55 protein-coding genes (1 of these 55 running past the window's edge) are annotated in these 57,671 nt (G+C 31.5%); 4 read left to right on the top strand and 51 right to left on the bottom strand.

Annotation, left to right across the window (positions count from 1 at the left end; genetic code table 11):
• The 4 genes in view from dndC to B5X81_RS15175 are tightly spaced (at most 2 nt apart) and all read left to right on the top strand, a layout consistent with a single transcriptional unit that may run on beyond the window.
• On the top strand, positions 1-337 hold the end of the coding sequence (gene dndC, locus B5X81_RS15160) for a DNA phosphorothioation system sulfurtransferase DndC (protein ID WP_079492950.1). The gene continues 1,283 nt to the left of window position 1, outside the view; only the last 337 of its 1,620 coding nucleotides appear in the window; the start codon falls outside the window, past its left edge; its stop codon occupies positions 335-337.
• A complete protein-coding gene (locus B5X81_RS15165) occupies positions 327-2,486 on the top strand; it encodes an AAA family ATPase (protein WP_079492854.1) in 2,160 nt (719 codons plus the stop codon). Before dndC ends, B5X81_RS15165 begins: the two co-directional genes overlap by 11 nt.
• A 2-nt stretch (positions 2,487-2,488) precedes the next feature.
• Complete coding sequence (locus B5X81_RS15170; RefSeq protein WP_079492855.1) at positions 2,489-2,878, top strand: DndE family protein; 390 nt, start codon at positions 2,489-2,491, stop codon at positions 2,876-2,878.
• Entirely contained in the window at positions 2,875-4,053 is a 1,179-nt protein-coding gene (locus B5X81_RS15175) for a cysteine desulfurase family protein (RefSeq protein ID WP_079492857.1), read from the top strand. Before B5X81_RS15170 ends, B5X81_RS15175 begins: the two co-directional genes overlap by 4 nt.
• A 69-nt stretch (positions 4,054-4,122) precedes the next feature.
• Here the strand turns inward: B5X81_RS15175 and dptH are convergent, their stop codons facing one another.
• From dptH to B5X81_RS15415, 51 genes are all read right to left on the bottom strand, one after another.
• Positions 4,123-9,234 carry a DNA phosphorothioation-dependent restriction protein DptH gene (dptH, locus tag B5X81_RS15180; protein WP_079492858.1) on the bottom strand — a complete coding sequence of 1,704 codons (5,112 nt, stop codon included), beginning with the start codon at positions 9,232-9,234 and terminating at the stop codon, positions 4,123-4,125.
• Positions 9,215-10,606 carry a DNA phosphorothioation-dependent restriction protein DptG gene (gene dptG, locus B5X81_RS15185; RefSeq protein ID WP_079492860.1) on the bottom strand — a complete coding sequence of 464 codons (1,392 nt, stop codon included), beginning with the start codon at positions 10,604-10,606 and terminating at the stop codon, positions 9,215-9,217. The genes dptH and dptG overlap by 20 nt, the downstream gene beginning before the upstream one ends.
• 3 nt (positions 10,607-10,609) lie before the next feature.
• Positions 10,610-12,373, bottom strand: coding sequence for a DNA phosphorothioation-dependent restriction protein DptF (gene dptF / locus B5X81_RS15190; RefSeq protein ID WP_079492861.1), 1,764 nt, complete (start codon positions 12,371-12,373; stop codon positions 10,610-10,612).
• Positions 12,374-12,565: 192 nt separating this feature from the next.
• Positions 12,566-13,546: a hypothetical protein gene (locus B5X81_RS15195; protein WP_079492862.1), complete on the bottom strand. Its 981-nt coding sequence runs from the start codon at positions 13,544-13,546 to the stop codon at positions 12,566-12,568.
• Positions 13,527-13,691, bottom strand: a complete 165-nt coding sequence (locus tag B5X81_RS27515; protein ID WP_170917446.1) for a hypothetical protein — start codon at positions 13,689-13,691, stop codon at positions 13,527-13,529. Before B5X81_RS27515 ends, B5X81_RS15195 begins: the two co-directional genes overlap by 20 nt.
• 14 nt (positions 13,692-13,705) lie before the next feature.
• The gene (locus B5X81_RS15200; RefSeq protein ID WP_330397399.1) at positions 13,706-15,490 is read right to left on the bottom strand and encodes a VirB4 family type IV secretion system protein; all 1,785 of its coding nucleotides are present in this window, start codon (positions 15,488-15,490) and stop codon (positions 13,706-13,708) included.
• Positions 15,487-16,140 carry a hypothetical protein gene (locus B5X81_RS15205; RefSeq protein ID WP_079492863.1) on the bottom strand — a complete coding sequence of 218 codons (654 nt, stop codon included), beginning with the start codon at positions 16,138-16,140 and terminating at the stop codon, positions 15,487-15,489. Before B5X81_RS15205 ends, B5X81_RS15200 begins: the two co-directional genes overlap by 4 nt.
• A 10-nt stretch (positions 16,141-16,150) precedes the next feature.
• The gene (locus B5X81_RS15210; RefSeq protein ID WP_079492865.1) at positions 16,151-17,356 is read right to left on the bottom strand and encodes a C40 family peptidase; all 1,206 of its coding nucleotides are present in this window, start codon (positions 17,354-17,356) and stop codon (positions 16,151-16,153) included.
• Between the two features lie 15 nt (positions 17,357-17,371).
• Positions 17,372-19,384, bottom strand: a complete 2,013-nt coding sequence (locus B5X81_RS15215; protein ID WP_079492866.1) for a hypothetical protein — start codon at positions 19,382-19,384, stop codon at positions 17,372-17,374.
• A 77-nt stretch (positions 19,385-19,461) separates the two neighbouring features.
• Positions 19,462-20,091, bottom strand: coding sequence for a hypothetical protein (locus tag B5X81_RS15220; protein WP_139380358.1), 630 nt, complete (start codon positions 20,089-20,091; stop codon positions 19,462-19,464).
• 18 nt (positions 20,092-20,109) lie between these two features.
• Positions 20,110-20,418, bottom strand: coding sequence for a hypothetical protein (locus B5X81_RS15225; RefSeq protein WP_079492869.1), 309 nt, complete (start codon positions 20,416-20,418; stop codon positions 20,110-20,112).
• Positions 20,418-20,732, bottom strand: coding sequence for a PadR family transcriptional regulator (locus B5X81_RS15230; protein WP_170917447.1), 315 nt, complete (start codon positions 20,730-20,732; stop codon positions 20,418-20,420). The genes B5X81_RS15225 and B5X81_RS15230 overlap by 1 nt, the downstream gene beginning before the upstream one ends.
• A gap of 89 nt (positions 20,733-20,821) precedes the next feature.
• Positions 20,822-21,349 (bottom strand): hypothetical protein, encoded by a 528-nt coding sequence (locus B5X81_RS15235; protein WP_079492872.1) that lies wholly within the window; start codon positions 21,347-21,349, stop codon positions 20,822-20,824.
• A complete protein-coding gene (locus tag B5X81_RS15240) occupies positions 21,337-21,657 on the bottom strand; it encodes a DUF4320 family protein (protein WP_330397400.1) in 321 nt (106 codons plus the stop codon). Before B5X81_RS15240 ends, B5X81_RS15235 begins: the two co-directional genes overlap by 13 nt.
• A gap of 121 nt (positions 21,658-21,778) precedes the next feature.
• Complete coding sequence (locus B5X81_RS15245; protein WP_079492875.1) at positions 21,779-22,330, bottom strand: SF0329 family protein; 552 nt, start codon at positions 22,328-22,330, stop codon at positions 21,779-21,781.
• Positions 22,331-22,460: 130 nt separating this feature from the next.
• On the bottom strand, positions 22,461-22,637 hold the full coding sequence (locus B5X81_RS27520) for a hypothetical protein (RefSeq protein WP_170917448.1): 177 nt from the start codon (positions 22,635-22,637) through the stop codon (positions 22,461-22,463).
• A gap of 223 nt (positions 22,638-22,860) precedes the next feature.
• Positions 22,861-23,733 (bottom strand): secretion protein F, encoded by an 873-nt coding sequence (locus B5X81_RS15250; protein ID WP_079492876.1) that lies wholly within the window; start codon positions 23,731-23,733, stop codon positions 22,861-22,863.
• A gap of 5 nt (positions 23,734-23,738) precedes the next feature.
• Entirely contained in the window at positions 23,739-24,668 is a 930-nt protein-coding gene (locus B5X81_RS15255) for a type II secretion system F family protein (protein WP_139380359.1), read from the bottom strand.
• A complete protein-coding gene (locus B5X81_RS15260; RefSeq protein WP_079492878.1) occupies positions 24,661-25,980 on the bottom strand; it encodes an ATPase, T2SS/T4P/T4SS family in 1,320 nt (439 codons plus the stop codon). The genes B5X81_RS15255 and B5X81_RS15260 overlap by 8 nt, the downstream gene beginning before the upstream one ends.
• Positions 25,973-26,779: a P-loop NTPase family protein gene (locus B5X81_RS15265; RefSeq protein ID WP_079492879.1), complete on the bottom strand. Its 807-nt coding sequence runs from the start codon at positions 26,777-26,779 to the stop codon at positions 25,973-25,975. The genes B5X81_RS15260 and B5X81_RS15265 overlap by 8 nt, the downstream gene beginning before the upstream one ends.
• The gene (gene cpaB / locus B5X81_RS15270) at positions 26,772-27,581 is read right to left on the bottom strand and encodes a Flp pilus assembly protein CpaB (protein ID WP_079492881.1); all 810 of its coding nucleotides are present in this window, start codon (positions 27,579-27,581) and stop codon (positions 26,772-26,774) included. Before cpaB ends, B5X81_RS15265 begins: the two co-directional genes overlap by 8 nt.
• A 355-nt stretch (positions 27,582-27,936) precedes the next feature.
• Positions 27,937-29,502 (bottom strand): GmrSD restriction endonuclease domain-containing protein, encoded by a 1,566-nt coding sequence (locus tag B5X81_RS15275; RefSeq protein WP_079492882.1) that lies wholly within the window; start codon positions 29,500-29,502, stop codon positions 27,937-27,939.
• Positions 29,503-29,861: 359 nt separating this feature from the next.
• Positions 29,862-30,356: a hypothetical protein gene (locus B5X81_RS15280; RefSeq protein ID WP_079492884.1), complete on the bottom strand. Its 495-nt coding sequence runs from the start codon at positions 30,354-30,356 to the stop codon at positions 29,862-29,864.
• A 1-nt stretch (position 30,357) separates the two neighbouring features.
• The gene (locus B5X81_RS15285; RefSeq protein ID WP_079492885.1) at positions 30,358-31,050 is read right to left on the bottom strand and encodes an RING finger protein; all 693 of its coding nucleotides are present in this window, start codon (positions 31,048-31,050) and stop codon (positions 30,358-30,360) included.
• Between the two features lie 194 nt (positions 31,051-31,244).
• Positions 31,245-31,655 (bottom strand): prepilin peptidase, encoded by a 411-nt coding sequence (locus B5X81_RS15290; protein ID WP_079492887.1) that lies wholly within the window; start codon positions 31,653-31,655, stop codon positions 31,245-31,247.
• Positions 31,656-31,661: 6 nt separating this feature from the next.
• The gene (locus B5X81_RS15295) at positions 31,662-31,928 is read right to left on the bottom strand and encodes a helix-turn-helix domain-containing protein (protein ID WP_079492888.1); all 267 of its coding nucleotides are present in this window, start codon (positions 31,926-31,928) and stop codon (positions 31,662-31,664) included.
• Positions 31,903-32,250: a hypothetical protein gene (locus B5X81_RS15300; RefSeq protein ID WP_079492890.1), complete on the bottom strand. Its 348-nt coding sequence runs from the start codon at positions 32,248-32,250 to the stop codon at positions 31,903-31,905. Before B5X81_RS15300 ends, B5X81_RS15295 begins: the two co-directional genes overlap by 26 nt.
• 9 nt (positions 32,251-32,259) lie before the next feature.
• Positions 32,260-32,469: a mercury transporter gene (locus B5X81_RS15305; protein WP_079492891.1), complete on the bottom strand. Its 210-nt coding sequence runs from the start codon at positions 32,467-32,469 to the stop codon at positions 32,260-32,262.
• 35 nt (positions 32,470-32,504) lie between these two features.
• Entirely contained in the window at positions 32,505-33,341 is an 837-nt protein-coding gene (locus tag B5X81_RS15310; protein WP_079492893.1) for a conjugal transfer protein TrbL family protein, read from the bottom strand.
• Between the two features lie 26 nt (positions 33,342-33,367).
• Positions 33,368-33,586 (bottom strand): DUF6133 family protein, encoded by a 219-nt coding sequence (locus B5X81_RS15315; protein ID WP_079492894.1) that lies wholly within the window; start codon positions 33,584-33,586, stop codon positions 33,368-33,370.
• Positions 33,587-33,639: 53 nt separating this feature from the next.
• Complete coding sequence (locus B5X81_RS15320) at positions 33,640-33,993, bottom strand: Mbov_0395 family pilin-like conjugal transfer protein (protein WP_079492896.1); 354 nt, start codon at positions 33,991-33,993, stop codon at positions 33,640-33,642.
• 17 nt (positions 33,994-34,010) lie between these two features.
• Entirely contained in the window at positions 34,011-35,903 is a 1,893-nt protein-coding gene (locus tag B5X81_RS15325) for a VirD4-like conjugal transfer protein, CD1115 family (protein WP_244282115.1), read from the bottom strand.
• Between the two features lie 246 nt (positions 35,904-36,149).
• Positions 36,150-36,302 carry a hypothetical protein gene (locus B5X81_RS27525; RefSeq protein WP_170917450.1) on the bottom strand — a complete coding sequence of 51 codons (153 nt, stop codon included), beginning with the start codon at positions 36,300-36,302 and terminating at the stop codon, positions 36,150-36,152.
• Between the two features lie 12 nt (positions 36,303-36,314).
• Positions 36,315-37,226 carry a relaxase/mobilization nuclease domain-containing protein gene (locus B5X81_RS15330; protein ID WP_079492897.1) on the bottom strand — a complete coding sequence of 304 codons (912 nt, stop codon included), beginning with the start codon at positions 37,224-37,226 and terminating at the stop codon, positions 36,315-36,317.
• A 149-nt stretch (positions 37,227-37,375) separates the two neighbouring features.
• Complete coding sequence (locus B5X81_RS15335; RefSeq protein ID WP_456298919.1) at positions 37,376-39,247, bottom strand: reverse transcriptase domain-containing protein; 1,872 nt, start codon at positions 39,245-39,247, stop codon at positions 37,376-37,378.
• A 516-nt stretch (positions 39,248-39,763) separates the two neighbouring features.
• Positions 39,764-40,117 carry a plasmid mobilization protein gene (locus B5X81_RS15340; protein ID WP_079492899.1) on the bottom strand — a complete coding sequence of 118 codons (354 nt, stop codon included), beginning with the start codon at positions 40,115-40,117 and terminating at the stop codon, positions 39,764-39,766.
• 17 nt (positions 40,118-40,134) lie between these two features.
• A complete protein-coding gene (locus B5X81_RS15345; protein ID WP_079492900.1) occupies positions 40,135-40,440 on the bottom strand; it encodes a hypothetical protein in 306 nt (101 codons plus the stop codon).
• Positions 40,441-40,660: 220 nt separating this feature from the next.
• Positions 40,661-41,494, bottom strand: coding sequence for a dihydrofolate reductase family protein (locus B5X81_RS15350; protein WP_079492902.1), 834 nt, complete (start codon positions 41,492-41,494; stop codon positions 40,661-40,663).
• A 202-nt stretch (positions 41,495-41,696) separates the two neighbouring features.
• Complete coding sequence (locus tag B5X81_RS15355) at positions 41,697-41,894, bottom strand: hypothetical protein (RefSeq protein ID WP_079492903.1); 198 nt, start codon at positions 41,892-41,894, stop codon at positions 41,697-41,699.
• A gap of 116 nt (positions 41,895-42,010) precedes the next feature.
• Positions 42,011-42,352 carry a helix-turn-helix domain-containing protein gene (locus B5X81_RS15360; RefSeq protein ID WP_079492905.1) on the bottom strand — a complete coding sequence of 114 codons (342 nt, stop codon included), beginning with the start codon at positions 42,350-42,352 and terminating at the stop codon, positions 42,011-42,013.
• Between the two features lie 130 nt (positions 42,353-42,482).
• Positions 42,483-43,301, bottom strand: coding sequence for a hypothetical protein (locus tag B5X81_RS15365; protein WP_079492906.1), 819 nt, complete (start codon positions 43,299-43,301; stop codon positions 42,483-42,485).
• A gap of 259 nt (positions 43,302-43,560) precedes the next feature.
• Positions 43,561-43,965 carry a hypothetical protein gene (locus B5X81_RS15370; protein WP_079492908.1) on the bottom strand — a complete coding sequence of 135 codons (405 nt, stop codon included), beginning with the start codon at positions 43,963-43,965 and terminating at the stop codon, positions 43,561-43,563.
• Between the two features lie 251 nt (positions 43,966-44,216).
• Positions 44,217-45,152 (bottom strand): DUF3991 domain-containing protein, encoded by a 936-nt coding sequence (locus tag B5X81_RS15375; RefSeq protein ID WP_079492909.1) that lies wholly within the window; start codon positions 45,150-45,152, stop codon positions 44,217-44,219.
• Between the two features lie 12 nt (positions 45,153-45,164).
• Positions 45,165-45,893, bottom strand: coding sequence for a JAB domain-containing protein (locus B5X81_RS15380; protein ID WP_244282116.1), 729 nt, complete (start codon positions 45,891-45,893; stop codon positions 45,165-45,167).
• Positions 45,886-46,137 (bottom strand): hypothetical protein, encoded by a 252-nt coding sequence (locus B5X81_RS15385; RefSeq protein ID WP_079492912.1) that lies wholly within the window; start codon positions 46,135-46,137, stop codon positions 45,886-45,888. The genes B5X81_RS15380 and B5X81_RS15385 overlap by 8 nt, the downstream gene beginning before the upstream one ends.
• Before the next feature lie 22 nt (positions 46,138-46,159).
• Positions 46,160-52,582 (bottom strand): helicase-related protein, encoded by a 6,423-nt coding sequence (locus B5X81_RS15390; RefSeq protein ID WP_244282117.1) that lies wholly within the window; start codon positions 52,580-52,582, stop codon positions 46,160-46,162.
• A 16-nt stretch (positions 52,583-52,598) separates the two neighbouring features.
• Positions 52,599-53,636 (bottom strand): ParB N-terminal domain-containing protein, encoded by a 1,038-nt coding sequence (locus tag B5X81_RS15395; protein ID WP_079492914.1) that lies wholly within the window; start codon positions 53,634-53,636, stop codon positions 52,599-52,601.
• A 1-nt stretch (position 53,637) separates the two neighbouring features.
• The gene (locus B5X81_RS15400) at positions 53,638-54,426 is read right to left on the bottom strand and encodes a ParA family protein (RefSeq protein ID WP_079492915.1); all 789 of its coding nucleotides are present in this window, start codon (positions 54,424-54,426) and stop codon (positions 53,638-53,640) included.
• A gap of 227 nt (positions 54,427-54,653) precedes the next feature.
• Positions 54,654-56,021: a 23S rRNA (uracil(1939)-C(5))-methyltransferase RlmD gene (gene rlmD, locus B5X81_RS15405; RefSeq protein WP_079492917.1), complete on the bottom strand. Its 1,368-nt coding sequence runs from the start codon at positions 56,019-56,021 to the stop codon at positions 54,654-54,656.
• Positions 56,022-56,291: 270 nt separating this feature from the next.
• Positions 56,292-56,717 carry a thioesterase family protein gene (locus B5X81_RS15410; protein ID WP_079492918.1) on the bottom strand — a complete coding sequence of 142 codons (426 nt, stop codon included), beginning with the start codon at positions 56,715-56,717 and terminating at the stop codon, positions 56,292-56,294.
• Positions 56,718-56,866: 149 nt separating this feature from the next.
• Entirely contained in the window at positions 56,867-57,571 is a 705-nt protein-coding gene (locus B5X81_RS15415) for a PrsW family intramembrane metalloprotease (RefSeq protein ID WP_079492920.1), read from the bottom strand.
• Positions 57,572-57,671: the final 100 nt, after the last annotated feature.

Consider the following 57,671-nt stretch of genomic DNA (forward strand, 5'->3'; position numbering starts at 1 on the left):
AACAGTTGAAGAACTTGAAGTCATCGATAAAATTTGGGATGACGAAGAAGATTTAACTTGTCATTCATTGGTTGATATTTATAATAATGTCATGGGGAAGAAACTGCCCTGGCATGATTTTAAAAAACCAATTTTTGATAATGAAACTCTAATTAAAATAAAAACCCTAAATAAAAAATTTAATCTTCCTGATAATTTAATAACTTCTTTATTAATAGAAACTAATAAAAATAAACATTTTACAAACAGAACAATATTAGATAGATCTATTTCAAAGATTTTAAATCAAAGATATTTACACAAAAGCATAGTTGAGGAGATAGAAAATGATTATTAATAGTATTAAGCTCAAAAACTTTAAATCATATGAAGATGAAACTGAATTTTCTTTCACTCCTTCCCAAAATAAAAACATAGTTTTAATCGGTGGGGAGAATGGCTCTGGTAAATCCACATTATTTGAAGCGATTAGGCTTTGTATTTATGGTCCTAGCTCATATGGATATTTAGGAAATAATCCAATTTACTTAAATAAAGTTAAAAATAATATAAATAACAATGCTTTTAAGAATGAAATTGTTGACTGTAATATTTCAGTTACTTTATCCTTCTTTGAAGGAACTCAAATAATCAAATACATTTTAAATAGAAATTGGGTTTATGTTAATCAAAAAATAATTGAAAACTTTCAAGTTTTTAAAAATGATAAATTGTTAACTGAAGATGAAGCTAGCTTTTTTAATAAGTATCTTCAAGCAAATCTTCCCCATTCTTTGTTTAATTTTTTCTTTTTTGATGGGGAAGAACTCAGCGAGTTTTTTAACAATAAAAATTCGTCACATAGTTTTAAAGAAGCGGTATTACAATTATTCAATTATGATACTTTCAGCGTTCTAAAGAAGCATCTTCTATCTTTTCAAAGAAAAATTACAAAGGAAAATCGTAGTCTTACAAATATTGAAACTCAATACGATCAATCATTAGAAACCTTAACTAGTGTACAAAATAACATTAAAAAGATAGAAGTCAAGCTTGCTAGTAAAAAGAATAGTCTCCATACATTACTTATTCAAAAAGATTTATTAGAGAAAGATTTTAAGACTTCTGGTGGTATACTAGAAAATGAGGAAAAGTCCATAAACTCCAAGATAATATCTCTAGAAAATGAGAGAACTTCAATTAACCAATATATTAAGGACTATTGTAATGACATATTACCATTTCTTTTAATTACTGATTTATTAAAAGAAACTATAAAACAAATCGAAAAAGAAAATATTATTTCTTCTTATAACAGCATTAAAAATAAACTTTCAGGAGATATAATTCGTAAATCACTATTATCTCACAACATATGTGATATTGATGAATCTAAATATAATGAGCTTGCAACTACAATAATTAACCAAATGTTTAATATAAAAGAACTTTCTACTTCAAAAGAAATATTAATGTTATCTTCTGAACAACAAAATAATGTTCTAGCTATTATTAATGCTATATGTAGTGGTGAAAACGACTTAAAAAACAAATTACTTAATAGCTATAATAGAATAAAAGAAATATCAGAACGTATTAAAGCATTAAGAGATAAGCTAAGTTCCTCGGTAACTGGTGATTTTGTAAACAGTTATTTAGTGAAAATAAATAGCATTAATGACAAGATTCATTCTACTGAAAACGAAATACTATCTTTAAATTATGAGCTTAACTCATATGTTGAAAAGGAGAAAACAGCACTTTATAATTATAGTAGAGTTAAAAATACTTATACTTCATTCATGCAAAATGATAATAATTTAAATCTTTCATCTAATATAACTGAGTATATTGATACTTTGCTAAGTGAATTAACTCAAAATAAATTAAAACTATTAGAAAAAAATTTTATAGAAATTTTTAATACTATAATAAGAAAATCCGACTATGTATCTAGCATCGTAATTGACTCAAATTTTGAATGTACTCTTTATGTTTTAAAAAATTACAGTACACAAGATATTTTGAATATTATCAACAACTTAGGAGTTAAAGATATTACAAAAAAATATGGATTAAAATTTGTTGAAGATCTTTTATTAAAATATAGAGCTAAATCTTTTGATGATTTATTGGTTTTAATTAATTCTACTCCTTCATATAATTGTATAAATTTAAGAACTAAAGTCAATGTTAACGATCTTTCTAAAGGTGAAAAACAAATATATATTCTTTGTTTAATTTGGTCACTAATTAAAAGTTCTGAAAAAGAGATACCTTTTATACTTGATACACCTTATGCAAGAGTAGATGAAACTCATAGAAAATCATTAACGAATAATTATCTTCCTAATATAAGTAACCAAGTTATACTTTTGTCTACTAATGAAGAAATAGATAAAAGTATATATAAAATCATTAAACCATATATTTGCCATGAATATTTATTGCTTTATAATGAAAAAGAAAGAAAGACAGAAATTAAAAAAGGCTATTTTGAGGTGTAATTATGGGATTTAGATTAAAAACATCAAAAAAAACTAAAGAAATTTTTGAGTATATTGGAGCTAGTAGTAACCTTAAACCTTTTGCGCTCTGTAAAATTGCTATATCGTTATCACTTAGAGATATAGATTCTATTGAAAATTTTGAAGATACAGATATACATGGATTAGAGCTACAAAGAGCTACAGTTACTGGTGAATATGATACTATATATAAAGCCTTAATGGAAATCAAACTACAAAGGCACTTAAGTGATGATGAATATTATCCTATCTATACTAAAAAACATATTGATAAGGGAGCACAATTACTTTCAAAGCTATATGAATATTCAGGAGGAAATCTCGAGAAATTTTTAACACACATTACAATAAAAGGAGGTATGTCCCTATGAATTATCTTGATAATAGTTCTACTACCCCTATAGATCCTGAAGTCTTAGATGCTATGCTTCCATATCTAAAAGAAGAGTATGGTAATCCTTCAAGCAGATATTATTCTTTAGCTGTTAATGCAGAGAAGGCTGTTGAAGAAGCTCGAGAAAAAGTTGCTGCCTTAATTAATTCAAAACCTGAAGAAATAATTTTTACTGGAGGTGCTTCAGAAAGTAATAATTTTATTATTAAAGGTGTCGCAGATTATAAAAAGTACTATGAAAACAAAGGAAACCATATAATAACATCTACTGTTGAGCATAAATCTGTACTTCAAGCTTGTAAATATTTAAATGGAGATATATTTGATAATAGAATTAGAAATAATGCTGTAAGTAAATTTGTAAAAATAAAAAACACTTTTAAAAAAGTGGATAGAGGTTTTAATATTACTTTCCTTAAAGTTAATGAGTTTGGGCAAGTTAATCAAGAGGATTTTAAAAACGCTATTAAAACTAATAGTATATTAGCATCTTTTATTTGGGGCAATAATGAAATAGGTTCTTTAAATCCAATTAATAATTTATGTTCTATAGCAAAAGAAAATAATATACTATTTCACTCTGATGCTACTCAAGTACTTGGTAAAATTGATATAGATGTGCGTAAAGTCCCAGTAGATTTTCTATCTTTTTCAGCCCATAAGCTTTATGGCCCTAAAGGTGTTGGTGCTGCTTTTATAAGAAAAAATAACTATGCACATACTCCATTAACTTCTTTAATTCATGGAGGTCAACAAGAATACGGTTATAGAGGGGGTACTCATGCTGTTCATAACATAGTTGGTTTTGGTAAAGCTTGTGAAATAGCAAAAAGAGATATGAATAAGTATATAAAAAAGATAATATCTCTAGAACCTGAAGTAAAAAAAATACTCAATATCAAATATCCTGGTATTGAGTTTTTAGGTGATCAGGATAATAAAATTCCTGGAGTTATAGGTATGATTATTCCTAATATAATTAATGAAATTTTTATTAAAGATTTATCTAATAAAGTAGCTATTTCTGCTGGTTCTGCATGTGGAATTAGTGAACCGTCTTATGTTATTGATGAGATTGGCAAAAAATCTGTTAGTTCACAATTTATACGTTTAACTTTGTCTAAATATTCTTCTATTAATGATCTATTTTAAAAAATAATAGCTAACATAAACAATTTTTGTATGTTAATGTTAGCTATTAAATGTACTCTAATCAATGTTTTATTCAATTAACTGCCAAAATGCTTTGTCCTTCATATGAATTATTTCGTCTTTCATCTTTACAAGACTATAGTGCTTATTTAAACTTTTAATTTTATTATACAATCTTTCTTCTTCTTGTTTATTCTGAGTATTAAATATATATTTAACGTCTTTATTGCTTAAATCAGAAACATTGTGAATAACCCAAGTCAGAATATAATTTGCATAATCATTTTCGCCTGTAGAAAAATGACTTAATAGTTGAGTAGACAAAATCGTACCAACACCAAACTCTCTTCCTTCTTTCAGTATATTCTTTATGGAAGTAAAGTTCTTGCTTAAAAAATTATCTGCTTCATCTACTAAAATTATTTTATCTAATTGTCTAAATTTTCCTTGTATTTTACTATGCCCATGAGCTTGCATCTGAGAATAAAATAAATCTAATGTTATTGCTACTACAAGGTTTTGTGTTCCTGTATCATAACCTGATAAATCAATGACTGTCACTCCATTAATTAAGTCAAATAACGCACAAGTTTTATTTGCATTTGGCTCAAAAATTTGTAACTTGATTAGTTTTCTAAAGGCCGCATAAAGGCTATCGTCTTTTTTAATGTCTTCTCTTTCTTCATATATATCGTAAACATCTTTTAATGTTGGAGCTGTATATTTCCATGTATCAGGTACATGACTCAATATCCCTTTTCTACTGTACGCTTCTTCTATTAAATCCTCTAGTAATGCTTCCTGCTTTTTACCTAATCCAAAAGCCTTCACTATAGTCTCTGCAAAAGTACTACCTATATGGTAGGGTAACATAGGCATAGGATCGTCTGTTAGACTAATTGTAAAAGGATTAAAAGGCAGTTTAAATAGCTTATATATATCTGCATTTGTAGCATTAACAAAATCCATCTTTGATTTATTATAATCTCCTTTATAATCAAAAATAAGTATTCCTACTTGCTTACCATCAACATTATATTGCATCTCTCTATAAATTTGAGTAATTATAGATTTAGTAAACTGTGTTTTTCCAGTTCCCATGGTTCCAATTATCCCAGTATTAGTATGAAAAACTTTATCTGTATCATTAGGATACCATATTACTTCTTTATTATTATTCCAGTTATGTCCAAAAAGTATTTCTATACTTCTTGAACTTTCATCAGTTACTTCTTTTCTGTCTTCTTTCACCCGATTTTCTTCTAGCTGTATTTCCTTTCCCATTTCACAATATTTATCTTGTGATACGGCAACTAAATCTATTAAATTAATATTATTTTCTTCTATATTTATATTTTCTAAAACTGTTTTTCCAATAACATTTCTAATATCATGAATAGATTTAGTTAAGAAACTAGCTGCACTATCCTCTGGTACTTCAAGAACTAATATGTCATCTTCTATTTTCCTATTAATACAGGTAGCCCCTCTTTTAAATGAAATAACTGCCCCTTCTCCCATATCCTTTTGTTTAATATTAGTTACTTGATACTCTTCATTTAATAATTTCTTTCTTAAGTCTGAGTCCATTACCATTTCCCAATTTTCTTCATTACAGACATCATAAAGATTTAGTTTTTCTGCACTTATTATTACTAACTGCATAAGAAAATTTCTATATATTTTTTGAATGCTAGTTGTTTTTTCTCCTTCGATCGGCAACATAATTCTACAGAAGATATCCTTTGTAGATTTAACTTGTTCTACACCTTTGTCAATATATGTATCTTTATTATTACCAATTTTGACTTCTATAGGATAAAAATGTACTATCACTCTATCTTTTAAAGCTTCAATACCAAACAATAAAATATCATCGCTTTTGTATCCACTTTTGTCAATCCCCAGATCTTTTAAGCTTATAAAAGCATCTGTTTGCTTAAGACCAGCACCACCTGAGATTCTTAAAACTTCCTCCAGAGATATTGGTACCCATATAATATTATGTTTTTTGAATTCAGCTAAAGCTAACTTTATCGCAGATAATATACTTATCTTTTCTTTTGGAAAATATGATTTACTACTCAGTAATCTTAATAACCAATCCCCATTTATTGCATTAAACATGTTTATAATTATTGGAGAATATTTTTCTACATTTTCTATTCCTTTATTATATAAAAACTCCTCTATAACTTTTTGATAGGGACCTGATTTTCTTGTTACTGTTATTGCATCATATCCACCAACTGTTGTGTATTGATCACTATAATGTATTATTAATAAATCCTTAGCTCCGGGATCATTTTTAAAAAAGTTTAAGTCAACTTTTGGATCTATAAATGTTACCCAATGACTAGCATCATAAATTTCATCTAATATTCCATTACTATTGCTAGGCATAGAAATAGCTTTACATTGAGTACTATTAAAAGGTTCTCCTGATAATGCAGCATTTAACGCATTAACCTTAACTGCTGTTTCCATTAAATTACTATTTTTCTTCGCATACTTAGTTCCAAATCCAGTTCTATATGAATCTCCTAAAAATGCCGATGGTATTCCTGAAATTAATCCATCCAAAATAACACCTGAAGGTATATCCTCCATCTTAGATGTTACTGATTTAATCTTATTATTCATCTCTATAAATGTTATATGCGAATACTCAACACCATCTTCTATTCTTTTAGAGTAAAATTGAACATTTTCTCTATAGAGATTTAATATGTCTTCTTCAGACATGTTATCTATGTTTAAATCCAAGTTATAAATTTCTTTTAAACTATGAATATCATCATTAAAAGCTACCTCTTCAAAGGCGTTAGTAACATTTTTGTTTGAATATATAAAGAGTTCTATGGGTAGGATATTATTCTTGTTTTTTAGTTGTTTTATATAATACTTAAATATCCCTTCCAATATTTCCTTACTGTCCCCTGTATTTATAAGGTTAATTTTAATAGGGGTATTATCGCCCATATTAAATATATATTTAAAGTGCTCTATAAATTCTTGTATTTTTTCACTAATTAGCTTAGAAACAAAATTCCTTGAACTCTTATATCTAGGTAATTTTTCATCTACATAGTATTTCCACTCTGGCGAATGATGTTGTTCTATAGCAATGTATAATCGTTCTTCTTTTCCTGAAATATAAGGTAGTAAGTATGTAGATGTTAATTTTTTGATTATATCTTGTGAAATTTGATGCATTACTACCTTTTTATCAATATGTAATTGATAAGCAATATTTAGTGGCGATAGTGGTGAATGCAATATTTCCTCTTCCTCTATCTCCCTTTTAATAGTTCCAATCTTGAGTAAATTTCTTTCTTCTTCTCCTAAATAACTTCCTTCTTCAATTCTATTTAAAGCACATTCATATGCTTGCATAAACTCCATATAAAGCTTTTTGATTTCATCATTTAGAAAAGTTAGGCTTGGCAGTGAACCATTAAGCTTATAGTATTCAATTATAGCATTATACGCTTTGTTTACTTCTCTATCAATGTTTATATTAACTACTTCAACTCCTTTAAAGGTTTCTTTAAAATATAGCCCTTCTGTTTGAATTATCTCTTTTTCTAATTCAATATTTTTCTTAAATTCGTCTCTAATATATCTCTCGTTAGTCCCATATTTTAATCTATTATCTCCAACTAACTTAAAATTAATTTTTTTCTCACGTTTTAATTTCCAAACCTCTAATCCACCAATATAATTTACCTTTTGATTGGTTGCTTTTAATCTTATTGGTATAACCTCATCATTTATTTTAAGTTCAAATTTTACAATACCATTATCATTGTCATATTGAAATGTATCACTTATTTTAAGTAAAAGTGTCTCATCATATTCTAATGCTATTCTTTCACCATTTTCAGTAATTTCATACCTATTTTCTTTTTTTTGGAACTCATTAAATGCAAATTCTGTTTCATCTGTATTTAATGATATACAACAATTTCTAAGGCTATTATTAATATTTAATGAGTATTTAGTTTTTATACTTTCTAAGTATTTCTCTTGTATATTTAGCAATAAAATTTTAAATTCAAATTTTATATTTTTTTCCTCTTGATAAATAACTTTATAAAAATTTGTTTTTTCTAAAATGTTAGATATAACTACCTTTAACTTTTTTCCTGATTTAATTGCTTCAACATCACCAAAAACTCTAATTTTTTCTTGTTTTAGAAAATCATCAAATCTAAATTCTAATTCTAACTTTTCCTCTCGATTTTTACTAAAAACAATTATGTTTCTTATCCTTAACTTTGCCGTAGAATCTCCTTCAGGTTTATCCCATTCAGTATTACATCCTATATACTCAAGATATTTTATGTTTTTTTTGTTTTCTATTGATTTCTCTATATCTTTAAAATCATTTGATTTCCATTCCTCACCTTTTAATTTTGAAATACCTCTTTCATCAAAATATTTCTCTAGTTGAGTATCCGGATTACCATAATTATGAATTTCATCTACCCTATTAAAATAAAGAGCATTTTCTTTAATTCTTTTCTTTAATTTTTCTCCTGTAAATTCTTTTATTTTAGAATCATAAAATAACCCAAAATTTTTGTAATATTCCTTTTTAATACAAGCTTCATTTACTATAGATAATAAATCCATATATTCAAATACAGACGTATTATCTAAAAAAGCATCCCTTTTTTTTCTATCTAATTCAAACTCGATTATTTTTTTATCCACTTCAGAAAAAGAAGCATCAACTAGCTTTTTCTTTATGTCGTTCTCTAAAGAAGTTATATGAAACGGCATCCCTTCTTTATTAAAAGACTCTGTTCCCCCTATAATACTATCTAAATTGCTATTATGTATAAATATTATTGCCTTATCTTTATATCCTTCCTCTACTCCTACCATATTCCTTAATCTAGTTAAAAAATCTGGTTGTATATCATCTACAGTCGCTGCTATAATCAATTTGACCTTATTAAAATTTAGCATATATGAAGTATATCTTACATTCCCCTGTCTATCTTTATATTGAAATTCTTGGCAGTACCTATATTCCTTTAATTCTTTATAAAGCTTTCTTACCTGATCTTCTGTTTCAAACTGAATATTGTATTTATCTCCTACGCCCAATGAGTTGCTCCTAAAGAAATTTATTACCTTATCTGATAAATAATTATAAAATTGATTTAACATATTGTGCATCCCCACTATCCGATTTTTTTTCTAATATGTTTAGTTTCTCATACAATTGAATAACCCTTTCTTTAGAATCTTTATCAAAAAATACCCCTCTTTTTTCAAACTCGCTAAACAATAAATTCAACTTTATTTTTTCACGATTTTTTATACAAACCTTAGTTAAGAATATAATATCTTCTTCTGTTATATTTAAGTTATAACCTAATTGTCCTCTTCTTTTAGCAAAATTTTCTTTAGCAAATTTTATAAACCAGTTTTTATAAGCATCATTTGCTCTCGTTCTAGTTGACTTTTTAAACTGATGTTTTACTACATCAAATAAATAATATACTTTATCAAACCCTTTATTTCCTGTTGATATATCTTTATGCTGAAGAGTATCCCAATCAATGTCATTACCTAATTGATTTTTGTAGATCTCTATAATCTGATTTATCTCGTTTGCAACATCATTTTCATCTAAACTACGGAACAGTTCATGAATCTCTATATAACCTAACTGTTTTTCTTGACCATGATGATTTAAGAGTTCTAATGTTATTACATGAGAAAATAAGTCGCTAACTTTGGGCTCCAGACACTGCCATCCTAATCTATAGGCTGTTCTGTTTTTTGAAGTTTTTTCCCAATCTAATGTGTAGTAAATTAAATCGGGCCTAGTTAAATCGGCTTCTTGAAATTGAGATAATTTTATACTTAGTTGAGTAATATAAAACATATAATAAAATTCAATAAATCTTTTTATATAACTTTTATAAGTTTCTTCATTCTGCATCAAAAATGAAAAATCTTTTATAAACAATTCTTTTATAAAAGGTAGATAACAATTATATTTTTCTACTTCATTGCTCTTTTCTTTAATTTCTGGTAGAGATTGTAATACTGACTTATATAATATATTGTCTTTATTTATATTATATAATCTGTGTATACCATTATCTAAGTCTTTACTATATAAAACAGAAATCATAAAATTAGCTATATTCTCTTCCTGTTTTGTTGAATAAATGTAGTTTAATGCTTTAATATTAAAATTAACTAATTCATCTCCATCTATAAACATAGTTTCAATTATATCCTTAAACTTTTCTTTAGAGCTTTCATTTTCATAATCATGAATTTTTTCAGCAACCTTATCTAAAAATAAGTTCACATCAATTTTTTCCTTAATTTCTTTATTAGAAATCCCTCTTGAAAAAGCTCCAACTACCCCTTTAAAATTGGAAACTAAGTTATTTTCATTAGCTTTATATGGTAATAATCTATATTTTTTCCCTTGACTATTTGTGAGCCCACCCGTTTCCTTGAATTGAAAACTTTTTCGTATCTCTTCAAAATTAATTTTATATCTTATTTGTTCTATCATACACTACATCTCCATAAATCTATATTGTTCAAATTCTTCACTATATTCAAGTCTATACTTTCTATTTTTTTCTCTATTTTTCTCCATAAATAGTAGTTCTTTATATTGAGAACCTGATTGCTCTATATCATTTATAAATTCAACGAACCTGATAGCTTGATTCTTATCTTTTTTATTTGGTCTGTACCCATTTTTAACTTTTATAAGTAACTCATATAAAGAATAATCTAACTGAATTTCTTTACCCTCGCTTAACTTATCTCCTCTATATCTAATGTTCATGGTAATCAAAAACTTATCTAACTCTACTTTATCATCCTCAGGAAGATTTTTAGTATCTGCAATAAGTTCTATTCTTTCAGATACTTTGTACTTCATCTGATGTTTACCTAAAAAGATATTAATTGAATCTTTTTCAGATTCGCCATTCCATTTGAGTATAGCTTCTTTAATACTGTCATATAGAATTTTTAATTCCGCTTTATTCCCTCTATTCCAATCATATAATCTTTTAATGTATTCTTCGTAAAGCTGATCTTTTAAAGAAAAAAGATTTCCAACACCACAAAAATTATAGCTTCTAATAAATAGTTTTAGAAGTTCATGTCTCAACTCCTCATCTTCTTTTTTAGATAGTTCTTGATTTCTAATTTTATCAATGTATCCTTGAGGATAAGCTAAATATTTATCAAAATATTCCATTACATCATCAGCATTAATAAATTCAATTATAAACTCATCTACTTCAGAATTTCTTATATTTAAAGGATCTAATGAATTTAAGGACTTGAAAATAAAAGATAATTCTTTATGATTGAATAATATATTAAATGTAAGAGACTTTATATAATTCTTTGCATTAATATTAGCTATCTTATTTTTCACATTTGGAGAACTAGCATCTATAAAAGATCTTGAAACTATGATTTCATATAAAAAATTCAATAGTGCTCTTGTTGAAATTATTATCTTATTTTTGATAACGCATTGAATTAGCAAATCTACTATACCTTCTTTAACTTTTTCTACACTTAATAATTCATAATTTGATTTTATAGGACAGCAGCCTCTATTTTTACATGGTTTACAGTTGGTTTCATATGAAAGAAAGAAATTATTTAACTCTGATGGGTCTGTAATTTTATTTATCAATGATTTTATGTAATCGGAGTATACCCTTCCATTTTTTAGTGTAAATAAATGATAGTCTCCAAAATTTACAAATTGAAATGGATTTTCATCATCATACTTATTGCAGCATATTTTAGTTTCTAATATTTTCTTATCTACAACAAATTTCTTTAACTTAGAATATCGATAACCATACTGAGAGTCAATAAAGTTACTAAGCGTTCCCAAGTTTATAGCTAATATTAATTTTCTTTTACTTGTTTCTAATTTATCGTCACTAAATTCATCTAACTCTTCATTTAAAGTATCTATAGATGTTTTAGTTGGATCATAACTTTCTGTAGCATCATTATGCAATTTAAACTTAGCCATGTCTGAAGGATATTTATTATTTAAATAAGATATTATATGTGACTTACCGTCTCCAACACTTCCACATACAAGTATTAGACTGGCTCCATCTTTTTTACTTTCTCTAAAAATAATTTTTTCCAATTCCTCTTGTGACTTTCTTGGTACATGCATATACATCTTGAATTCACTAAACTCAGTTAAATTTTCAACTGCTTCTTTAGACGATTCTTTCAACTTACTTAACTCTTCTATTAAACAATATCTTTCCACTTTATCAGTCACTTTCTTTCACCCTTCTGCCCAATAATATCAATTATTTATCATTAATAAATCCCAAAAACTATTTATATGTCAAATAAAAAAGTTTAGAGACAGCATCTTTACGACATTTTAAGTAAACTCTACTATTTACATTACATTCTATCATTAAGAATTTCAACATGCAACTGTATCATTGGGCAATTATGGCAAACGCTAAAATATTTCATCAAAATATTCTTTCATTATTGAACAATAAATTTCATCATTATATAACCTATTAATAACATCAACTGTTGATTTTGTATAGTAATAATCACATTGTTCATTATTAAGCTCATGCAAATAATTTATTATGGTACTATATTTAATATCAACTAATTTTTCTTTCACTTCATATAAATAGAATGTTTCATGGGGCTTGTTCCCTGCACATAAAACCCTTATATTACAGTTTAAAAACCCTTTCATTGTTCTATTATCTAAAACCCCTAAATCATATATTATAAAGTCAAAAGCTGTGTCATTACTAGAATTTATCCCTTCAAAGGCAATCCCTTTATATCTGTAACCATCGTCAATTTTCTTCATTTTGTAGTGCTCAGCTATTAATTGTAAATGCCCACTTTCATTGGCTTCTACATAGCTCACATTAGCTCCTATGGAATTCAAATAAGCAGCAAATTCCATGGCAATAGTAGTAGTTCCTACTCTATTTTGGGTACCAACAACCCCAATAGGAATCTGCTTTTCTTTAAAATCAAAAGAGATACTCTCTGCTTCATCACATAATAATCCAAACTTCTTTTTTACATAGCTTTCTGACATTCCTTCAAATAAACTCATCTTAATTTCTTCTTTTAAAGCTGTTACTTCTTGTTCTGTAATGATATCAAAAATCCCTAGTCCAATTAACTCATGAACTAGGGATTCGTTTATTTTATCCATATAAAAAACAACCCTTGATGGATTGCATTTTCTAAATATTTTTATGGAATTAATAATTTCTTCATCTGAATTTGCAATACAACTAAGGTCTATGACGATAATTTCTATATGCCCTAATCTTTGTATCGATTTGCTTAAAAAAGACATTAAATCATATTCTCCAACATACTTTTTTAAAATAACTTCCTCTTCATCATTTATAAAATCTAATACGTTGATATTCTCCTTACTACTTAGATAAAGAATCACCTGAGCTACTCCCTTCTCTAATAATTTCAAAATTCTTAGGTATTTCATACTCTATTTCCTTTGGTTTATAAACAAATAACATGATTATGCCTGCAATTATTATTAATGAATAGACTATTATTTCTACCATATTTGATTTATTCATTTTCCTATCAACTCCTATCTTCCACCAGCTTTGCCCATGTACTCAAATTTGTATTTTGGTATGTCAAAATCAACACGTAGTCTTTTAGACCCTACCATCAAAAGGGCTGAACCTCTTTTTTTCTGTGCTAATAAGCTTTCTTCTGCATCCGTAAGATTATATAGTTCTTTTAATTCTGTAAGATTTTTACCATCCGAGCCCATTAACACTTTAAAACATGGGATATCAAGTAATGCCTGTCCATACATTTTAATTTCAGGTGATAAAAAATCAACTACTGAATGGGATACTATAGCCAACCCTGCTTCATATTTTCTAGCACGTTTTGCCACATCACGGAGAAATACAAGGGATTGTGGAACTCTAGGATCAATCATAAGATAACTCTCATCAGCAATTAATAAAACTGGTTCAGTTCTATCCTTGCTCATTTCATTCCAACACCATGTGAGTAGGTTGAAATACTGTGTTTTTTTCACATTATCACTGGCATTTTGAAGACTAAACGTATCAAGGCAAACACATCTGGAATGGGTTTTAATACTGCTATGTCCCCCAAATAGAAAAGAGTCTCCCCCTATTGCAATGTCTTTTAAAAGTGTAGCTAAATCCTTGTATTCATGTTCTTTCTTTGACTTTTCTGATACAAGCTCATAAAGGTCTTTCATAATAGGAAAATCTTCATTTTTCATTCCCCTAACATCTGTATCCCAAGTAATATGAAAACTGTTATAGAGTTCGATTAATGAAGATTTCAATAGTGCCCTTTGTATTTCCGATAAATCCATATATAAATTGAAAAACACTTCTACATTTTTTAAATGAAGTGCCATTGCTCCTAAGCCATCTTTTTCGTCTTCTTCATTTATAGCTGGAATATCTCGGATTTGTAATGGATTAATCCGCCCATTGGCTCCACCACCTGCGTTAATTACATCACCACCTAAAGCTAAGGAAAGCTCTCGATACTCAGATTCTGGATCGATAAAAAGTATTTTTGTCCCCTTCATATACTCTGAAATGGCTATATGCTTTACTACAGTGCTTTTTCCTACTCCTGCTACACCAAGTATCGTAAAATTACTATTTGTTCTATCTCCACCTCTTTTCCAAGTGTCAAGAACCACTAATCCTCCACTGCTGTCTTTTGCGAAATAGTATCCCCTTCCATCACTATATCCTGACGTAGAAAAAGGATAACCACCTATGAAGCTACTCATAGGTATTACCCTTTGCAATATCTCATTAATACTGTTATTTTTTCTATAATAGGGTGATAGATTCTTAAAGGCTTGCTCTTGTAAATTAGCCATAATTCTACCTTTACATTTACTTGATGCCAAAGCACTCTCTGTTTTTCTACATAGCTTTTCAAAGGTTTTATCTTCCCTAGCAAGTGACATAATGCTAAGCCCCATTGCTCCAACGGATTGATTATCCCCGTCAATACTTTCAATGATTTTATCTCCGTCTTCTGCTGCTCTTTGTGCTCGCTGTTGCATTAAAGGGTCTTTGTGATAAATGGCATCATTCCTATTACGTATAATACTAGATGAAACGCTATCAATAAAATCACTACTATCTACAGGATTAAAGGTAATACTTGCCACTGTGCCTGTTATGTTAGTCAGCTTACTTAGCCATCCATAGTTAACCTTTTGAGGATATTTTATAATACCATAAATCCTAGCTAAATTTTCTCCTACTACTAAGTTATTTCTTTTTATTTCTAAGCCCATAGGGGTAATTACACTCAATAGTTCTTTATTTACAATTTGATTTTCTTGTTGTTTTTTCAACTATTATCACCTATTTCTTCACTCATTTCATTGTTAATGTCCTGGTAAGCAGGGTTATTGACGAGGTTACAAAGCCTTATAATATCATAACTTTGAAGAATATCGCATTTGATGCCTACACTTTCAAACTTCTTAACAAACTCCTTCGTTCGTTTTAGTAAATCATTTTCAATCCCCGCTGAATATTTCTCCCACAATATAAGATGAAACTGCCTTTCAACCACATCCCCTGATAAAGCAAAATCATTCATTTGGTAAATTTCATTTCTAAGAAGTGCCTTTTGAATATGGTCTTCTGTACTGGAAAGTAAGTTTGTATATTCCTCTAGCAATAGTGAAATATCTACTGGTCTTGAAACTGCAAGGAATTTAAAGGGTTTACTAATGCTTGATAATTCCGCTGTTAAGCTATTACACAGGCTTTCTTTTTCCTTATCAGAAAGTAATTCTATTGATATTGGATGAATCCTAACATAGGTCATAACATAGCCATCTAAGGTATATAGAAAATTATCTTTTATATCAACTACATTTACAAAATCCTGTGCTGTGTTTTCCTCTTCCTTTCCAGCTATATTACGATTCTTATAAACTAAAAAGCCTATACCAAATAAAAGGCATAGGCTAATCATAACGATTGGCATTATCATTAAAATCCTCCTAATCCACTAAAATAGCAGGTCTTCTAAAATACATAAATCCTGCTTCATCTGCTGTATTGATGGTTACATTGTTATACTTTGAATTACAGTGGGCAACTAAAATATTGTCCTTTTCATCTTTACCAACAACAATACCAACATGGTTTGCTTTTCTTGTATTGGGGACAGCAAGAAAAGCTAAATCACCTTCCTTTACTTGATTCTCTACAATTGAAGTTGATAAATGCCATTGGTTTGTTGTTCCATGGCCAATGGTTTTTTCAATCGTAGAGCTATCAATGCCCATATTAATAAATACCCAAGTCACATACCCTGAACAGTCAAGACCATAGGGTTTTATTTTTCCAGTAGAACTACTGCCTGATGACGTTACTTTTACAGGGGTGCCCCAATTATTATCCCATCCAATGGAACTACTTTTTCCACCCCAAAAATAATGAACTTTACCTACTATACTTAGAGCCTTATCTACAATCTGTTGTCTTTCAATAGCTAAATCTAGTGGTAAATTAGCCTTTATACCTTCTATTTCTTCCTTGGATAAAACCATATTGTTTCCTGTAGGCATAATGTTTTCACTACTCATTTTTACTTCTTTTAGGACTCTCTTTTGTTTATCACTAAACCCATATTTCTCTGCCATTTCTTCAGCTGTAAGACTATTTATCTCTATGGTCTTATGACGGGTGTCTACAGTTTTTGTATTTTTTTCTCCATTTTTATTTACTGAAGTTTTCTCCTTTGTTTTTACTTCAATATCCGTCGTTATTTCATTCATTTCCCAAAATGTATCAACTAATTTTCTCTTATCTTCACCATCTAGATATGCCACTTGCTTACCGTTAGATGTGATATAAAAGGCACTAAAAAAAGATAACACATCCACTGTATTATCAATTAATGTGTTATCCTCACTACCTAAAACTATTGTTGTTATGGTGTCAACGTTTTTGTCATTTTGTTCTTCCTCAACTCTACTCCTAAACTCATTTTGAAGTTCTTCCATAAGGACTTGGATCGATACATTATCTGTTCCATTATGAAACAATCCAAAAAATATAGCAAATGGTGATGCTAAAATGACAAGTATTAAAATTAGTGGTGTCAAAATACTTACCAATATAATCTTTCTACCACTTTCAGTTGAACCTATTTTACCTACTGTTGTAGCTGCTTTTATTAATGTTACTGGATCTACAGCCATATTTTCACCACCCTATTATTTATCTGGAGCAATGTGCCAATTGTCATAGACTGAACCATCTATTGTCACTCCATCGGATAAATTCATCCTTAGCATACCATCAGGTGTCCAGCAGTCTATTACATTAGCATATACATCATATTTGCCATCTGGATAAGGTAAAGGTGTAAAGTGAGTACGACTATTGAAGGTAGAATAAATATTCTTTTTAAATTCAAACCCTTTACTATTGGTTTTTTCAAGCAATCTCCAGTAGGTGTCATAATGAAACTCTGGAAAATAGGTTATTACATTTTGTGGAATTGTATAATGGCTACTTGGTGCATCGGTGGATATACCTGTATCTACATTTATATCTACGCCATAACCACTTGCCATGGTATATTTTCCATAGGACTCCTTGGCTGTTGGATTGTACCCATCTGGTACTATTTTCATATCTGCATTAATACTTGCAGTGTAGCTCTTATAGGTATAAACCCATTCTCCATAATCTAACCACCAGCCTTCATCAACATATTTATAGTGATGGCAAGTACCTATTTTATTACCTTCTGAATCTCTTTTATCATGACATCCACTGTGATACCTGACCATATTCTCATGCCATACAAAGTCTGGTTGCCAAACTGCACTATATACTCCCCACTGAGCATTTAATTTATCAGCTTTTTTAGGAATGCTTGGTATTTTAAAGTTAGGCATAGTATCTGTAGGCCGTGGATCTGGTGGCTCATTTTCTGATAAATCCTCTATCTTAACAGTGAAAGTCGTATGTCTAGAACCATTTTCCAGTCTTGCAGATGGATTACCTGTTATATTTACTGTTACTTCTATATCTTGGGGTGTACTAGGGGTATGCCATTTTAACCATACATACTCACTATCTCCATTTGGAAGGACTATAGGCGTAGTAACCGATTGTCCATTAGCTTTAATCGTTACATAAGCCTTGTTATCACTTGGATTTTTATAGATATCCTTTCTTGTATCAGTAGTCCTATGTCTACTATCAGGTGTAATATCGCCATTAACTGCTTTTACCCGTACAGAAGTTATGACATCCGTATCTACTCGATAAGAATAATCATAGGTGGTATCATTTTCAATGGCATCAGTTCCATTTGCTTCAAGTATTCTCATGCCAATACCCCCACCTTCAATGATTCTATCATCACTCCAATGTTTTTTATCATTCAGCGGAGACAGGGCAGGTACACCCACCCAACTTTTTTCTAACACAATAGAATTTGGTAAAGCAGAGTGGGTCATTCCTGCAATATATTGTCCAGTACTTCCCCAGAAAAAATTGAAATAACCTAATTTTTGTGCCATGGCATATTCTGTTGCAGTAAAGGCTAATAATTGACGATAACCATTACTATCAGGCTTTAAATATGAGATAATAACAGGTTCATAAACTACTAGCCATGAAACTTTATTTTGATATTGTCCATTTACCTTAATAGGCAATATTTCTTCTGGTGGATATGTTTTTGTTTCACCTTCGATTGTAAATTTAATATTCCCTACTAGCCCTTCCCTTGTTGTACCTTTTTGGTCAGCAAAGGCGTTGATAAGCATATCTAATGTATTAACATCTCCAAAGTAAGATTTAACAGCATCAATATTACCTCCATTGGTTATTGGTATGGGTGGTGGATTATCAACTATTATCTTATTGCTTGATAATTGAATATTGGAAAGGGATTCACCTTTTTGGTAGTCAATTTTATTTCCTAAACTATTAACTGCATTACTCGGTATTGAAAAGGTTGCTGGCTTTACGAATACTGGAGCATTGCCAATCATTTTAAATTCTTCAATAGGGCTGTTCTTATTAGTCTCATCACTTAACCCTACATAAACTGAAACCTTATACATATATTCTGTACTGCGATAAAACCCCTTTCCCTTAGCAGCACCGCTAGTATCTCCTGTTCCACTATCTGCATTATCTTCTCCATATACAATTAAAAAACTCATCAATGAACACAATAAGATAATTAAAATAGCCATCTTCTTCAAATACTCATCTCCTCTCAATAAAAAAGCCAACTCTAAAAAGAGCTGACTATTTTTACTTCATTCTCAATAATTAAATTTTAAAATTTGTCCCCTTCTCCAGCTTTTCTATCATCCTGGTAATATTCTTCTCCTTGTGTTTCTCCAGGTGATTGATTGTTTGGGGCAGCTTTTGGTGGCTTTGCAAAGGGATTTTCATTATCTGGTACTAAATTGCTTCCATCTTCATCACTATTTTTATTAGTATTAGTATCTTTAGGTTCAGCTGGTGTGTCAGGATTTACAACTACTGGATTTTCTACTGGTTTTGATTCAACCTTTGGTGCTTCTTCTCTAACTGGTGGTTCTGGATTAAATTCTGTATCCCCTTCTAATACCTCATGTTCTCCATCAGGCAATTTGTCTTCTTCCGCCACTGGATGTTCCTCATCTACTTCCTGTTCTGGTAATTCTGGTGCAGGTGGAACAGCTGGTTTTTCTACTTCTGTTTTTACTTCCTCATTATCTTCTTTTACTGGCTCAGATTCTTCAATATCTGTTACATTCACAGTTGACTTGTTCTTTTCAATCTCTTCAGGGTTGACTTCTGACTCTATATTTTCATGGTCATTAGGTGTCAATGTTTTTTCATACACTTTATATCCAATTCCTATGGCTACTAAAATTAATATAGAAACAACCGTAATTTTTATCATTTTATTGTTTTTCACTCTATCTCCCCCATTCATCTATAATGGAAATTCAAATCCATCTTCTGGTTCTCCAATTTCATACCCCATTAACTCTGTTGCACGTTTCTTAAATTTATTAATCCAATTGAGCCATTTTGTCTCTTCCATGACTGCATAAAATAAAAGTCCACTAGGTTCTAAGGATGCACTTACTGTTTTTTCATCCCCGTCATATCCATACCAATAGGGGATCCCTTGGATATATCCTATCCAGCCATCCATTTCTCTATATAACTTTGATAATATGTGGCTATATTGGTCTATTTGACTATAATGAATATTTAGATTGACATTAAAGCTTGTCATCAACTTTCCCCCAATCTACGTTTCATCTGTCCTAATAAAGTCTCAATTTTTTTCATATCATCTAATAATGCTTGAGTTCCTTTTTCTGTTATTCTGTAGGTAGTCTTTTGTCTTCCTGTCAGTCTTTCTTCAGCAATTTCTATGTATTCTAGCTCGGTCAATCGCTTTAGCTTTGGATATAATGATCCTGTTAAAAGAGTTATTTCTCCTTGTGATATGGCTTTCACTTCTCCTATTAAGTCATATCCCGAAAGCTCTTTATTTAATAGTGCTAGTAATATATATATCGTTACTTTTGTGTTTTTTCCATACAATAAAATTCTCTCCTTAATAATATGTATGTAACATACATATAGATTATATACTCATCTTATACTACTATATTTTTCCTGTCAATGTATTTTCAAAATTTTGGTGTAAATTTAGCTTCTACCTTTAGAGGAATAATCATATCAGGCAATGCATTCCAACCAAAACTCAGGGGAACGCTTAGTGTAATAAACACATTAGCCTTGAATTTGTCCTTCTTATCACCTCTGAATCTAGCGTTAATAATCTCTACATCAAGGTCATAAAGGGCATATTCTATTTCATCATTACCTGTATATTTTACATATTGACTGCCAATTCTTTGTAGTCCTAAAAGCTGAGATAAATCCTCATATACTTTTCCTTGGTCAACATCACTTTTCCAACTGTTACCTTCCAGCATATATCCACCTGAATATCCTTGTCTAAGTCCATTATAATTATTGTCCCAGTTATTAGTTACTACTGAAATAACCGATGATCCCACCCCATCCCGTACTCCCTTGGCAATGATTTTTAGCCTCATATATTCTGATATAGCTGTAAAAATAAGCATAAAAATAAGGACTAAAACACATGCCCAAATGACTGCATTTCCTTCCTTATTTTTTAATCTTTCCAATAGACTTCACTCCTTCCTGTAGCTTTTGATGTTAATGTAATTGGAAATGAGCCAAAAGAAAAGAAACCTATATCGGTTTCTAATGTAAGGACTAAACTAAATCTATGATTAAGTTGTATTTTGCCAGTAGTTGACCAATTTATGTTAGGGTCAAGCCCTGTATTAGCTTTCAACTCATTAATTCTATTTTTTGTTTCATTTCCTATATAGCCTTCTATTTCTGCACACCGTACGGCTTCATCTGCAAAGGTGTCAAGTTTTGACTTAGCTATGAATACTGGTAGAACTCTAGTGGCAAATGCAAGCATTAAAACCACCACAAAAACAATGATGACTGTATCGATATAGCCTTCTCCACGTTTGTCTTTTAAAATATTCAACTAAATCACCTTTCTTTCAATAAAAAAAGATGACCCTCTATGAGCCACCTTATCTTTCAAGACGTATATTTTCCACATCTAGTCTTAATTTATAAAATTGCTTTAACCACTCTGGTTGGTCATTTACTTCACTTTTTAGCTTATAAAGTGTTCTTTTACCAATTCTTCTGTCTAGTATTGCAAATAGCCGCACTAGAGGATTTGTTGAATTTATACTCTCTTTTATTGAATGGTGAAGGTAAAAATCAAGAGCCTTTGTAAATAAATAGGGATCAATTATGCCTTTATCAATACAAATCTCATCAACCCTTTCTTCAAGCTCTTTGTTTTCATTATCGTAAAGGGTTTCCTTACCATTCCATGAACGTCTTGGAATTTCTTGTTCTGCTCGAATTTTATCTATAAGAGGGTTAGCTTCCCTATAAAAATCAAAAATATTTCCACGTATAACCTCTTTTTCATCTATTAATATGGCTATTCTAGACTCCTCGTCATGAGCCTTTCTATATTTAGTAATAAAGTATCTCACTCTACCTCTTAATTTTTCGCATAATAAATCTTGTTCTAGCCTTTTCTTAATTCCACTCCATGATTGTCCCATAGGTACCTCCTGATAATATCTGTAGCTATTCTCTTACTACTGTATACTACTCTCTTTCTTATTAAATTTAAAGAATATTGTTTTTTTATAATATACTAGTTGTATTCCATTGATTCATAATATAAGAATATCACGCCTCTTTATTTTTCTTCTGTGATTGTATTATAAAATAAATTATTAATAAAATAACAATAATAATACTTTTAACAAGTATAGAATCTAATTCAAATAAATCAAGAATAATTGATAATACAAAATAAGTTATAATACCACCCATAAAACCCTTGATTGTATCTTTCTTAAACATAAAATCCACCCTCCTATATATAAATTCAATTCCATTAAATATACACTTTCTAAAATCATCTAATTTAAATCATGATATTCTACAATTTCAAAACACCTTTATAAGATTTATATTATTTTTAACAAATTGCTTAATAGAGCCTAAACTTAGCATTAAATAAAAAATTACTAAGCTCATGTTCCTATCATGAGTTAATTATACAAATACAAAGTATTTTTGTCCACTAAAACAACTTCCCCATATTCTCCACAATCTGAAGCATCATAACAGTAAGATACATCATAATAAAACACCCTAGCATCAACATTGAATATCTTCGTATTTTTCCAGGGCGCTTCATTACCTCTGCTTTGAGCCTTTGAAGTTCTAATTGTTTAAAATCATGGGATAACATCTGAAAATAAACCACATTATTATCTCCACGAATGACACCAATAAGTCCCCTCACCACATCTGATAGCATACTACTTCCTATTCTTGTTTCAAATCGTGTTAGTGCTGATTCTACATTTCCTGTTTTCATATCTGCCACAGTGATTTCTAATTCTCTTTTAAATATACCGCTAGTATTATTTTTATAGTTATCTAAAATGGATAATACATCTCTACTGGCTTGTAGCTCTTGTGTAAGGGTTGATACAAATCTAGGTAATTCATATTCAATGGAGCTTCTACTTTTCTTTAGTATTTCATCAGCACTGTTTATCTCTTTAAAGTAAATTAAAATGCTCACTACAAGGATTATTGGTGATAAGATTGGGAATATCAATAAAGCAGGTACAACACAAAGTAATGTGAGTCCTCCTTTTACATAGGCTTTGGCTATGAATGTTTCTGGAGTTAATGAGATATTAGCTGATTTTAAAGCCATCATTAGCTTTCTTTTCTTATACCGTCCCAGTCTTATGTATCTTCCTACTTTTTCTGATAGTTCAACTACTATCAATTCTGTTACTTTAGGTTTTTTGTTGCCTTTTTTGCTTACTGTTAAATATACTTTATCAGCTCTTTTGGATGGAATTTTAAATACGTCTGAAAGAATTAGAAAAAGCCCTGTACTAAAGGACAGGGCAAATAATATCAATATTTTTATCAAAGGTTTTACCTCCTATACTCAACTGGTTTACTCTGTTTCACCACACCTGCTATGGATATAAATAAAACTACTGTACATATGCCTAATACACCTTTACCTATTGGGGTAAACATTAGTGAGTGATACCAGTCCTTATTTAGGAAATATATAAGGGGTATATTGCCTATTAATAAGGATGCCATCATCATAAATTCTTTAATAGGCTCATGTAGCATGTTATTGAGTTCACCTGATACGATTCTCATATCTGAAAGCTTTGTGACAATGGGAGTTAAAGTACTTTTTAAGTTTTTGTCTTCTTGACAATCTATGATTGCATCTACCCACTGTCTAAAAACATCACTATCTATCTTACTTCTCAGCTTTTCTAATGCCATTTTAATATTGGCATTGATTAGTTTGCTATCCATCATAAAGCTTTTAAATACTTCATCTACAGGTGGATTAATATAGTCAATGTTTTCTTCTATTGCTGTAATAATACTATCACTTCTCATATAAGATGTGGTAATAACAGATAAGGCTGTTTCTAGTTCATCATTAAGCTCATTTTTCCATTTAGTTGCTACCAATTTTACATACCAAAAAGGGATCAACGCAAAACCAATACTAAGTATAGGAATTAAAAGCATGTTGTTCATTAATAAAGCAAAGAATATGCCTATGACTGATGCTATAACGGATATAAGCATAGTTATAAAAAAACGATTTTCTTTTCCTGTCATTCTTAATATTTCTCTGGTTTCCTCTACTAAACGCTTTATCCCCTTTGATTTTTTCTTTTGTGTAACAGATAAAACCTTTTGCCTAATGCTTTCCTTCTTATTAGTCTTAATGTTTTTAATATAGTCTAAGATTTCTATTGGGGATATTTTCAATATAATAAAAAAGCCTACTACCATTAGCAGTAAAGCCATCAATAACATACTATTCACTTTTCCTACCTCCTAGAAATGTTTTTAATTCAGATTTTGACATGCCATTTTCCAATAATCTTTTTTGCATAGTTGCTGAAATATCATTAACTTTTTCATAATATCCAATTATCCTTTGCTTTCCCTCTACCTCTACATTATCAGTAATATTATATCGGTATAAGGTGTGAATTTCTCTTGTTCCATCTGGTTGTATTTGACATTCTGTAATTTCCATAATATGTCTTGTGTTATCTTCTAATTTTTTGCAAAATGCAATAATAGGAAAGGCTTCTGTTACCAAATTATATAGGGTTTTTTCATCCATATCATATCTCTGTTTACATAGGGTTACCATACGATAATAAGTGGCTATACAGCTATTGGCATGTATCGTTGTTGAAACCCCATGACCTGAGCGGGCTGACTCTTGTGCATAAAAGGCTTCATCACTTTTCATCTCTGCTACACATATATAATCTGGATTAACTGTCAAGGCTGTTTCAAGAAGCTTTGCCATTGTAATAGATTGCTTGGGATCATCTGAATGTCTTGTAACCGTATGGATTACATTGTTAATAACATCACCCTTTTCATTCTTTTTAACAAGATTAAATTCTCTTGTGCCGTTTTCAATAGTAAAAATCCTTTTATCATTGGGGAGAGTTGAGAGAATATAACTCATTAAGGTTGTTTTGCCACTGGATGTGGCCCCTGTAAAGCAAATACTCTCACCATATCTATGGGTTAATGATAAGAAATCTAGCATTTCTTTACTGGCGGTACCACCTTTGATAAAGTCTCTTTTTGTTAGCTTTCTTGGGTTAACAATTCTTATAGATACTGCTACCCCTATATCCTTATCCACCACCCCTTTGGCAATGGCTGTTATACGGATTTTATCACTTAAATGACCCACTACTATGGGCTGTGAACTATCTAGTATCATACCACTTTGATGAAGTAACCTTCTTATTACGTCCATTGCATGGGTAGGAGAATTAAAATGCTCCTTGGATGGTATTATTTCACCATTTGAATAGGTTATTTTGATATCATTATAGCTATTCACGTTTATTTCTTCTATGTCGTTCCTGTCAAGATATTGGGTTAAAAAACTAAACTCTGCCATCTCAATATATATCCTTTGAACAAGCTGTTCTATTGAATAGCCTTCTACCCTTAATTTGTGATCTTCAATATATTTTTTAATATAGGCTTTCATCTGTGATTTACTACTTTCTATTTCTTCATCAATGAGTACAGCATATTTATTGGAAATATGCTCTTGAACTCTTATTAAAGCCTCTTGAAAATCAATATATTTATGCATCCTTATCACGTCTTTTCTTTTTTAATTTTGGTAATGTAAACTTCTTATTTCTTTTTTCTACTCTAGTCTCTCCAGTTATTTTCTCAACTAAATTCATTAATGTTTGAACATAGCCTAAACTTTGCTTTTCTACTAATTTACTAAATAAAAAACCTTCTCTATACTGTTGTTGAATCTCTTTAGTATAGGGAAGGTTATATAATATATCTCCATAATGGTTGGTAATAATAGTTTTAGGTTCATCCTCTTCAATTTTAGAGAGAATTTTTATATTGCTGCTTAAATTATAGGATTTCTCAACCATCAAGGGTAGTGTAGATTTAAAATAGCTTATACTTTTTAAATCATTACCACAAATCCTAATGGTTTCATCGGCTAATTTAATAGCTGTTTTCCCAATGATATCTTCATGTATATAAGATGATGTATCGAATATAAGGTAATCTGCCATATGAGATAAGTTAATAATCAATTCTCTTGCTCTTTCTATTCCATATTCAGCATAGGTTTTATTATTTTCCCCTTGGGCATATCCCATAAATGCAAGGTTTTTATTTTCTTTCATGGTTATAATCTGTTTTAGTATATCTTCTTGGGTCAACGTAGGTATTTCTAAAGCTTTTCCTAGTGATTTATCCTTTTCAGAAATGAATGGAAGTATAGTTCCCAATGGTGGAGCTAGCATATCACAAAATACAACTATTACATTATGAGTCTTTGAAAGTTCATTAGCCAATTTTACACTCAATATTGTCTTTCCACTATTAGGGCTACCCCAAATCGTTATCACTTTATTCAATGTCCATCACCTCAATTTCTTCTTCCATTTGTTCTTCTTTAAATTGCTTTTCTGCTACTGGATTACGATCAATATCTTCCTCTCGTTCTTTAAATACTTTATCTTGTTGCTCTAAAAAAGCCTTTGTATTCTCATGGTCTCCACGATATACAAAGGCTAGATGTATTTTCCCATTAGCTTCTAGGTCAGCTAATAATATGGCTTGTTGTTCATTAACTTTTAGGGTTATTGTAGATGGTAATTCTTTTTCTTCTCCCTCCTTATTTGCTGTTTCTTCTGTATCATATCCTGTTCCTAAAGTAACTGCTAAAACCTCCACATACTTCAATTCTTGAGGCGATAAGGTTTCTTTTTTATCTCCATAATCTGCCACATAGACTGATACAATATCTCCATTTTTCAACTTACCTGATAAGCCATTTGCAAAGCTTCTAATGGTTACAGAAATAGCTCTCTTCTCTCCATCAAAATCTTCAAGGTAAGCATATTCAGCTAATGGCTCATTTGATAGTTTTGACTGTAGAATATAGTCTCCCTTTACCATGTCTGTAGTTGCATATTTCCCTGTAATGTTTTCTTCATTTTTGATAACTTCATTGGGCAGGTTATATCCCCCTACTTCAACGGTCTGTACCATCTTTGATGTGATTTCATCTCCAGCAGTAATGTCTTTTGTTACTCTAATGATTTTTGTTTTGTTAGCCACTGCTTTGTTAAACATTGGTGTTAATCCAAAGCAAATAAAAAGAGATAGCACAATACAGGCTATCCCTAGAACGGTTCTATTTTTTAGTAGTTTCATGGTTTTCCTCCTTTTTTGTTCCGTACTCCTTTTAATGATTTATATTTTATATGTTTATGCTTAATATTTCTCCTGGTAAAACATCTATTTCACATATTTCCTCTGAAATAAAGATTTTATTGGTTAAAATAAGGACTATTATCAATGTCTATCAACGTAATAATTTTATTTAGTTGTTTTCATTATTAGCTTTTTATCTAAAATTGTAACAATTCCAGAGTATATGGATAATATGCAATTCACTTTGTAGTAAATAAAAATTTTATTATTCTCCAGTGAAAAAATGTACGAGGAAAACGAAAATATATTAATACGTGTGGTTAGTATTCATGTTTAACAACATATTTGATTCAATTTAATTTTTGTAAGTTGTATTACAATATAAATGCGTTACTTGACCATTTTTAATAGCATCAGTTCCTCCATCAACTTTTCTACAAATATGGTCTACTGACATAGATGAGTTACTAATATATCCACCACAAATAGGACACTTAGGTAGTGATTTAATATATGTCTGCAATTTTATTTGTTGCTTTTTACTTCTTGAAAAATTTTTATTAACAGCAACCTTTTCTGTATCTATAATTTCTGTTTGTAAATATCTGAATTCAGGAAGCAATTTTAGATAAGATACGATTTCTTCCTCTGTAGAATTTTTGTGTTGACTTATTATGTTCATTAACTCAGTAAAATAATCTTTAATTGCTACATAAGCACGCTTAGATTGTCTTTTTCTCCTTAATATTTGCTGCACTAAGAAACTATACTTATATATAACTTGTTCAAATTTTTCTCTAACACTCGTGAATAAATTAAGTTGATTCTTTTCTACAAGTTTTTTAGTAAATAGTAAAAAACCATAATAAGAGCCTACTTTATGTTTCCCTATATCAGAGTAGAAATAAATATATGGATGAATTCCTAATGAACATGGTTCTTTTGAATTTATATATTCTAAAATAAATAAAGTATTTTTTAAGCACTTTAAAACACTCTTCTCTGTTCCATCTTCTGCATCTTTGTCTTTTATAATACCATTACTAATTTTAACTGTTTGTGTAACTACATCTAAAGTAAGACTAGATGACTGAACCCCTCCTATGGAATATGAATTAATGTCATTTCTTTGATATAACGTTTCACCAAACATAATATTGTGTATTTTCTTTGAAAAAGTGATTATTTTTTCTTGTCCTTCTTCACTAAAATTAGACCAATATTGATAGCCCTTTCCAGCTCTTACTATTGCTCTTGCAGAAATTGCATAAGCTTTATTTCTATTTTTTATTAAATCTAACTCAGCATCACTTATTTTAGTTGCTGATTGATTAATCTTTAAAAACGAATCTTCAGCTTTACTAGCATCTCCTTCAACCCACTGTAACTGTAACGCTAAAGCACCTAAATTTTTTGCCATCTCTTGTTTTTCTATGTCACTCGTACTGTTGATATCTCTACTTATATGCCAAATTTCTTTAAAAGAACCTATCTTGTCGTTGACTATTCTCCTCGTTTCTTCAGCTATTTTTCTCTGCTCTGCAGAAATATAATTTCCATAATACCTTAAAGAAATCTCGCCATCTCCATAATCATCATTTATCCACGCACCTAAACTACTAAGTCTATGTGCTCCATCTATTACAAATATATATCCTCCGGAATTTCTCCAAAGTATTATAGATGGTATTAACTCACTATTTACAAAGCTTTCAATCATAGAACAAACTTTGATAGCATCCCATTCATTAGTTTCCCTTTGAAATATTGGCTTTCTTAAAGCAGCAAAAAAGAATGAGTCATATTTAATATCTTCAATAGATAATGTTGATTTGTTTCGAGTGTTTCCACTACTTCCTAGAGTAGATATAATTTCAAAATCTTCTCTTGGTATTAATGCATCTAAAGTAACTGCCTTCATTTTTTCCTCTCCTTTTTATAAAACTCTGTTTAATACACGTTTGGAAAAATTGGGTTATCTTCCGTGGTGGTTACTCCTTGTATTACTTACATTCCAGTTTCTCATTATAAACATTAGATTCATCTCAAATCTATCTCTCCAAAACCCCAATTTCTATATATAATAAACCTCCCAACACCATACCCACTCCCCAAATATGGAACTAAAAGCACTTGTGAGATTAATGCCCTTGAATACTTGTAAAAAAAACAGTATCAGGTTGAAAGGCTCTATCTTCACCTTATTTAACATCAAAATCAGGTAATATTAATACATCAGCATCCTTAGCTCTTGCTTTTGTATTATCATTAAAGTTGTCTTTATTTTAGTTTTTCACCTATATTTTCAAGTTTCTTTTTTAACAATAATTGCATATCACAAAATGCCTGCTGACAATTATTAAAATTATCGTCAATAACAAACTTCTCATCGATTAACACTGCGCCAGTTATGAAAGTATCAATATACTCCTCTACTTTTACCTGTTGTCCATTCAATAACACTTTTATTTCATTAAAATCTTCAACAAGCAAGTTTTCTCTTATCTTATTTATGGAAGTTTTTATGCTTTCACCATTTCTGCTAACTTCTTTTACATAGTTGACACCACGTTTCCTTTTGATATTTCCTAGCTTTAGCATTTCAGTTAATGTAGCAATTATTTTTTGGGATTCAATATATGCGATATTAGTTTTTGCATATATTGTTAAATGTTTACTCTTTTTATAATATACATTAGATTTATAAGCGCCAATTATTGAAAAAAAAGTACAGATAGCACTTATAGTAATTAATACATAATCCCACCAATTCACATTACATCCTCCTTGTTTTTTTATAATATAGGAGAACTGCACACAAATTGTCATACTCAAAAGCCAATTCATAAGCTTGTTCTTCATCCCAAGCATAATTACCCATAACACCAATAAAATCATTAGGCTTTTTTCCCCAATAGGTTTCGTCTTGCAAGAAACGTGCCAAGGTAGAGGAGTCAAACATCTTGCCATCATCAACTGTTTGACAAATAAAATCAAACCATCTTTCTTGATCATATGGGTGAGCAGAACCAGTAGATTTATTTGCTCTCAAACAAAACGCTTCTAACTTTTTTAATGCAGTTTCAGTAATCACTGATACTGGATTAAAAATATCATCACTTGGCTCTAAAATGATTAGTTCCGTACCGCATTCTTTATATGGCTTTATGACATCATCATAAAACTTCAATAGTACAGCATTATATTCATCAACATTTAGTTCGTTTTTATCTATAGGAACAATGTTTCCTACATGAAGTTCGCCTTTTGCTATTCTGTCACCTACATAGATAGAAACACGAGCTTTATCAACAATGTCTCCTATATAATCAAAGAAAAGATAGTCTTTCCAGCGTTCCGACTGTTCTTCTATCTTCCAATCACCTACTGCATACTTACCAATTTTGTCAACAAATTCAGATAATTGCTCTAAAGTGCCTTTGAAATATAACTCTCTGTATTTTTTCATAATTTTCCCCCTTGTAAATATTCAATTCTTAACTTTCCATTATAAACATTAGATTCATCTCAAACCTACCCCTCACAAACCTAATATTTTATTATTAAATTTTTAAAATATCAACATATAACTTCATACATCACATTTAATTCCAATTATAAATGAACTCTCTCTTTCTTCTAGAATACAATAATAAAATCACCCTATATAACCCCCATTACCACAACACCATACCCCCCTCCCAAATAAGGAACCAAAGCAACCTTTCCAATATCATCCAAGCCTTTATATCTAAAGTATAACACATTTACAAGTATTGCAAAAGCTAGTCCTAGACTACTTCCTAATAGTCCTCCAGAAAGCCCTAAATAAAAGGAACAAGCCCCAACTAACTTGATATCTCCTCCACCTAATGTTCCATTTTTTATTAATGCCACTACTAAAAATGGTAGTGGCACTAACAGCAATCCAAGTATAGATGTCACTATATTAACCTGAATTAATCCTAGTAAAATAATCATAACATGGACCTTGTCAGGAATAATTCTTGTCTTAATATCGCAATAACTGGCATAAATTAAAACTACGATGAACAAGATATTTTTTATCATCATTTTTCATCACCTCACTACATATAGATTGGCTATCCTACCACCATCTTTATCAAACCTATTGTATATAAAAATATCGCCATTCTCTTCTAATTTGCGTAAATTCTTACTTACTGTTGCTTTATGAACTCCTAATATCCTGCTAAGCCTTTTATGGGATATTTCTACCCTTCCATTTTCATCTGCCATCTCGCTTAGTAGCATATATAACAGCTTTCCCGATGCCGTTGTCTTTAAATTACCCGACACCCTATATCTTTCTATGTTTCTTGCCATACTCGTCCTTCCTTTCTAGCTTATATTTATACCTATATTTCTTTTGACTTAAGGCATATTTTAATAAAAATCCAATCTGATCTACTACGGATACATTGGATATATCTTTAGTCAACATCATCACACTTCCTGATATGCTAATAAGCATAAATACAATGGTAACAACTGTATTTCTAAATAGAATAAATAGTAAAATATCAATGAATCCTGCTATTATGGTTATCAATGTGGTTTTTATCACTTCTTCTTTTCCAAATCCATTAACTATTTCTTTTCTCAGTTTTAATCCCTGTGGTATATAAAGGGGTTTATCATTTTTCACTAGCTTCACCTACTTATAATAAGTGAACATCAAATCTTTTATGGCATAGCATGATTCTGCTAAGATATAAAAGATAATGATGTTCCTGATTTTTTTCTTATAGGCACTTTCATCTTCTTCATTTGCTCCCATGAGGATAAAGCAATAAACAACTCTTAAAGTGACACCTACTCTAATAAGAATGAGGAAAGCATCTGATAATTCTTTTATTAAATCCACTTTTACACCCCTTTCTTATATTTTGGTATCTGGTTTTATTTTTTAAAAATAGCTTTGCTCATTTGATATATCCTTGCTGTGGAATAAACCTTATTCATCATACCTCCACTTCCACCACCTGATATGATTAAAAATTCTTGTAGAAATTTAGGTGTTTTAATAGCTAATACCATGGCAGCAACACCCCAAAAAACATGGGCGTTAAGCATAAGCCCAACGCCCATTTTTGCTAATACAATCTGAATTAACACTCCTAATGTACTTTGAAAAAACTTCTGTAAATAGGTTTTAAATACCCCATTATCTCTATCCATTAAACCAACACAAGCAAGGGGAAGGCCTATTCTAAGTATCATGATTTCAAGTCCTCGTGTAAGAAACTGAATATACAATATGAAGAAGCAAATAAAAAAGATCAATGATACAATCCCTGTGAACAATCCAGCGGAAGATATACCACTGATAATTGCTGAAAAGTCTGTTGCCATATCACCTGATATAATGTTAATTAACTCACTGGACATATCTTCAATTACTGTAGCAAGCCATCCATACATAGTGGGGAAGCATATGGCGATTGCAAGTGCCTTTAAAAATCCTACAAACATGATGGCTGGTTCTACATCTGAGTCTCCATCCTGCCACAAAACATATCGGTCAAATCCTTTCTTAAGAAACTTTAGGATAATCAATGAGATACCAAAGCTAAAGAATATATCGAAAATACTTTGGATAGCATTTATCCCTAGTAACGTATCCATATATCTTTCTGAATATAGCACCATGGGTACTAGCCCTTCTAAAAGAGTGTCTACATAAACAAGACACCCTGATAGAACGGCTGAAATAAGGAGCATGATAACAACTTCCACGGTTGCACCTCCTAAAATATTCTTTTTTAGCCATTGTAGTTAAACATGTCAATAATACGTTCCCTTAGTTCTGGAAGCACCACATCACCAATTAATGCATATAATCCTGCTAAGATTAAAGCTCCAAGTACAACACTAATAAGAATAGTAATGGCTGTATTTAGAGCCCCTTCTCCTTTTTTGTCCCTCATAATGCTACCTATTCTAACTCTTAAATTCATTGCCATTTTGTTTAATTGTTTCATTGAAATTCTCTCCTTTGTCTTTTTTATTTTTTAATAAATTTCCTTAAATGCTTTTATAAGTAGTAACCAACAATGAGATTAATAATGGCACTACCAAGAACAGCTCCAATGACAGATACAATAGCTGTTGTAATACGATTGTTCCATCTTTTTTGATCCTGCTCATCTGCTCCACTTCTTCTTATGAAAAAGTAAATGATTAAAAGCCCACCAACTACAGGAGCAATTATCATCAACCATGTTGTCACATCATTTAATAACGCTTCTGTCCCTGTTACTAACTTACTGCTTTGAACATCATTTGAAGGTGCAGCCATTGCAACGGTCCCATTAAAAAACAGCACTTGTAAAGCAATAAGTACTGACAAGCTCTTTCTCTTTATGCTTTTAATTATATTAATCTTCATCACCCCCTTCTTTTTTACTATTTTCGTTCCTCATATTGAAAGGATTTTCTTGATTGTTCCAATTGAGCTTTTAACATTGCTTCTGTGTTTCCCTCCTTGTGAAACTCCCATATGTTCCATGTACCAATGGCATTCACCCTTTTTCTTTCTTGTCTTTTCCCTTCTCTATAACTTCGTATGTCTCTGTTATGCTCCTTATCACCTAGTCCATACAGCTTATTAAATAGCCATTTACTTAAATCAGGCACCTTCATTATTGCTGGATGATTTCTTGATGTTACAAGAACATAAGGTCTGCTAATGAGCTTGATTTCATCCACTGTTAATAGTGCCCTATGGGTTAGATTAGTTGAATGGGAAGTAGATGGAGTTGTATATTTTCCATGGGAACTACTTAGTGAATAGGTGGATACGGTGTAATTACCAAGTTTCTTTGATATTTCTTCTAAGGTGTTTAAATCATCTGCCTGCAAATATATCCAGGTCTCACAGTTTCCTTTAATGGTTTGTGCCACCTCTTTTTTATATATTTCATCTAATTGGGAAAAACTTTGTATAAATAAATTAAAGCGAATCCCCCTTCCACCACCAACAGTTAACTTATTTCCAAAGTCAGGTATTTGAGTGAAATTCCCAAACTCATCCAGTACCATGTTTACCCTTTTTTCAAGTCTTCCTCCTCGATTATCTGCCACTTTTACCAGTGCCATATAGCATTGGTTAACAAACAAGCTTGCAAGGGAATAATAGGTTCTTTTTTCATCAGGTAATATGATAAATAGAGCTGTTTTCTTACTACTAATGCGGCTAGGATTAACATCACTTTCACAGGTCATGGAATAAATAAGTGGGTTAGTAAATAGCCTTAAATTTGTTAAAGCTGAAGTAAAAAACGACCCTTTAGTTTTAGAAGGGGCAACCTCTGATATAGATAACAGTCCCCTTGCAGGATGATTACTTGGAATTGTTTCAAGGTAACTGGTTAATGGCATTTTCCCATTGATTGTTTTACACATTTCACTAATAAAAAAGTACACATTACTCATGTTTTGAAACCTTCTATTATTGCCCTGTCGATTATCATAAACTACGGACATAATAGCTGCTGCTATAATACTGGCTTCACCGTTCGACCAGATCTTCTCATTATGACTATTTTCAGGTACTAAAGAAGCTGTTAAATCCCATGTAGCTTCTATAGCTCCTGGTAAATTATCTTCATCTATGGCATCTATAATAGGTTGTAGAAAATTATAGCGATGGGACTTTAATGGATTTTTAAAATCCAATGCTATGACATGATAACCTAGATGATTAAGATAAGGAGCTGTGTAGTTATAAAGCTCTGATTTGGGGTCGGATATAACCATACTTTCTCCTGACAGCCCTAATACACCAATGGTTTCAAGAACAATACTTCTTGTTTTACCACTTCTTGTGGCTCCAATACAAAGGGTATGGGTGTCATCATCTATATAGTAAATCCTCTCCCTTCCCCTTTCTTTTTTCATTCCAAGAACAATTCCTCCACTTTTTAGCGTTTGATTTTCTTCGGATTTCGGAGCACTCTCCTGTTTATCATAGGCTTTTGCAGTCTCTTCTTTAAGTAGCCTTTCATATGTTGAAATTTCGGATTCCTCATCTGTTCCTTCCCCTTGGTCACCCGTTATCACTCCTTCATTTTTCATTGATTTAACTTCCTCATCTGCTAATTCCTTAAGCTTTTTTACTTGATCATCTTCACTATTTAACATAAAGGATTTGAAATACATTTCCTGCTCCTTATCTGTTAGCCATCTTGCTGAGCCAAATTGCTTTTGACCTGCGGAAACTGGTGTTGAAATGTTAGGGGTAATCTGAATTAAGTCCGATTGATAGGGTTTATGGTTAGCTACATAATAATAAACCACACCAAGCAAGAGGATTCCATCAAAACACAAAAAAAGCAGCAAATGTTCTTTGCTACTACATAAACTTGCTATGATAGTTTTTAATGGAAACCACTTAACTGTATCTATCTTTTTACTAAGTAAATAGTGAAGATTTGTTGTAAAAATCAGATTGAAAACTGTTCCTAATAGAAGTATGAGCCCACTAACAAATCCTTTTGTTTTTTTATCCAGTAGTTATCCCTCCCTTTAAGACATATATTCAAATTATTTGCCATCTTCCTCTCCTTCTTTGACACAATTTTTAATCATGCAATAATAGCGTATATGCTCCTGACCATCTATATCTTTCCTTTTCTCTTTATGGAGTAAGTATAAGCAATGGTCGCATTTATATTGATTGCTGAATGTTCTACCCATATTGCCAACTCCTTACATCTGATTCTCCTTCTCTTTGTCCCAATTGAAACCTTCTCCCTTTTTCATTTCTGCTATTTCATCCTGTTTAGCTGTTCCTTCTAGCCTTGATAAAGGAAAAGCATGACCTCCTGTGCCATGCCCATTATCTATATCATCTAATTCAAATAATTTTACTGCTGATAAAACTACATCAAATTTTGCTTTAGCTACTTGTTCAGTCATCTGTTGTTTATTTAAATCAAATCGCTTTAAAAGTGCTTCTTTTGTAAATTTCTCTGGAGGATATAGTTTTCTGTTTCTGCATTTCTTACCATCTGGATTTATGAAAGTAATGTACTTGCGTTCATCTGACCAATGAACCCCATACCCTAATTGCTTCAACTTCTCTATAAAATCATCTTTTGAGATTGAACAGCGTTTAGCATGCTTTACTGCTAAGAAAAGCTCATATTTCCAGCTTTTCTCTTTCACTTTAGAACGATATTCACCTCGATTTATATGTGCTCCCTTTTTACCATGGGTTATCATAAGACCATATTTTCTACAGATTTCGTCTGAATAGTCCTTTAGACTTTGGAGCTCTTCTTTACTCATCTTCCACTTCATGCCTGTATAAGAATTGACAGTATTCAAAACAAAATGGGTATGGAGATTGTCTGTATCCATATGAGTTCCATAGACCACCTGAAATCCTTTGAACTTATCCATTAAAAGTAACTCATCTGCAATAGCCTTTACAGTTTCTGGTGATATATTTTCGTGATTAGAAAAAGACTGAACGAAGTGTATATATTGTCGTCCAGTCTCTTTATAGTAACTTCTCTTAGTCATAACAAAATCATTATAAGCATTATCGGCATCACAGTTAAAACCACTGTATAAGCCAAGTTGAGTTTTATCTTCACGGAGAATATAATCAATTATTCTCCTTAGCCCTGTATACGTCTTGTTTCTTCCGTTAAAAAGGTAAGCAAGATACCGCCATACTAAATTTCTTTAGCGGTCTGTATCTAACTCCCTCCCGAACCACACGTACACCTCTCGATGTATGTGGCTCTCCATCTATCTATAATCTAACAATTGTAATGTATAATATTGTGGCAGTCTATGCATACTGCCATTGTTTTTCTACGTTTTCCTATCATAATTCTTTCCCATTCATGATTTCCTTTGAGGTCTTTTAGTTTTTTAACTTGATGAATTGTTATCTCTTCTTTTGTTTCGCCACATAGCTCACAAGTTTTACTTCTAAGTTGAGCTATAAGGCTGTTAGGTCTAATATATTTCTGAAACTGTGGTAATAAGTCGGTGTATTCTAGTGTATAGCCCTTTTTTCTTTTGAAGCCATCATTATAAAATGTGGTTTGCTTTATTCCTTGTTTTGTCATGTAATTGACTGTAAATACACCATTTCGCTTATATTGTTTGATTATCTTAGACATTGATGTTCTGTACTTGCCTGCAAAGGTTTTATACATACTATACTCCATTATATGTCCAAAATTACTCAACACAGTTGCATTATTGGCAAGGCAATAATAATTGTATAAGCCTCTGATTTCAGAGTTATATTTACCTACTATTGCTTCATCTGACATATTAATTAATTGACCTCTATGTGTTGGAATCCATTTATCTTTACCGTCTATATCCTTTTCAATCTTAAGTGCTTTATACTCCATTAGTTTATTGAACCATTTATCATGTGGTACATATAATTGTACTGCTCCATACCACGCTTTAACCATTTGACCTTTTGAGTTTTTCTTTAAGCTATTGCTTCTTGAGACTGTTATATCATACCCTAGAAATCGTGCCATATCTGACGAATGGGTTATCTTCGATTTTTCCATTGACATTTCCAGTTTCATAGCATTATTTATAAATCTAGCAATATCACTTTTCACTTTTTGAGCGTCTTGTTTACTGCCGATAATGCCAATGATAAAATCATCAGCATATCTGCCATATTGTAGCCGTTTAAATGTTGAGTCATTAGCTAGGTAATAAGGTTGCTCTTGCATAAGTTTCCTGTGTTCTTTCCTCTTTTTAAGGGCTGTCTTTTTCTCATCTGCACTCATGCCCTCCCAATTTTCTGTACATTTAAACATTGCTCTTTGGTGTTTTGTGTATTTAGGATTTACTTTTCGCCTTTTTCGCTCTCCTATGTCAAATTTACTTTTATATTTATCCATAAACTCGTCTAATTTATTTAAATATATATTTGCTAAGATAGGACTTATTCCTGACCCTTGTGGTGCTCCACTATGTGTTTTCTCATATATGAATTGCTCCATATATCCAGCTCTTAGGAACTTCCACAGTAAAGCTATAAAGTGCTCATCTGCAACTCTTTGCCTAATGATATCTATTAATATGTGATGGTCAAAGCTATCAAAACAAGCCCTTATATCACCTTCAATAAACCACTTTACTCCTTTGAATTTTTTCTGTATTTGTGTCAATGCAGTATGACAGCTTCTTTTAGGTCTAAATCCATGAGAGTTTATAGAGAAGTTTGGTTCAAAAATACTTTCTAGTATCAGCCTTGTAACTCCTTGGATAAGTTTATCATCTGCTGATGGTATTCCTAATGGGCGTTTCTTTGAGCTATTTTTTTTATCAATATATACCCTTTTTACTGGGTTGGGTTGATAACTTTTGTCTCTCATTTTATTAATAATTTTATTGATTCGAGATAAGCTCATATTGTCAATGGTTCTCCCATCAATTCCTGGTGTCATACTACCCTTTGTGGCATAAATATTTTTATATGCTAGGATATAGAATTCAGGATTGTAGAAATTTCTATATAACCTTTTGTACTTATACTCAGGCTTTTTAGCCTGTTTTGTTAGATTTTTCAATACATCAACTGGATTTCTCAATGTCTCAACACATCCTTCCGTTTTAGTATTAAAAGATAGACTGCTCCCCTTCGCCATGTACTAAGCCTTCCTTAGCTCAGACTACTATGAAAGCTCTGTTTCCATATCGAATATTCAAAGCCTTTGCTTATAGCCTAGCGGCATTTCGACTTAGGAAATCTCCGTTTAGGTTAAATAAGATAAGCTTGTTATGTTGTCGGATACGACTTTCCCCATTTACTATTCCCTATAGTTGACTTGATACGAGTACATCACATTAGTACACTAATTATATACTAATGCCAGTATCAGATAGCGTTACAACCTCATTTCACTATGGGTCATTGTAGCCCCAGTCTCTGACTATCGTTCAAGAAATACATCTTTTATCCTCATACATAACTTTTCACCTCAGCAATTCAGTCGCAATCTTTGAGGTTAGATTGACTTTCTGCTTTTTCCAGCATGCTACACTCCCCACTCGGTTTCCGTCATGGATAAGCTGGCTAGTGATAAGTTGTAACCAAAGTTACTTTTGTACTTTTACTTACCATTTGCTCAGAACGGAATCTTATTAAACCCCCGTAGGCCTTCTTAGACTCTACTTACGGACGCACATTTGTTCAATAATAGCCATATGGCATGTATCTCCTTTTTAATAGGCATAATATCTATGGTATTGAGCTTTCCTTGATGTACTAATATTAATGCTTGGTTGAAATTTCCTCCTAACCTTGCTAGTTGACGGGTATGTTCCTTTAATCCATCATAAATCTTTATATCTCTTTCTAATGCCTGTAAACATACGTATTGACTAATATTCATTTTTCCCTTTTTAGCTTTTCTTTCAATTTGGTTATACTCTGTTTCTGTTACCCTAAGTCCAATAAATCTTTCTTTTTTTATGACCATCATCTCTTTTTTTTCATAGAAAAAAGCTAGTAACATTGAAGCTACTAGCCTTTCTATAAATGATTTAATTTTTTTATAATCCTCATGCCATCAATTTGACCTTGTAAATATATCTGACTACTTTCTATAATGACAATTGCAAAATACATTTCAATAAACTTATCTATTAAGTTTCCATCTTCTCCATGAAGTCTTTGTGATAAACGCTCTGTTCCCTCTAAAATCTCACTAAATTCCTTACGAAGAATTTTATATTCTTCATTGTTCTTTTTTAGCCCTTTTAGAATTTCTTCTCTATATTCTGCAGTAAATTGTTCTAGGCTTTCATAAAATATTTTTTCATCTACAATAGCATCCATTCCTTACCCCTCCCCAAAGTCATTAAAGATATTGTAATATTACTAAAAAACAAAGTCTAGTTTTGGATGAATTTATTTTTAAGGGTTTGGGCATAGCCCAATATTAAGGGGCTGGGGATATCCCCAGAAAGCTACTTTGTTTAACAAAGTGGAAGCTTGCCCGCAGGAAGGCATAGCCTTCTGAGGACTGCGGTTTTATTAGGATATTGAAAATAAATATCTACTTCTTTTTATAAGTAAGGGTCACTACATCCTTTACATTTTTCTTAGAAAGTAGTTCTAACCCTACTCTATCAACACCACTTTTAAATAACGGAATTCCCTCTCCTAAAATAACAGGCAATATAGTTATCTGATATTCATCTATTAAATTATCCTCTATAAAATCATGTATTAAGTCTGCCCCACCTATTAACCATACATATTTACCTGATTGTTGTTTCAATGATTTTACTAAATCCACAGGTGGTATACGGATAAATTCAACATTTTCATCTGCTCCTGTTCTTGTTTTGCTATAAACATAACTCCTCACATTTTGGTAGGGGTATTCTCCAAAGCCAAGAACTTGGTCGTATGTTTTTCTACCCATTATGACCGTATCAATAGTTTTATAGAACTCATCATAATCTGTATCTTCTATGTTAGCATATTCCTCTAGCCAATCTATTCCTCCATCTTTATCAGCAATATATCCATCCAAACTCATGGCTATATATAATATGATTTTTTTATTAAATACAAACTTACCATTATCCTCAATTAGTAATCCCTCTTTAACCATTTTAGCTCTGTATTTTTCCTTTTTGCTTATGAAATGCTTGTATACTTCATCCTCTGGAATCCATATTTGTCTTTCTTCTATTTTTTCCATGACTGCATCTATAATATCATAGTTTTGTTTATTGTTAGGAAATACTCCCTTTGTCATGACGTATGCCTTACACTGAGCATATAGTTCATGGGCAATAAACTCTTTTTGACTATGTTTTAGTTGAGAGTACTTCTTATTTGTTTGCAAAAGCCTTCCATCTACTTTTTTATGATTTTTCATTAAATCCTCCTATCCATTCAATATATTGTAATTTCACCTAATACAATATTCGCCATACATCTTATCCATCCTTTGTTATTGGATATACCTATTTTATAAAAACACCCCCATTCTATCTATACAATAAAATGAGGGTGTAAAAATGCCTTGAATAGCATTTACATATAAGATTATTTATTACCTTACATTAACAACAAGCTGATTAATAGGTATTGGTCTGATATTCCACATACCTCTTTTCGGCTTTCCCCACAAGCCTGATTAAATCTTCATGTATCTTCTGTAATAGATACCCCTCTTCGTTAAAACGTTCCTCACTATCTTTAGAAACAATTTTAGATTCTGCTTCATCTATGATGTCAAATACCTTCCCTATAATCTCTACATAATCATTCTCCACAGTTTTTCCTCCTTCATGTGATTAGAGTTTCTTTAAGAAACTTTTGTTACTATAAGTATACATCACTTAAAGTGCAGATTATGTCAAACTGTGTAATAATTATAAATTATTTGTATCTATAGGTCTCGCTGTCGATGTTTTAAAATGTCCTCTACTATATCTTTAGCTAATTCTATTTCATTTGGGGATAAATTTTTAAGCTTATTATATAGACTCTTTAAGTTATCTGGTTCATCAATTTCTTTTAGACTATCTTTTAATAAGTATTCAGGGGAAACACCTAGTGCATTACATAGCTTTACAAATACTGGGATGCTCGGATATTTGGCAGCACTTTCAATTTGTCTTACAAATGATGGCTCTATTTCGCATAACTCTGCTAGTTTATTAGACGTTATATTTCTTAACTTTCTAGTCTCCTTTAATCTTTTACCAAACATAACCTTATTCATTTTCATAACACCCACCCGTTTCTTATAGTTTCATTAGTTACTATAAGATTACACGATTGTTTTTTGATTAGATAGCATCTTTTAGAAACATAAGTTACTATTAGTATCTTGTGTGTTAATAAATTATTTATTCATACTACATTTCTAATTCCTCATTGTCTTCTTGAACATGGGACACATTAGGATAAGCATTCATCATTTTTTCATAATGCTCCTTATATATTTCTGCATTTTCTATTTCTAAGGTTGGTGACTCTACTTTATTACTGACTTTATTATCTTGTTTTTCAGTGGCTTTATCAGGTATTTCCTTTTCTACTTCTATCTTTTTAAATAAGTTAGTCTTAAGTGATTCAATATTTCTCCTTGAAATTTCAATTTTTCCCGCTTCGTAAACCTTTCTAATCCCCTCTATTTCTTTGGCTCCTCTAACCCTACCATTATCTTGTTTAATACATTTATTGATTAGGTCTATAGGTAATTCATTATCAAGACCTATGCGAACTTCTCGCATTTGCTGTGGCGTTAAATAGGATTGACTAATTAAGAATTCTACCTGCCTTTTATTCAAGCCACTTTCAAAGCCTTTTCTTATCTCTTCCATCTGTTCAGGCAGTAGGGTAGCTTTAGCATACATTTCAACCTGGGAATTGCTGAGATTTCCTTCAAGCCCAAGTCTTACTTCTTTCATTTGAATGTGTGTAAGGGTTGGTTTGTTGGCATATAAAGCTACTTGTAGCTTGCTTAAGCCGTTTTCCATACCTGTTCTAATTTCATTCATTTGCTTGTGATTTAAAATATCGTGAGCATACATTTTTATCTGGGATACTGCAAGACCAGCCCTTAAACCTTCCATTACTTCATTATGCTGCATTCTGTTAAGATCAGCAACTTCTAACTCCTTTAAACTATGGCGATATTTAATTTTCTCAAAAAAATCTTTGATGACACCCATTATCTCCCCTCCTTCACATGACTAGTCCCTATTATCATCATGAATGTTATCTTTTTTGAATATATAACTTTAAGGGTGGAATATGTTTTAGTATGAACTTTTTAAGATGTCTTCCATCATAATATTCTTGTAATGAGACATAAAAAATACCGTAAATTCATTTCTGAATAATACGGTATTTTTGATAATTATTCGTTTTTGAGTCGTGACGTTAAATTATAATTAGTACGCCCCGTATGCTAACATTATACTCATTATTCTATAGTGAACTCTTAGATTTCAAATAGACCATTATTGCTAAACACAAAATTCCTATAATCAAAAAAACTCTTTCTTTTTTCCAGTTTGGTGTAAATATTACGCTTGGATTATCTTTAAAGTAAGCAACTTCTATTTCATCACCCACAGAAGAATTCATCGAAACTTGAATTCTTTTTGATGATATATATTCTTTTCCATCAACCCAGAATCGTACATACGCCCACTTCGAATTGTTTATTTTCATTGTTTCTGGCATAGCAGTCGCTGTCTCTATAATAGTTGCATTTACATAATTTATTTTTTCTTTATTTAGCATAATACTTACATGCTGATAAATAGCATAAACTATACAAAAAACAGCAGCAGCTCCAAACAATAAAATTGCTAATCCATTTTCATCCATAATACTTCCTCCTTTTAGATCTACAATTATCTTCTAATTATGTATAGCCATTTACATTATTGCATGGTTACTACCCACTATCTTGCTAATTAGATTTATCTAGCAATAAAATTATACCATATTTTCTATATTGCTATAGCAAATTCTTAATTTTTAAATGCCGTACTATTCAGCTTTCAAAGAACATTATTCGTATTTTCAATCTTAATAATTACGTCACATAGTTTTCAAATTTTGCAACTTAACCATAGCTAAAGCTGCATACCCTCTGTTTTCTCATAATCATTTAATCTATTGTGCATAACAATTAAATCCTCATTAAAATCCTTTGCTGTTGGCAAATGCTTTAATATCTGAAATCTCTCTCCAAACCTTTCTTGAATTTGTTGCGAAAAAAAATGACCCTCTTGGTCATTATCAAGACAGAGGATCATTTTCTTTATGGCTGGATGTTGGCTAGTATAGTATTCAATAGGCAAATAGGAGGTTCCACCCATTGAAATCATATGATGATGGAAAGCTTTTATTTTATATATCTTGGCTAATGTCATATAGCTCATTAAGTCAATGGGACTTTCAAAGATTAATAAAGTATCATTTGTTCCTTCTCTATGGAAGGGGTAAGTCTTATCAGAGCCCCATAGATCTTTCCTAAACTGTTTCCTACCAGTGCCCCTTAGACTTGCAAATTTAGGTTCATTTTCATTGTTGTAACCAACAAATACACAGTTTCTTTTCTCATCTTCGTAAAGCTGCTTATTCTTTACAAATTCTTGGACTACATCCCCATGAATTTTTCTAGTATAAATAAGATAGGCAAAAATATGCTTGTAGGTGCTGTTTCTTCTTGGTAATACTAACTCTCTTTTTTCATCAATATCCTTAGGGGGTGGTTCTACTTGTGGTAATGCATCATGGGGTATATCTAATAATTCTTTTACTGCATCTACGCATGATATATTTTCAAGTTCCATTAAAAACTGTATGGCTCCCCCTCCTTTTCCCCTTGAAAACCAGTTCCACTTTGTACCATCTCCTTTAATATATAGTCCTCCATATCCAGGTATTTTATAGGAGCGTGGGGTAACTTTTCTAACATCATAACCACGATTCTTAGCTAAGGCAATAATATTTACATTACTGGCTTCTCTTAGCTGTTCTTCTGAAAATCTTCTTTCCTTATACACCCAATCCCCCCATTAAAATTCTAATTCTTCCTCATCTTCATTAACAAAGACTTCTTCCCCTCTAGTAAATGAGTCTTCTTTCACTTTATTATCTAATACAATAGGATCATATTTTGCGGATTTAAGTGTCATAACAGGTAAGTGCCCTTTTTGAGCCAATGATGAATAGTTATTTCCTCCAACAACAATATGATCCAATACTCGAATATTGAGGGGGTGAAATATATCAACCATTCGCTGTGTTATACTCTTATCTTCAATAGTAAAATTAAGTGTTCTGCCTGGATGATTATGGGATAGTATTAAGCCTGTACAATCGTTAGCAATTGCCAGTTTTAGAATATTTCTTGGAAAGACTTGTGTCATATTAACTGTTCCTTCTGAAACAATTCTTGTTTCTATAACACTATTGCTATTATCTAAAAATGCAACTGCAAACCGTTCTTTATCCTTCATTCCACCAAGTAAGGATACGAAATATTCACCTGCTTCTTTGGCACTTCCAAGTTTAATACGATTTTCTTCTTCTTTCATTCTTAGTACTAGATAAGAAGATATAAATTCATTTAAGGTATTAATTTTCTTCAGTTGACCTTCAGTGGGCTCAACTACCATTGGATGTTCAAGAATATTAAACAGATTGTGTTCTTTAGAATAATTTTTAATCTTTCTTATGGAGATACCTGTCAAAGCATTTAAGCTCTTTAAAAAGGATTCAGAAGACTGAATCTTTCTAGCCACTTTGACCACCACCTTGACTAGAGTCATTCGATTCTCCTTTATATAGTGCATCAACAACATTTCTTAAAGCTATTATTTTATCCTTTACAGTCATTGAAATATCATATTCTTCAATGTTTAGTAAAAATGTGTTTATTCCAAATGAATCCACTGCCTCTTTTATGATGGTTTTATCCTTGGATGTTGGATTTGCCAGTTCTTCAATTGCTTTTAATAATTTTGTATTTTCCTTGTCTATTGTCATGTTTCAATCATCTCCTAAATAATTAAATTTCTTCATTATCATTGGCTTTATCTTCTTCATAAGTATCAAGCTCTTTATCATTTAAATCTTCATCATCTACAATATTTTCATCAGGCTCTTTATTCATGTCAAGCTGTATATTGAGCTCAAACTGTCTCTTTAATGCCCTTTCTAAACTAGCTTGGTGGGCAAAGGGTTTCTGAAATTCTTCCTTTGCCTGTTTCATGTTACGGTTCAATTCCTCCACTCTTATTTCATGGTCTTCTATTCTTTTTTCTAGACTGTCAAGGATATTTTCTAGTTTCATCATATTGCCATGGGGACTATCTGAAAAGCTTGCAAAATAAGATTTACTGCCATGAAGGGTCATTCCATTGTCACTACTATATGCACTTTTGGATATAGATAATTCAAAGCCTTTAAAGCTTCCAACGGATTTCTTTTCACCCTCTTTTAATCCCTGTAGAATGGCTAACATATATGTTCCTGCTTTTTCTCTCTCATGAAATACCCTGCCTTCAATAGTCATCTTAAATTCCTGTTCTTGAGCCATATCTCTTTTTTCAATATCCTTTATAAGACATTCAATAATTTCTTCCTGTCTTTTGATTTCCATTGGATATTTATATAAAAATCTATCTTCTAATGAGTACTTATTGCTGTCATAGTCTGCTTTTAAGAGAGTTAGTCTGGATACTTCATTGTCAACCTCCATCTTTTGTTTAATTAGTGGATTTCCTGTGGCAATTGCCTTTACTTCCGCATAAGACAATACGGTTTCGTCAATATCCTCAGCACTTCTTGAAACAGATTTTGAAGTCATTATTTGTGAAATGAATCGCTGCTTATTCTCCACCAGTTGCCACATATAGCTGTCAAAGGTTGACTGGGTTACATATTTGTAAATACTTACTTCTTCATTTTCATTGCCTTGTCTAAGTATTCGCCCTTCCCGTTGCTCTAAATCAGCAGGTCTCCAAGGGCAGTCAAGGTGGTGAAGTGCTATTAACTTCTGCTGCACATTAGTCCCTGTTCCACATTTAGCCGTTGAACCAATCAATATTCTTTTGTTACCACTTCTCACATCTGCAAATAATTCTTCTCTTTGGACATCGGTCTTGGCATCATGGATAAAGCATATTTCATCAGCAGGAATGCCCTTCTTAATTAGCTCTTCTTTCATATAGGTGTAAACTGAAAAACGCCCATCATTTGTGGGCGTTCCTGTATCAGAGAATATAAGTTGTGTTCCTTTTATATCCCTGCTATCTATATATTCTTTATAAACTGCATCAATACAACGATTCACCTTAGAATCTGGAAAATTAGGGGCATTAGGGTCAAGGGTACGTGGGTCTAATCCCAAAAGTCTTGCTTCATTGGTTACCTTAAGCATATTATCCACCCTCGGGTCTTCTCCACCTCTGATATTTTCTGCTCGTTTAGCATAAGTATCCATTTTCCTTGCAATGTAATCATTGCTTTCAGCTACAATAATTTTTGCCTTACCACCCTTTAATTTAGGAACTGGTAGATTTATCATATCTGCTGTTTGTATATCTGCAACATTTTTAAACATGGTCATAAGTTCAGGCAGGTTTGTAAATTTAGCAAATCTGTTTTTAATGCGATACCCCGTCCCCTCTGGTGACAACTCTAATGCCGATACTACCTCACCAAATTGTGCTGCCCAACTATCAAAATGCTTTAATCCTCGACTTTCAAGTTCTTTACTTTGTAAATAACGCTGCATCACAAAAAGCTCTGTTATGGAATTAGAGATAGGGGTACCTGTGGCAAAAACAACTCCTTTTTCACCACCATTCATTTCTTGAATGTATTGGGTTTTCATTAGCATATCACTAGCTTTCTTTGCCTTTGACTGCCCTACACCAGCTACATTTCGCATCTTTGAAAAAACTGCACAGTTTTTATAATAATGGGCTTCATCTAGATAAATAGCATCTACACCTAATTCTTCAAAATTAATCACCTGATCTTTTTTTGTATCATGTAGTTTTTTAAGTTCTGTCTCTAGCTTTTTCTTTTCTGCTTCCATTTGCTTTATAGACCAGTTCTGTCCCCTTTCTTTTTTTGACTGGTCAATACCTTCCATAAGATCGTTGATTTGCTGTTTAATCATGAGTTCCTGACGTTCTATGGATACAGGTATTTTCTCAAACTGACTATGTCCAATAACAATAGCATCATAATTCCCTGTTGCTATTCTCGATACGAACCTTTGCCTATTTTTCTTTTGAAAATCCTTCTTGGTTGTAACAAGTACCTTTGAATTAGGATAGAGTCTTAAAAACTCTGAACCAAAGTCCTGGGTAATATGATTCGGCACAACGAAAATAGCCTTTTTAATAATCCCCATCCTTTTTTGTTCCATGCAGCTGGCAATCATTTCAAAGGTTTTGCCGGCCCCCACTGAATGTGCCAACAATGTATTACCACCGTAAATAGTTCTAGCAATAGCGTTAACTTGATGGGGTCTTAGTTTAATATCTGGATTCATTTCTGGAAAAGTTAAATGGCTTCCATCATATTCCCTTAATCTGATGTTATTGAAATTTTCATTATAAAAATCCACATATTTTTTCCGTCGATTAGGGTCTTTAAATATCCATTCCTTAAAGGCTTGTTTAATAAGACTTTGTTTTTCTCTTGCTAACATAGTCTCCTTTTTATTGAGTACATATTTTACTTTATCCCCTTCTTCTACTCTATCCTTTACAGTGACATTTTTTAGATTTAAAGTGTCTTCAATGATATAATAGGCATTCATTCTCTTTGTCCCATAGGTTTCTCTTGCAGCTACTGAATATCCATCTAATCCTTTTCCATTAATGGTATAGCTGGTATTGTAATCATTGTAGGTTAAGCAAATTTCATCTCTCGCACCTGTCTTATTTTTATAATAATGTGGTGTCTTTAAAAGCTCATAGATAAACTGTTCATAGTCTTTATTATCAATCCAAGTTGTCCCCAATCTCACATCAATTTCACTGGCATCAAGGTCTTTTGGCTGTACCTTTTCAAGGGCTAATACATTCTGTTGAAATAATTCTAGATGGGTCTCTGCATAAACCTTTGCAAATTTTAGCTTTTCCCTTACATTACCTGATAAGTATTGGTCATAGGTTTCATAACCTACGTAGGGATTTGCCTTATCATATTTAATAGGATTTAAAAAGATTTCCCCCTGTAGTTCCTTGATAATATCATTTTTTTCTTCATTATAGAGTTCTTCCATATACTCAAGGTCAACTTCCCCTTTTTCATTTAAACACACTGTAAGAGCTTCTCTAGCAGTATCAACAGAAGTTATCTTTTCTATTGGCTTAATCGTTTGCTTAGTAAAGATATCAGCCTTTGTAATGTTTTTATTTTGGTCTATTACCTCTAGGGAGCATAAAAGAGGATAATCATTATCCTCCCTAAATGCTTGCATATTCGCTTTTGATGAAATTGCTCCATACTTATTTACAAAGGCATCATACTTAGTATTTAAAGTTTCTTGCTTCTCTGCCAATTCTTTTTTGGTACAGCCCACAAATTGGATATTGATTAAATTCCTTGTAATTTCCCTAAGTTCAATCATTCCTTTGATTCTTTCAAGCTTTTTACCAGTGATATTTAGCTTTCTCATATGACTATTTTCACGGTAATATAAGGTATCATCTATAAAGCCATAGGTATAGTTTTTTACATTGGAATTAGCAGGTACTAATGCATTATCTTCTTTTTCTATATGTGTTTCGTAATTTCCTATAGTACCATTAATATGGCTAATAGCTTCCATGAGACCCTCTTCTAGATTGAAGTTTTCATCACTAGCAACGCAGGTTGTATAACGACTGTCCTCACCATATCTTCTTGTGTCAAATTGCATTTCTCCTAGACACATATGGGGATTATCTAAAAAATAAGTATTTATGGGAACGCCATTTTCATTTTTCCCTACCTCCAGCCATCTAGGATTTTCTACGGATATCCTTTCCCGTTTTTGAAGAAAGATCATATCTGCTGTAACATCTGTTCCTGCTACTTCTTTAAATGCCGTATTAGGAAGTCTTATTGCTCCTAAAAGATTGGCACGCTCTGCAATATATTTTCTTACCTTTAAATCTGCCTTATCTAGTGTTCCTTTTGACGTAATTAGGGCAATGATACCATTTGGTCTTACTTTATCCATGGTTTTAGCGAAGAAATAATCGTGGATAAGAAAATTATGTTTATTGTACTGCCTATCATAAACTTTATAATTACCAAAGGGAATATTCCCAATGGCTACATCATAGAAATTGTCTTTTAGGTTAGCATTTTCATAGCCACTAATTTTAATATGAGCATTTTGATAAAGCTGTTTGGCAATCCTGCCTGATAAATCATCTAGCTCTACACCGTAAAGTTTTAAATCCATATTCTTTGGTATATGAGAAAAAAAGTTACCAATGCCCATGCTGGGTTCTAAAATACTTCCCTTTTTCAATCCCATCTGCTCCAGTGCTTGATACATGGCTTTAATAACAACTGGGGATGTGTAGTGGGCATTAGGGGTTGATTCTCTAGCCCTTTCATATTCTTGGGGTGTTAATAGATTTTTAAGTTCATGATATTCATTGGCCCATGTGTTGTTATGTTTATCAAATACACCAGCAAGTCCACCCCAACCACTATATCTTGCTAAAATTGATTGTTCATCATGGGTGGCTAATCTCTTTTCCTCTTCAAGGGCATAAAGGGTTTTAATGCCTTCTATATTTTGCTTATATTTAGATTTAACCCCACCTATACCGATACTATCTTCTTCATTGTATTGATAATTAATTTTATTATTTACTGTTACTTTATTATCATCTACCGAACTAATAATAGAATCATTAATATTTTTTTCTTTATGTTCTTCTAAAACATCGAATAAATTTGGCTGTCTATCTACTTTGGGAATTGGTGGTCTATCCCCTTTATATCGAGGTTTAAAATAATCTCCATTTTCAATTAGCCTTTCAATTTCTTCTGCTATCTTTGTCCATGATAAATTGATTTCTCTTCCATCCTTAATATTAAGTTTTATTCCCTTACTATCATGATTGGTAACTCCGATGGATTCAGATTGATTAAATGTACCCTCTGAATTATATAAAAGGGTACCACCACCAATACCGTATTCTTTTTTCAAAAACTCTACTTTCTCTTTTGCTGTCCTATCTTCAGCAAAGAAATTAACGATTCTTTGTTTACCTTCTTCAAAGCCACTGCCTCTTTTTAATTCTGAATCAATAATCTGCTGATTCGTTATTTTGGATAAAGAAAAAGAGCCATCATTTTTTGACGACTCTATCTTGGTTGGTACACGATCTGTTGAAGTACCATCTCTTCTGCCCTTGTCCTGATCATTTCCCTGTGTTTGTAGCTTTCGTAAAAGTTCTCTGGATTGGGTATGGGTTCTGTCTCTAACATCTGTTCCTGTAGTAGCTGCATCATTTGATGTGCTTCCTGGTTCACCTTGTACATGGTTTCCATTAATATTCCCTCTGCCCGTAGGAGACTGAACCTGTATGGATGTTCTTCCTTCAGGTAATTCATTGCTTTTCTTCCGTACTTTCCTATGTCCACTTGATGGTTGGATACTTCCAGTATTGGTTCTAGAAATCCCTGTTCTGTCATTCTGTAATCTAACTTCACTGGCTTCATTGATAGTCCTCCTCTCACTTTTCATTGATTTAATTTCTTTTTCAATATCCCTTAAAATATTTTCTGATAAGTGACTTACAATAGTACCTATTCTAAATATTAATGGCTTTGTATCAAAATAGTTAATGACTTTAAAATCTGGGTTAGCTTTAATTCCACATCTTGTGGCTGTCATATAATAAATACTTTCTGCAAGGGTAATTTGAAACTGGTCTTTAACCTTTTTAAGGTCAAGATTTGATAATGGGCTGTCTTTAATATCCCTTTCAAAGCCTTTATATATTTCATCTTCTCCTTTGTCCAGTTCAGTTATAGTAACTTTTTTAAGGTAATCATCTATGGTATTCACATCATAATACTTTTTAAGATCACTTAAAAGGGATTGTTCATTCTTTTTATCTATTCTCCAGTATACAGGGTAACTCAATCTATTTTCCTGTCTAACTGTAGTGTCTTTGATATCAAAGTAATTTTTAAGAGCTGGATAATCCTTTGTCTCATCAAAAACAGCGATTGATTTTGAACCCTTTTTAATCCATCTACCTATTTTTTGATTCCATGTCTTCATATCCGCTACGAAAGTGGCATCAGGTCTTTGAGCATAGATTAAAACTGTATCATCAAAGGTATGTTTATACACCCTACAATGAAAAGCTAGGAAAGCCATCCAAGTCTTACGGTCTTTAATAATTTCAGCAAGGGTATAATCATATATTTGTTTTACTTTATTATATCGTCTCAACCTTAAGCCTCCTTTCTTATATTTCCATTTCTTCGTCTTCTACTTTGGTATCCTCTGAAACCTTTTTATCCTTTTCAATGGATTGATAATACATTGCCAGTGCTTTGTCTATAATATTGGTAACCTCTTCTTCTTTTTGTTCTGGAGTAAAATATTTTGTAAATACCTTTCCCCAATATTTCGGTGGCTTTGGCTTTTTTTCTATTGGCTCACCCCTTATAATGTCATGGGCTGTTTTAAATGTTAATGGAGCTTTTTTATCTGCTCCACGTAATCTTCTTGCTCTATTCATATCAATCTTGAAGTTTTCTTCTGTTATAATGGCATGAACGATATCGAGACTTTCTTCCCTTAAATAAGATAAATCTACCCCTGCACGGATAGCAATTTGTCCAGCGTCTACAAGTTCTTTAAACTCATTTGGTAGTTTTGAAATACGAAGGTACCTAGCCACTGAGTTCTTTGACAGGTTATATTCTTCACCAACTTTAACCATACTAGTTTCTAACTTCTTCCCCACTGGGGAAGAAGTTAATTCTTGATCTATATTTGGTGATTTAGATAATTTCTCTATCTCCTTTAATAAATCAGTTCTAAAGCCTTGTTTCTTCATGGCTTCATGCCTTACTGCAATGACGGTTGCCCTTTCTGAATGGGGAAGGTCTGTAAAGGAACGTTGCATGGTATTGGTTTCTGTAACTATGAGAAGGGCTTCTTCTTCTGTTAATCCTTCTTTCACTATAGCAGGTATTTCTTTAAGTCCTAATTCTTTAGAAGCTTTAACTCGATTATGTCCTGAAAGGACTTCAAATTTAAGTTTTTTCTTTCTAACGACTATGGGTACAATAACTCCAAAATGCTTAATGCTTTCTACCATCTCATTAAATCGTTCCCCTTCGTATAGCTTAAAGGGATGGTTTTTAAATGGCACTAGCTGTTCTATTTTAAGGCTCTGCTGATTTGTTTTTTCATCCTTTTGATTGAGGTCTTCTTCATAATCGTCACCGAAAATTTCCATAAAGGGTTTTACCTTTTTTACTTCATCTTTACCCAATCTATACCAACTCCTTATTTAATAACTCCTTTGCAAATATGTCATAGGCTATGGCTGCTTTGTTGGTAGGCATATAATCGATAATGCTTTTACTCCTTGCATTGGCTTCTCCAACCTTTACTGACTTAGGTATTTTGGTATGGAAAACTCTAATATGTGAATCATAGGATGTTTTTATCATTTCTAGCATCTGTTGAGCTAATTTTGTTCTATCATCAAACATGGTCAGCAATATCCCTTCAAATCCTATGCTCTTGTTAATACGCTTTTTAATTTTATAGATGGTTTTAAGAAGTAGTTCAAGTCCTTTTGCTGACAAATATTCTGGTGTTGCAGGTATAAGAACACTGTCACAGCTTGCTAGGACATTTAGGGTCATTAAGCCAAGGGATGGCATGGCATCTAATAATACAAAGTCATAATCTCCTTTAATTTCATCAATAATGGTTTTAAGAATATATTCTCTACTCATTGCTGATACGAGTTTAATTTCAATATCTGATAACAATATGCTGGCAGGTAATATGTCAATCTCTTCTTTATTAATGATATAAGCCTCTTTTTCTGGCAAATCTTCATCCATGATAATTTTCTCCATCAGATGATAGAGAGTTATATCTAATTTGTCTGGACTTTCAATGCCAAAACAATCGGTTAAATTTGCTTGGTTATCACAGTCCACTACCAAAACCTTATAGCCCATGTTTTTTAATGCCGTTGCTAGATTTCTACATGTTGTACTTTTTGCAGTTCCTCCTTTTTGACTTGCTATTGCTATGACCTTACACATTTTTAAAACCCCTTTCCTGATTAATTTTTATTATTTTTTTTTCCTTTAAACGCAAAAAGACAGGATTTGATTGGTATAATCAAACCCTGTCTTTTATTTATGACATGTCTACTTTTTCTAGGTACGCACTGCAATGCAAATTTCAAGTTCTCCAATAGGCACTTTATTCTTAAAATCTTGCCCATTTGTTATAAACTTAAAATCCTCCAAAACCCTTGTAAATACGGCTATTTCATAGATTCTTTCCTTTGTATTCCTACGACGGTCTCCACATGCGGAGTATGGGGGAACATATCTATACAAACCATTTTTCCAACTCTATACCCAGCCTCTTCTATTTGTACTAAATTCGCTGCCAAAGACTTAGGATTACAGGAAACATAAATTATTTCCTCTGCATTAAAGTCTAATATTTTAGAAAGGGCCTTTTTATGAACACCTACCCTTGGAGGATCTATTATAATAATATCAGGCTTATCTGTAAGCTTATCTACTTCTTCAAATACATCACCTGCTATAAACTCACAATTATCTAGATTATTTAAAGCTGCATTTTCCTTAGCTGCTTCAACAGCTTCTTTAATAATTTCAATCCCATATACTTTATCTGCTTTTTTAGCAACTATTTGTCCTATAGTACCGGTACCAGAATATAAATCAAATACGGTCTTTCCCTTAGGCTCTTTTATATAATCAAGGACTTGTCTATAAAGCACCTCAGCACCCTTGGTATTAGTCTGGAAAAAGGATAATGGAGAGATCTTAAATTTTATGCCTAATAGCTCATCATAAAAATAATCCCTTCCATAAAGCAAATCCATTTCTTCACAAATAACTGCATCTGCAAGATTATCATTTTTTATATTTATTATACCTTGTATTTCTCCATCTAGTTCTAAGCCATTTAGCATATCTACAAAGCCTTGCAGATTAGGATCCATTTGAGTAGAAGTAACTAATGCCACCATTATTTCTCCAGTATTTAAACCCTTTCTCACAATAAAATGTCTAAGATATCCTATATGGGTTCTATTAATATAGTGGGGAATATTTCTTTCTTTAAAATAGTTAAGAGTTCCCCATAATATTTTGTTAAAATCCTCCTCTACAAGCTTACATTTATCAACAGTTACAACTGAATTATACTGTCCCCTTTTATGCATCCCAAGGGTCATTTCCCCACCCTTTGTTTCATCACCGAAGGAATACTCCATCTTATTTCTATAACCATAAAGCTTAGGACTAGGTAAAATACCTTCAAAATTATAGTCTGTTATGTTAGCTTCATCCATTAGCTTCTTTACTGCCTTCATTTTTATTTCAAGCTGCTTTTCATAGGGTACAGTTTGTCTAGCACAGCCTCCACAATTTCCAAAGTGTTGACAAAATGAATCAGTTTCATAGCTAGCTCTCTTTATTACTTCTAGTAACTTTCCTTCTATATATTCCTTTCTTTTCTTTTTAACTCTAATCTTCACTTTTTGTCCCTTTAGTGCATTTTTCACATATACTTTTTTATCTTCTATCTCTCCTATTCCCTTTGCCGGGAAATCCATATCCTTTATATCAACTTCTAAAATTTGTCCTCTTTTCAAATATATACACTCCTTATTTTTTACTTTTATATATAGTGAAACACAGAAATTTAATTATGCAATTTTCTCAATTAAAAAGCTACTAAGATTTATAAAAAAAATTGGAATTTATGCTACTTTAGATTTGGTATTTTTAATATATACTAAATACATTATATTGGCAAAGATAATTTCAAAATAGAAAGACCCGGAAAAACCAGGTCAATTTTAAAGTAAATAAACAATCCTCACTATATTTTAATATATGGTTTTACATTGGTCAAATGAAAATTAGAAATCCTTATTTTCCAACTTAGCTGCTCTTTCATTGGCTTTTCTAAGTAACGATTTTTTATTTACTATAATCCTTTCATGAGTTCCTTTTCCAATTATTCCAATTTCATCATAAGCTATCATTTCAAAAATTATATTATTCCCGTCAAATTTTTTTACTTCTAGCTTTAAACTAACTGTTTGGCCTAATATTGTTGGTTGTTCATGAACTACTTTTGTCATTTTTCCAACTGAAATAAAACCCTCGGGAAGCTTGGAATCAACTAGCTTAACAGAAGCTTCAATCATTAATGCCACTAGCCTTGGTGTGGCAAAAAGTTTATCGAGCTTTCCACTGCCATAATTCAATGCCGTATCCTGCTCTCTTACTACTCTTTGAATAGTAATATTACTTCCTATCTTAATATTTGGAACTTCTAACATAATTTCATCTCCCCTTTACATAAAGAATGTATATATTATATTTATACCTCTAATTTATGAGTTTATTCAGAATTTTGTGATTTTTTAAAAAATAGCAACTATGGAAAATCCTACTTCTCCCATAGTTGCTTATTTATGATTAAATTTAATTATTCTAATCTCATATTTCTTCTATATGTTATTTTCGATTCAATATAATACTCATTCAATTTCCTTAAGTTTGTCACCCATAAATATATAACATAAGGAACAAATATTATAAAGGCAATTGAAATATCAGTCATTAAAATAAAATTAAAAATACCATGTAATATGGCAGGTACAAACCAGGATTTCTTTAAATATTTTTTTCTCTCTTTTTCACTTTGGGCAAATTTTGCTAGAGATAAATAATATCCCATTGTTACTGCAAATAACATATGAGCCGGTACAGAAAATATACCTCTGTAAAGTCCAATATGTGGATTTGTTGAAAACCTAAAAACTACATACATTATATTTTCTATGGTGGCAAAGCCTAGGGCTGAAAAAATAGCATATACTATGCCATCCAATTTTTCATCAAAGGCTCTACTTTTAAATGCTGTAAGTAAAACAACTCCTCTTTTAAAAAACTCTTCTGTTAGTCCAGCCACTATAAATGCTGTAAATGCAGCACTTAATATTCCACTAAAAACATTAAAATTCAGTAAAAATCTTTCTACAAATGCAGTTGGTATTACTGATAAAGCTCCAAGTACAAAGACTTTTATTAATAATGTTAAAGGTTCTTTATCATATCTGTCAGTAAAGTAAACTGACAGAGCCAAGGCAATACCTGGTGTTATTGCTATAATAAACAATCTTGTATTCATATATAAGCATCCTTTCAAAAATTACTTGCGATATTATTATTTGCAATAATTTTCATTTTATATCTCCTTTTCTTCCCAAAAAAACCTTTATAGTAATTAA

This window comes from Maledivibacter halophilus (assembly GCF_900167445.1).
In the GTDB taxonomy this organism is placed as follows: domain Bacteria; phylum Bacillota; class Clostridia; order Peptostreptococcales; family Caminicellaceae; genus Maledivibacter; species Maledivibacter halophilus.

What these genes read in the sequence shown, in the direction of transcription:
- B5X81_RS15165 (WP_079492854.1), top strand. Translation starts at nt 327, where the DNA reads ATGATTATTAATAGTATTAAGCTCAAAAACTTTAAATCATATGAAGAT.
- B5X81_RS15170 (WP_079492855.1), top strand. Translation starts at nt 2,489, where the DNA reads ATGGGATTTAGATTAAAAACATCAAAAAAAACTAAAGAAATTTTTGAG.
- B5X81_RS15175 (WP_079492857.1), top strand. Translation starts at nt 2,875, where the DNA reads ATGAATTATCTTGATAATAGTTCTACTACCCCTATAGATCCTGAAGTC.
- dptH (WP_079492858.1), bottom strand. Translation starts at nt 9,234, where the DNA reads ATGTTAAATCAATTTTATAATTATTTATCAGATAAGGTAATAAATTTC.
- dptG (WP_079492860.1), bottom strand. Translation starts at nt 10,606, where the DNA reads ATGATAGAACAAATAAGATATAAAATTAATTTTGAAGAGATACGAAAA.
- B5X81_RS27515 (WP_170917446.1), bottom strand. Translation starts at nt 13,691, where the DNA reads ATGAATAAATCAAATATGGTAGAAATAATAGTCTATTCATTAATAATA.
- B5X81_RS15205 (WP_079492863.1), bottom strand. Translation starts at nt 16,140, where the DNA reads ATGATAATGCCAATCGTTATGATTAGCCTATGCCTTTTATTTGGTATA.
- B5X81_RS15210 (WP_079492865.1), bottom strand. Translation starts at nt 17,356, where the DNA reads ATGGCTGTAGATCCAGTAACATTAATAAAAGCAGCTACAACAGTAGGT.
- B5X81_RS15225 (WP_079492869.1), bottom strand. Translation starts at nt 20,418, where the DNA reads ATGACAAGCTTTAATGTCAATCTAAATATTCATTATAGTCAAATAGAC.
- B5X81_RS15240 (WP_330397400.1), bottom strand. Translation starts at nt 21,657, where the DNA reads ATGCTTGCATTTGCCACTAGAGTTCTACCAGTATTCATAGCTAAGTCA.
- B5X81_RS15245 (WP_079492875.1), bottom strand. Translation starts at nt 22,330, where the DNA reads ATGGGACAATCATGGAGTGGAATTAAGAAAAGGCTAGAACAAGATTTA.
- B5X81_RS27520 (WP_170917448.1), bottom strand. Translation starts at nt 22,637, where the DNA reads ATGTTTAAGAAAGATACAATCAAGGGTTTTATGGGTGGTATTATAACT.
- B5X81_RS15260 (WP_079492878.1), bottom strand. Translation starts at nt 25,980, where the DNA reads ATGCATAAATATATTGATTTTCAAGAGGCTTTAATAAGAGTTCAAGAG.
- cpaB (WP_079492881.1), bottom strand. Translation starts at nt 27,581, where the DNA reads ATGAAACTACTAAAAAATAGAACCGTTCTAGGGATAGCCTGTATTGTG.
- B5X81_RS15275 (WP_079492882.1), bottom strand. Translation starts at nt 29,502, where the DNA reads ATGAAGGCAGTTACTTTAGATGCATTAATACCAAGAGAAGATTTTGAA.
- B5X81_RS15285 (WP_079492885.1), bottom strand. Translation starts at nt 31,050, where the DNA reads ATGAAAAAATACAGAGAGTTATATTTCAAAGGCACTTTAGAGCAATTA.
- B5X81_RS15290 (WP_079492887.1), bottom strand. Translation starts at nt 31,655, where the DNA reads ATGATGATAAAAAATATCTTGTTCATCGTAGTTTTAATTTATGCCAGT.
- B5X81_RS15295 (WP_079492888.1), bottom strand. Translation starts at nt 31,928, where the DNA reads ATGGCAAGAAACATAGAAAGATATAGGGTGTCGGGTAATTTAAAGACA.
- B5X81_RS15315 (WP_079492894.1), bottom strand. Translation starts at nt 33,586, where the DNA reads ATGAAACAATTAAACAAAATGGCAATGAATTTAAGAGTTAGAATAGGT.
- B5X81_RS15320 (WP_079492896.1), bottom strand. Translation starts at nt 33,993, where the DNA reads ATGAAGATTAATATAATTAAAAGCATAAAGAGAAAGAGCTTGTCAGTA.
- B5X81_RS27525 (WP_170917450.1), bottom strand. Translation starts at nt 36,302, where the DNA reads ATGGGTAGAACATTCAGCAATCAATATAAATGCGACCATTGCTTATAC.
- B5X81_RS15335 (WP_456298919.1), bottom strand. Translation starts at nt 39,247, where the DNA reads ATGGCGAAGGGGAGCAGTCTATCTTTTAATACTAAAACGGAAGGATGT.
- B5X81_RS15340 (WP_079492899.1), bottom strand. Translation starts at nt 40,117, where the DNA reads ATGTTACTAGCTTTTTTCTATGAAAAAAAAGAGATGATGGTCATAAAA.
- B5X81_RS15345 (WP_079492900.1), bottom strand. Translation starts at nt 40,440, where the DNA reads ATGGATGCTATTGTAGATGAAAAAATATTTTATGAAAGCCTAGAACAA.
- B5X81_RS15350 (WP_079492902.1), bottom strand. Translation starts at nt 41,494, where the DNA reads ATGAAAAATCATAAAAAAGTAGATGGAAGGCTTTTGCAAACAAATAAG.
- B5X81_RS15360 (WP_079492905.1), bottom strand. Translation starts at nt 42,352, where the DNA reads ATGAAAATGAATAAGGTTATGTTTGGTAAAAGATTAAAGGAGACTAGA.
- B5X81_RS15365 (WP_079492906.1), bottom strand. Translation starts at nt 43,301, where the DNA reads ATGGGTGTCATCAAAGATTTTTTTGAGAAAATTAAATATCGCCATAGT.
- B5X81_RS15370 (WP_079492908.1), bottom strand. Translation starts at nt 43,965, where the DNA reads ATGGATGAAAATGGATTAGCAATTTTATTGTTTGGAGCTGCTGCTGTT.
- B5X81_RS15385 (WP_079492912.1), bottom strand. Translation starts at nt 46,137, where the DNA reads ATGACAATAGACAAGGAAAATACAAAATTATTAAAAGCAATTGAAGAA.
- B5X81_RS15400 (WP_079492915.1), bottom strand. Translation starts at nt 54,426, where the DNA reads ATGTGTAAGGTCATAGCAATAGCAAGTCAAAAAGGAGGAACTGCAAAA.
- B5X81_RS15410 (WP_079492918.1), bottom strand. Translation starts at nt 56,717, where the DNA reads ATGTTAGAAGTTCCAAATATTAAGATAGGAAGTAATATTACTATTCAA.
- B5X81_RS15415 (WP_079492920.1), bottom strand. Translation starts at nt 57,571, where the DNA reads ATGAATACAAGATTGTTTATTATAGCAATAACACCAGGTATTGCCTTG.